Source organism: Pseudarthrobacter sp. B907 (assembly GCF_040137805.1).
Lineage (GTDB): Bacteria > Actinomycetota > Actinomycetes > Actinomycetales > Micrococcaceae > Arthrobacter.
Map to the genome: position 1 here is coordinate 1 of NZ_JBEEQE010000016.1, position 56,582 is coordinate 56,582.

The window sequence follows — 56,582 nt, forward strand, 5'->3', positions numbered from 1 at the left end:
AGGTTGGAGGCTCTCCCCCTTTAACCACAAAACCACCCAGCGCCGGCGCGGCGGTCGGCCTGTCGCCCCGGCCGGCGCCCACAGGGGTGTTGCAGCTTCCGCTGATGGCTGAAAAGCGGCGCCCAAGGCCCTCGAAACCCGGAAATTTTCCCAAAAAAGGGCGAAAACACGCGGAATTTGCCACCTTGGCGGCGGCAAGCTGGTAAGTTTTCGAAGAGTGGCTTACACGCATGCCGCGTGCAGGCTTCAGAAATTAGAACCGTCCAGGAGGACATAAATGGCTAAGAACCGTAGTGAACTTGTTGCAGAGGTAGCTGGCAAGGCCGGCACCAGCCAGGCAGCCGTCAACTCCGTGCTCGATGCACTGTTCGAGGTTTTCGAGACCTCTGTCGCCGCGGGCGAAAAGATCACCATCCCCGGCTGGCTCGCCGTCGAGCGCACCGACCGTGCAGCCCGCACCGGCCGCAACCCGCAGACCGGTGAGACCATCCAGATTGCCGCTGGCCACAGCGTCAAGCTGACCGCCGGCTCCAAGCTGAAGGCTGCAGTCGCCAAGAAGAAGTAGTCTTCTTCGAGCGCTTGAAAGGAGCGGCAACCTACGGGTTGCCGCTCCTTTGCGTTAACTCCTGCCGCCAGGATTCGGTGCCCGGGCGGCCGTAGCGGACAATGGAGTTGTGCCTTCCCCAGCAAAACCCCGAACTACAGCAGCGCCTTCCCCGACCGGGGGAGCGTCCGGCTCCGGTGCCGGAGCGCGCGGGATTAGCCGGCCCTGGCAGCTCGCCGGCCTGGCCGCTGTATTCGTGGGACTGGCGGCTGCGCTGCTCTTCTCCGGCGCCGCGGGTGCCCGCGCGGTCTCGGACCCCGGAGCCCTGGTCCGCTGGGGTCTCCCGGTCAGCAAGGCCGTCCACAACGCAGCCCTTGCCACGGTGATCGGCGGCCTGATTTTCGCCGTCGGGATCCTGCCCAGAAATCTCAATGGTGCGCGTTCCAGGGACAGCTACGCCCCGGAACATCCGGCGTTCACCCGCGTCCTGGCCGTCGCCGCCGCAGCCGGCGTTGCCTGGACCCTCTCCGCCGTCGCGGTACTGGTTCTGAGCTACTCCGACATCGCGGGCCAGGCGATTTCGGGGGATCCTGAATTCACCAGGTCCCTCGTCTACTTCATGACCGACATTGAGACCGGGCGGGCGTGGCTGACCGTCGTTATTATCGCCGCCGTGGTCACCACCGCCCTGTTCGGCGTCCGCTCGCGCGGCGCCCTGGCGCTCACCCTGATCCTGTCGCTGGCGGGACTGGCCCCGGCGGCGCTGATCGGGCACTCCTCCAGCTCCAGCGACCATGAGGGCGCCATCAACTCCCTGGGCCTCCACCTGGTGGGTGTCTCGGCCTGGCTGGGCGGCATCATCGTGTTGACGCTCCTCTCCGGCATCCTGTCTGCTCCAGGCGGCAAGGCCGACATCACCGAGCCGACCCTCCGCCGCTTCTCCGCCGTGGCCGGATTCGCCTTCGCCCTGGTCTTCGCCTCCGGCGTGATCAACGCGAGCATCCGCGTGGGCAGCTGGGCCGACCTCTTCGGGTCGACCTACGGGCAGCTCATTGTCGCGAAAGCGTCGGCCACCCTGGTCCTGGGCGGCATCGGGTTCATGCACCGCCGTTGGGTCATTCCGCAGCTTGGCGCCCCGGGCTCGGGCCTGTCCGCCCGCCGGGTGCTCTGGCAACTGGTGCTCGTTGAGCTGCTGGTGATGGGCGCGACGTCGGGGATCGCCGTCGCCCTTGGCCGCTCCGCCCCGCCGCAGGGCGAGACGGCCGCCCAGAACGTCTCCCCGGCCTTCATCCTCTCCGGCTACGAGCTGCCTCCGGAACTGACGCCGCAGCGCTGGCTCACCGAATGGCGGTTTGACTGGCTGTGGGTCGCCGTCGCCGTCTTTGGCCTGATCACCTACGTCCTGGGCATCCGCAGGGTCCGCCAGCGCGGCGATTCCTGGTCCTGGTTCCGGTCCGTCAACTGGGTGATCGGCCTGGCGGTCCTCACCTACGTGACGTCGGGGCCGCCGTCGGTCTACGGCCGGGTGCTGTTCTCGGCGCACATGGTCGACCATATGGCGCTGACCATGGTGGCACCGATCTTCCTGGTCCTGGGCGCCCCGGTCACCCTCGCGCTGCGCGCTCTGACTCCGCGGCGGGACAGCTCCCGTGGGCCGCGGGAATGGCTGCTGGTCTTTGTGCACTCAAAGTTCTCGCAACTCGTCACACACCCGCTGTTCGCCGCGGCCAACTTCGCTGGGTCGATTGTGCTGTTCTACTACTCGGACGCGTTCGGTTACGCGATGCGCGACCACGTGGGCCACGAATTGATGAACCTGCACTTCGCGCTGACCGGCTACATCTTTGTGCTGACCATGATCGGCACGGACCCCCTGCCCCGGCGGGCGCCGTACCCGATGCGGCTGCTGCTGTTGCTGGCCACCATGGGCTTCCACGCGTTCTTCGGCGTCGCGATCATGGGAGGCACAGGCCTGCTCGCCGCCGACTACTTCGGGAACCTGGGCCGCACCTGGGGTCCCTCGGCCCTGCTGGACCAGCAGATGGGCGGTGCGGTGGCGTGGGGGATCGGCGAGGTACCCACCCTGCTCGTGGCGATCGGCGTCGCCGTTATGTGGTCCCGCTCCGACGCGCGGGAGTCCAAGCGCACCGACCGCGCGGCGGACAGGAATAACGACGCCGATCTCACCGCTTACAACGATATGTTTGCCAAGCTCGCCGAACGCGACGCGAAGCTGGCAGAGCGCAATTCAAAGCTGGAAGGACGCTGATGAGCGAAACCGTACGCACCCACCTCCGGGTCCGGGCCTCCGAACTCGTAGGCCGCGGCTGGCTGAACACCGGCGGCAAATCCCTGGACCTCGAATCCCTCCGCGGCAAAATTGTGTTGCTCGACTTCTGGACCTTCTGCTGCATCAACTGCCTGCACGTCCTGGATGAACTCCGCCCGCTCGAGCAGCAGTACTCCGACGTCCTTGTGACCGTCGGCGTGCACTCGCCCAAGTTCGAGCACGAAGCGGACCCGGTGGCGCTGGCCGCCGCCGTCGAGCGCTACGAGATCCGCCACCCGGTCCTGGACGACCCGGAACTGGAGACCTGGAAGGCCTACACCGCCCGCGCTTGGCCCACCCTTGTGGTCATCGACCCCGAGGGCTACATCGTGGCGCACCTCTCCGGCGAGGGCCACGCGGACGGCCTGGCCGTGCTTATCCCCGAACTGATCGCAGAACACGAGGCCAAGGGCACCCTGCACCGCGGCGACGGGCCCTACGTGGCGCCGGAGCCGACGTCGGGCACACTCCGGTTCCCGGGCAAGGCCCTGTACCTGCCGGCCGGACGCGGCCGTTCCGCCGCCGCCGACGAGGCTGGGCGGGAGGACGCGGCCGGAACCTGGCTGGTCACCGACACCGGCCACCACCGGCTGGTTGAACTGGCCACCGACTTCGAGACGGTGCTGGGCACCTACGGTTCGGGCGAGAAGGGCCACACCGACGGCGGCGCCGCGGACGCCCGCTTCAACGAGCCGCAGGGGCTGGTGCTGCTGCCCGAGGACGTGGCAGCGAAGGCCGGCTACGACGTCGTGGTTGCCGACTCGGTCAACCACCGGATCCGCGGGCTCTCCCTCGCGGACGGCACCACCATCACGCTTGCCGGCAACGGTATCCAGCGGCTCCTTGAGACCGGCCCGGCCCGGGTGGACGAGGAAGGCGCCGCGTACGGTGCCCGACTCGAGGCCGATCCGCTGCAGGTCTCGCTGAGCTCCCCCTGGGACGTCGTGTGGTCCAGCAAGCTCAACGCCGTCGTGGTGGCCATGGCCGGGGTGCACCAGATCTTCAGCTTCGACCCGGTCACGGGAGCGGTGTCCATCATCGCCGGCAACGGACTGGAGGGCCTGCTCGACGGCCCGGGCGCCGAAGCTTGGTTCGCCCAGTCCTCCGGCCTGGCCGACGACGCGGAGGGGAACATCTGGGTCGCTGACTCCGAGACCTCGGCGCTGCGCAAGCTCGTCATCGCCGATGATGGCGCCATCACGGTGGAATCCGCCGTGGGCAAGGGATTGTTCGACTTCGGCTTCCGGGACGGCCCGGCGGCGGAGGCCCGGCTTCAGCACCCGCTGGGCGTGACGGTGTTGCCGGACGGCTCCGTGGCGATCGCCGACACCTACAACGGTGCCGTGCGCCGCTACGACCCCGCCACGGGGACGGTTTCCACGCTCGCTCGGGGGCTGTCGGAACCCTCGGATGTCATTGTGGACCACACGCACGTGGCCGGCGCCGAACCGCTGCTGGTGGTGGTCGAGGCGAACAAGCACCAGCTCGTCTATGTGCCGATCCCCAAGGAAGCGCAGCAGGTGGACGAGGGTGCCGTGCAGACGCACCGCCCCAAGAGCCCGGTGGCGCCCGGGCTGCTGTCCCTGGCGGTCCGCTTCACGGCCCCGACCGGGCAGAAACTCGACGACCGCTGGGGCGACCCGACGCAGCTGAAGATTTCATCCACGCCGCCGGAACTGCTGGTGGCCGGGGGCGGAACCTCGGTGGGGCTGCTCCGCACCCTGGAGCTCTCCTCCGACGTCCCCGAAGGCGTGCTGCACATTACCGCCCGCGCCGCAGCCTGCGACGGACCGGAAACCGACGACGGCGAAATCCCGGACCACGCGGCCTGCCACCTCTACCAGCAGGACTGGGGCATCCCGGTGGTGCTGCAGCCCGACGGGGACACCGAGCTGGTCCTGGACCTGCGCGGCATGGACTGAGGCTGAGCCAACCGACGCCTAGTTGCTTAGCTGCGGCGTGAGCTTCACTGTGTCGCCGTCGATGTCCAGGCGGGTGGTGAAGCTGAAGTCGTGGACCGCGTTGAGCTCGGTGACGGCGCCGGTGAAGAGGTCCGTCTGCCGCGCCTTGATCCGGGCCTTGCCGTCCAGCGGCGCCACTACCCAGCGGCCGCCGAAGGGCTCGATCTTGACGACGGGATAGTCGGTGATGCTCCAGTCGATGGTTCCGTCCGCCACCCGGTTATTGGTGGTGTGGTAGAACGGGCAGTCCGGCTGCAGCTGCTGCTTCTTGTCCGCCTGGTCGGCACAGTCGTCGAGAAACTGCTTGACCTTGGCGCCGACCGCGTCCTTAAGGCCGTCGGTGGCCTGGGTCAGCAGGTTCAGCGGTGCCGGGGGATTGTCCCGGCCGGCGAGGGTTGCCCGGGTCGCGGGAGCCGCGAAGAACTGTCCGTTCAGGGACGCCTCGTACTCGCCCGGGTAGAACACTGCGAAGGTGTTGCGGCCGTTGGGCATGTTCACGGGAACCCCGTTAAGCGTGGCCTGGTTCGAGTTCACCACGGTGACGTTCAGGGTCGGCAGTTCCGCCGGGACAAAGGACCAGTCGTGGAAGAACAGCCACTGGGTACCGGAACGTTGCAGCAGGAACTCGGTGTGCAGCTGGGTGCCGTTGATGGAGTAGTCGATCGGGACCATAACCTGGTTCCCGCCGCGGTCCTCGGCGTCGCCGAATTTGACCCCGGAGATCCGCGCGGCAGCGGTCTTCAACGCGGCTCCGTCCAACATGGCGGGGTTGCTTTGCGGCACGGTGGCGTGCAGCAGGCCCAGCGCTTTCCCGCCTTCACCCTTTTGCAGGGCGTCCAGATACTCGCGGACCGGCTGCTGCGGGCTGGCAAGGGAGTTGTTCACGAGATTGATGGCGACGACGGCGCCGGCCACGGCGAGCATCAGGCCCATCAGCCACCCGGCTGCAATCCTGACCAACGCCTGACTCATCTGCACGTCTCTTACGTTACCTGCACGCCCACTGAATACACGTGTCACAGGAGTCACGTGTGACGTGCACCATTACCGCCGGACGATCCGGCGGTGACGCGTCTAGCGGCGGCGGCGCCGGGATGCGGTTCCGAAGACTCCGCGGAGCAGTTCCCGGCCGATCTGCGTGCCCAGCGAGCGTGCCATGCTTTTGAGGCCGCCGCCGAGGGCCCCGCCCAGGGCCCCGGCGAGATCTCCGGCCATTCCTCCACCGGAGTCCTGCGGCTGCGGGGCGCGCCGCTGCGGTGCGCGTTCCGGTTCGGGCGCCGGGGCGGGACGGCTGCTGGGGCGGCCGAGGATTTCTTCCTCGATCCGGCGGGCATCCGCGTCGACGGCGTTGGGGTCCAGGCCGGCCCCGGAGCCCGTGGGCGGTTGTGCCGTGGAGCCGCCGGCAGCTGCGCCGGTCGGCGACGCCGCCCGGCCGGTCAGCTTTTCGTAGGCGGAGACGTTGTCCACGGCCGTGCCGTACTTGGCGAGCAGGACGGACCCAGCCACCGTGCTGCCAATTAGCGCGTCATCGCTCGGGCCCATGACGGACTCCGGGGCACGCAGCCGGGTCAGGGCCACCGGGGTCGGTGCGCCCTTCTCGTTCATCACGGTGATGACGGCCTCGCCGATTCCGGCCGAGGTGAGGGTCTCCTCGAGGTCGTAGTCACTCATCGGGAAGGTGGACACCGTCGCCTTGAGGGCCTTGGCGTCCTCCGGGGTGAAAGCGCGCAGGGCGTGCTGGACCCGGTTGGCCAGCTGGCCCAGGACCTCCGCCGGAACATCCTTCGGTGTCTGCGTCACGAAGAAAATGCCTACACCCTTGGAACGGATCAACCGGACCGTGGTGGTGATCGCGTCCAGGAAGGCCTTGGAGGCGTCATTGAACAGCAGGTGTGCCTCGTCCAGGAAGAACACGAGTTTCGGCTTGTCCAGGTCGCCCGCCTCGGGCAGGTCCTCGAACAGGTCGGCCAGGAGCCACATCAGGAAGGTGGAGAACAGCATCGGCTTGGTCTGCAGCGTCGGCAGTTCCAGGCAGCTCACGACGCCGCGGCCGTCGGGGGCGGTCCGGAGCAGTTCGGCGGTGTCGAACTCCGGTTCGCCGAAGAACTTTTCCATCCCCTGCGCCTCGAGGGTGATCAGTTCTCGCAGGATGACGCCGGCGGTGGACTTGGAGAGGCCGCCCAGGTTCTCAAGTTCGTCCTTGCCCTCGTCCGAGGTCAGGAACTGGATGACCGCCCGCAGGTCCTTGAGGTCGATCAGCTCGAGGTTGTTTTTGTCCGCGAAGTGGAAGACCAGCTGCAGGCTGGACTCCTGGGTCTCGTTGAGCTCCATCACGCGGGAGAGCAGGATGGGGCCGAAGGATGTAATGGTGGACCGGACCGGGATGCCGGCGCCGTCGCCGCCGAGGGCAAGGAACTCAACCGGGAATGTCTTGCCGGCCCAGGCCTGGCCGATGCTGTCGGTGCGGGCCTTCAGCTTCTCCGAGCCGGTGGCGGCCGTGGCGAGGCCGGAGAGGTCGCCCTTGATGTCCGCGAGGAACACCGGGACGCCGGCGGTGGAGAGTTGCTCGGCCATCATGTGCAGCGTGACGGTCTTGCCGGTGCCGGTCGCGCCGGCCACCAGTCCGTGCCGGTTCATCATCGACAGGGGCAGCCTGACGGGGGCGTCCTTGTGGAGTTCGCCGTCGACGATCGCGGCTCCCAGCTCGATCGTGGGCCCCTCCAGGGTGTAACCCTTCTGGATGGTGGCGACTTTGTCTGCTGTGGATTTGATGGCCATGCCGCTAGCTTAGCCGGGTCCGGAAGCCCGGACCCGGCCTCCGCCGATGTTTATTTTCGGCGGCCCGTCGGGACCTATCCGGCGAGAGCCTTGAGGACCTCCTGCGCCACGTCCTCGCTGGACTGCGGGTTCTGCCCGCTGATGAGGTTGCCGTCGCGGACCACGTTGGAGCTCCAGGCCGCACCGTTTTCGACGACGGAGCCTTTCTCCTTCAGTACGTCCTCGACGAACCAGGGCGTGTTCTCCCCGGTGCCGCCGCCGAGTTCCTCTTCGTTGGTGAAGACGGTGAGGCGCCGCCCGGCGAAGGCGAACTTCCCGGCGTCGTCGACGGCGCTCAGCAGGCCGGCGGGGCCGTGGCAGAACGGCGCGATGACCTTGCCGGCCGTGTTGGCCTCGACCAGCAGCCGGCCGAGGTCCGCGTCCTCGAACAGGTCTGCCATGGGCCCGTGGCCGCCGGGCATCACGATCGCGTCGTAGCCGGCGAGCTCGACGTCGGCCAGCACCAGCGGGGCCGAAAGCTCGGCGTCGATGTCGGAAAGGTAGGCGCGGAAAGCGTCGGCGCGGTCCTGGCCGCCGGCGGATTCCGCCGCGAGGCTGACCTCGTCAACCGTGGGCTTGGCGCCGCCGGGGGTTGCGATGTGGACGGTGTGCCCGGCACCGCGCAGCGTCTGGTGTGAGACGACGAGTTCCTCGGCCCAGTAGCCGGTGGGGTGCTTGCTGCCGTCGCGCATGGTGAGGGAATCTGCGGCGGATACGACCATAAGGATGTTAGCCATTTGTGTGCTCCTGTTCTGCCGGCGCAAAAGCCGACCACGGGGGTGGTGATGGGGGTGGGGTTTAGCGCGAGGCTTCGAGCTCGGCGAAGGTGGCGTCATCGAGGACGACGCCGCGGGCGGCCAGGTTCTCTTCAAGGTGCGTGACGGACCCGGTGCCGGGGATCGGCATCATGGCGGGGGAGCGGCGCAGCAGCCAGGCGAGGGCCACCTGCGAGGTGGTGGCGCCCAGCCGGGTGGCGGCCTCGGCGAGCGGGCCGCCGGGCCGGGCAAGTTCGCCGGCCGAGATCGGGGCCCACGGGATGAAGCCGATCCCGTTCCCCTCGGCGTAGCCCAGGACATCCTCGGAGCTACGGTCCGTCAGGTTGTAGCGGTTCTGCACGGTCGAAACGGTGAAGTAGCGCCCTGCCAGCTCAAGCTCGGCCACACTGACCTGGGACAACCCCAGCGCCTTGACCTTGCCTTCCTTCTGCAGGTCGCGGAGCACGCTGAACTGCTCCTCCGGATCAACCCTCGGATCAATCCGGTGCAGCTGCAGCAGGTCCAGCGCCTCCACCTTGAGCTTGCGCAGGCTCAGCTCGGTTTGCTGGCGCAGGTACTCGGGGCGGCCCAGCGGCACCCATTCATTCGGGCCGGTGCGGGTGAACCCGACCTTGGTGGCGATTTTCAGGCCGTCCCGGTAGGGGTGCAGCGCCTCGGCGAGGATCTCCTCGCTGATGTTGGGGCCGTAGGAATCGGCGGTGTCGATGAAGTCGACGCCAAGTTCTACGGCGCGGCGGACGACCGCGACGGCCGCGTCCCGGTCGGCGGGTTCACCCCAGACGCCGTCGCCGACGATGCGCATGGCGCCGAAGCCCAGGCGGTGCACGGTTCCCAGGTCCTTAAGCTCAATCGTTGCCAATGGTTCCGGATGCTGTGAGTTGTCGTGGCTCATAAGCGTGGCAACCCCCTAAGCCTGCTGAGTATTCCGTTCACCCCGCTGGCGCCGCCGTTTGCACAGGATGCGGGCCGGGACGGGAAAGCGCCCGGACTGCAGCTATTCGTCTCCCCGACCGCACGGAAACCGTACGTTTTTCCGCCCGGTTCCGGGCCGAAAGGCCGGACCAAGTAGTCGCCCGCGGAAAAGCGAGTACACGGGGGTAAAAGACACGTAGATCCATTGAAAAGTCGAGTGGAAACGACCCCGCTCCGCGCGTATATCCACGCATAGCATCGGGGTTTAAGGATGCGGCCACAATCGGCCGCATTTGCTGTGTCTCATTTGCTGTGTCTCTCTGGGGGTCTCAATGCTCAACCGTTCGCACCACTCTGTCCTCACCCGCCGGCTTGCTGCCGCCGTCGTCGTCCCGGGCGTGCTGACCAGCATGCTGCTGTTTGCCCCGCAGGCGACCGCCGCCACCGGAGCCGTCGACGGCGTCTGCAACGGGGTGGTCAACCAGCTGGCACACCGGGGCACCGTCCAGGAGAACCTGCTCAAAGCCTCGGCGAAGAAGAACGCCGACATCATCGCCCGGCTGCAGGCCGAACGCTCCGCCCTGCAGGCCAGCGCCGCGGCCATTAAGGCGCAGCTCGATGCGACAACGGCGTCTATCGCTGCCCTCGACGCGGCGGAACTGGCTCTGGACGGCCAAATTAGGGCGGCGCAGGATAACCTTGCCTCGCTGGAGGCTGAACGGTCCAGGGCCGACGCAGCGGTGCTCGATTTGAAGGGGACCCTGGCCGGTCTTGAGGCGGAGAAGGCAACGGCCGCCAACCAGCTGGCACCCCTGCAGGAGGAAGAAGCGCTGGCCGTAGCCGCCGCCGATCAGTTGAAGAGCCGCGCCGCCGAGGTCGATGCCCAGATCGGTGCGACCAACACCCAGCTCAGCGTGGCGCTTAGCGAGAAGGAGACGCTGGCGGCGGCGGCAAGTGCAGCGGAGGCAGCGTTGGCCGGCAAGAACGCGGAGATTGCCGCGGCCGAAGCCGAACTCACGGCCCTGAACGCCGCGGCCGCTACCGCCGCGGCGGCAGTGGTGACTGCCGGGACTGCCGTGGCCGATGCCGAGTCGGAACTGCAGAGCCTTGAGGCGGCGGGAACTGCAGCCCAGGCCGAACTTGATGCACAACTTGCCAAGGTCAGCGCCGCAAAAGCCACCCTCGCCGGCCTCCAGGGTGAGGCCACCGCGGCCGATGACGCCGTCGCAGCGAAAAACGCCGCGATCGCGGCGGCCCAGGGCGAACTCGCGTCGCTGCAGGCCGATGCCCGGGCCGCCATGGACGCGCTTGCCGCGAAGAACGCCGAGATCACCACGGCCCAGGCAGAGCTCACAACTTTGCAGGCCACCGCTCGAAGCGCCGCGGCCGCCGTCACCGCCAACAGCAACAAGATCGCTGCACTGAACGCCGAGATCACGTCGCTGGAGCAGCAGATCGCGGCGAAGAACGCCGAGATTACGGCCAAGCGGGCCCAGCTGACCACCGCGCAGAATGAGCTTGCCGCGCTGCAGGCCACCAAGGCAACCCGGGAAGCCGAGATTGCAGCGCTCACAGCCCAGATTGACGCTATCAAGGGCAACTCGAAGCAAAAGCGTGACCTGATCGACCTGCGGGACCTCAAGCAGGGCGAGCTCACCACCATTAACAGCCAAATCAGCGCCAAGACCGCCACCATTGCCGGCTACCAGGGAGACCTGGCCACCCTCCAGAAAGCGGTAAGCGACCTCAACGCGCAACTGCTGGCCAAACAGCAGGAAAGCAGCGCGCTGCAGCAGCAGGTCGCCCCGCTCCAGGCATCCCTGACCGCCGCCAATGACGCCGTCGCCCTCAAGCAGAGCGAGATCGCTGCGCTGAAGGCGCAGATCCCGACGCTCCAGTCGGCCGTAACAGGCGCCAACGCGGCCGTGGCCGCCAAGCAGGCCGAACTCGCTGCTCTTCAGGGGCAAATCCCCGCATTGGAGGCCGCTGCGGCCACTGCCACCCGCGCGGTCGCAGCGCAGGAGCAGATCGTGGCAGCCCTGGAGGCAACCGTGCCGACGCTCACAAGCAACGTTGCGGAAAGCCAGGACGCGATCGCTGCGCAGAAGCTCGTGCTCGAGAAGTTGAAGGGCGAGCTTGCGGCCGCCAACTCCGCCCTCACTGCAGCGCAGGCGGCCGCGACGGCCAAGGCATCCGAGCTGGCCGGGCTGCAGTCCCAACTGCCGGCCCTGACAACGGCCCTGGAGGACGCCGGCGCGGCGGTGAGCGCCAAGCAGGCGGAGATCGCTGCACTGAACTCCCAGCTTGACACCCTCGTGGCCGAGGTCACCGCGCTGAACGGGCAGGTTGCGGCCAAGGAACGTGAAATCCTCGACCTGCAGGCCCGGGTCGCCCCGCTGCTGACGCAGCTTGACGCGCTGAACGGTGAGATCAGCGCCACCGAAACCAAGCTGAAGGAACTCCAGTCGCAGCTGACCGCACTGGACACGAAGTTGACCGATGCCAACGCCACGCTCGCCGCCTTGCAGGCGAGAAAGGGCTCCAGCAAGGATTCCATCGGCGCCCAGAAGAAGATCGTGACCGATCTCCAAGGCCAGCTGGGCAGTGTCCAGAACCAGATCGCGGCCATCGACGGACAGATCGCCCTGGGCGGTTGCGTGGCCCGATCGTCGTGACCAGGCACTGACACGGTCTAGCGGAACCGGACGGGAGGGGACCGGCCCAGCGGCCGATCCCCTCCTGCACGCAGCGGAGAGTGGCGGCGCAGGCGGGGAGCACCACATGGGGAGCACCACAGTGGCGGCAGAAATATCCCGGGGCCGGGCGCCGTTATCGCCAGTGTGCGTCCGCCGGGATCCGGCGTGGCCGCCACCTGATCTTGATCATGCTCCGCAACGAAAGGCCGGCTTTTCCGTGACTGTTCCGCTTTCCATCCTTGACCTGGCAATCATCGGCAAGGGCCAGACGGCGGCAGACAGCTTCGCCGGCAGCGTGGCCATGGCGCAGCGTGCCGAGGAGCTGGGCTACCGCCGCATCTGGTACGCCGAGCATCACAACATGTCCTCCATCGCATCGTCCGCGACGAGCGTGCTGATCGCCCACGTTGCCGCGCAGACCAAGAGCATCCGGCTCGGGGCAGGCGGTGTGATGCTGCCCAACCACTCGCCGCTGACCATCGCCGAGCAGTTCGGCACGCTCGAGACCCTGCACCCGGGACGGATCGACCTGGGCCTGGGCCGCGCCCCGGGCAGCGACCAGAACACCATGCGGGCGCTGCGCCGGGACCCGATGAGCGCGGACAGCTTCCCGCAGGATGTCCTGGAGCTGCAGGGCTACCTGAGCGGACCCACCCGCATCCCCGGCGTCGAGGCCACCCCGGGCCAGGGCACCAACGTGCCGCTGTACATCCTTGGATCCTCGCTGTTCGGGGCGAAGCTGGCCGCGCAGCTCGGACTGCCGTATGCCTTCGCCTCGCACTTCGCCCCGAACGCCCTGCAGGACGCCGTGGCCCTCTACCGCCGCGAGTTCCGGCCGTCCGCGCAGTTGGACGCCCCGCACGTGATCGCCGGCGTCAACGTGATCGCCGCGGACTCCGCTGCCGATGCGCAGGAAATGTTCCAGGCCACCAAACGGGCCCGGGTGTCGCTGTTCTTTGGCAACGGCCGCGTCTTCAGCGACGACGAGGCGGACATGATCCTGGATTCGCCCCAGGGCCAGCACATGGCGCAGATGATGAAGTACTCCGCGGTGGGCACCCCGGGGGCCGTGGTCGACTACCTCGAGGAGTTCACGGCGCACGCCGACGCCGACGAACTGATCGTCGCGCACCAGAGCGCCCGGGTGGAGGACAGGCTTCGGTCCGTCGAGCTCCTCGCGGAGGCTGCCGGAATCGTTGACTTGGCAGCGGGGCGCCCCTAGCGTTAAGCCTGCCGCGGGCTGCACCCAGGCCGCCGGCCACAACCCCGCTTCGCGGTCCGGATTCATCTTCAGAAGTCCAGGTGTCACTATGAAGATCAAGTCCATAGCTGCACCCCTGCTGGTGGTCCTCGTGCTGCTGGGAGGTTCACTTGCGGGAAGCTGGGCGCCGGCCGCCGCTGCCGGCACCACCTACTTCATCAGCGTAGACGGCAACGATGACAGCGACGGAACCTCGCCCAACTCGGCCTGGCAGTCCCTGCTAAAGCTCAACACCACGGCGCTGCAGGCCGGCGACTCCGTGAGCTTCCGGCGGGGCGACACCTGGACCGGCAGCATCGTAGTCAACCAGAGCGGCACGGCCGACGCAGCCATCACCTTGAACAGCTACGGCACCGGAAGCACGCCGACCATCACCGGCGGCGAATCCAGCGGGCAGGGCGCGAACTGCGTCACGATCAACGGGAACTTCATCACGGTGGACGGCCTGCGCGCCGATTCCTGCGGGTACGCCGGGTTCAGCATCTCCGGCGACAACACCACCCTCAAGAACTCCACGGCGACCCACAACGCCGCCGGCATCAAGGTGGGCCAGGGCTCGGATTTCGGCCACTACGTGAACAACAACCTGGCGAACAACGACGTGATGAACGTCAATACGCCCGGGATCAACTGCGGCACCCCGCAATCCGTGAGCTGCAACGACGATTCGGGCGCCTTCGGCGTGCTGATCAACGGCAGTGACAACGAGTTCACCGGCAACACCGTCACCGGATCCACGGCGAAGTCCTACGATTTTTCCCACGACGGCAGCGCCTTCGAAATCTTCAACGGGAGCCGGAACAGCATCCACCACAACGTGGCTGTGGACAACAACGTGTTCTCGGAGATCGGCCGTTCACCGGGGGCCGCAGCCGACGGCAACACCTACCGCTACAACCTGATCCGCTCCAGCTGCGGCGAGAACTGCTCCCAGGCCACCGGGCTGATCGCCCGCGGACCGAAGTCATCCTTCGGCCCAACGGACGGCACCGTCTTCGAATTCAACACCGTATGGCTTGACGGCCCGGAGTCCCAGGCTGTGGTGTGCCACGCGGCGTGCCCCGCTTCCACGGTCATCCGGGGGAACATCCTCGTCGGCGTGCGCAATTCGCTCTGGATCGACGGCTCGGGCTGGACCGAACAGGAGAACGTCCTCAACGGGCCCAGCTCGGTGGAACCCAGCGGCACTTCCACGAGGGAGCCGGCGGGCTTCGTGGACGCACCGACCGACCTTCACCCGACCAGCCTGAGCCCGGCGATTGACCGCGCGGGCTCCAGCCCTTTCACCGTGGACCTCGATGGGCAGCCCGTCGCCCAAAACGGCGACTGCCAGGGTGACGGAGGTGCCGACGCCGGAGCCTACGAGTACCAGGCGCCAGCCTGTTAGCGGGCGTGGCTACTCGCAGGCCACCCCGTCGCCGTCGCGGTCCAGTTTGCTGCTGTATCCGGGCTGCCCGCGGCGGATGGGCGCTGCCCCCGCGGCCCGCACGGCAGCGCAGTTGGCGTAGAACACTGCGGCCGGTGCGGGTGCCGGCGGGACGGGAGCGGGGGCCGGGGCCGCCTGTGCCGGTGCCGCGGGCGGTGCGGCGGGCTGGGCGGGCGGAGCCGCGGCGGCCGGTGCGGGGGCCGGCGGCTGCTCGCTGGTGGGGGCCAGGGCGTCCGGGCAGTCGCCCAGGATCCGGGCCATGGCATCGTGTTCCGCCTGGGTGACCCAGAGTGCATAGCTGGCCTTGACCGAGATCTGCCGGGCCACGTAGGCGCAGCGGTAGGACTTGTTCGGCGGCAGCCAGGTGGCGGCATCGCCGTCGCTCTTTTGCATGTTCGCCGGACCGTCCACGGCGAGGAGGTTGAGCGGGTCGTTGGCAAAGGCGAGCCGCTGGGCCGGGCTGAGCTGCTGGGCGCCCTTCTGCCAAGCGTCGCTGAGCGCCACAACGTGGTCGATCTGGACGGCGGCGCTGGTGCTGTTGCCGCGGACGAAGTTGATCAGCTTCGCAGTGTAGGGGTCGTTAAGGGCGCCGGAGAGCACAACACAGTCACGGGTTCCGGCCTTGAGCGCCACCGCCGTGAGGTCACGGCGGAGCGTGTCGTTGCGGGTATCGCAGCCGTTGCGGTCGACGTCGGCCCAGGCCTGGCCGAACTGGTCGCGGGAGTATCCGGTCTTGGGCGCCCTGCCCTTGACCGGCAGGGTGGCCAACACGTCGAGGGCCCTGCTGGCGTAGGCCGGCTGCTGGCGCGGAGCCGAGGCGCCGGCCAGGCTGACGGCGGGGGCGGTGTCCGGATCCAGCGGGGCGCCGGCGTCGGCCGACGGGCTCGGCGTGGGCGACGGTGTGGCGGAGACTGCCGTGGCGGAGGCGCTCGGCGCGGCTGGGGCCGTTGTTACCGTGGCCGGGCCGGCGCAGGCGGTGGACGAGACCAGCAGCAGCCCTGCCACGCCGCAGGCGATCCAGTCCACGCCCCGGCGCATCGTTCCCGGTGCCGTGCCGGCCAACCTACCGTTTCCGGCGCTAATCTTGCGCAATCGTTCCCCCAGTTTGTGCCTGTTTCCGGGCCGGTTTTCGGCCTTTCACAGCCTACCGGCGCCGGGGCCGGAGCCCGGGCAGGCCGCGCGGGGTGCGGCGTGCCGGGTGGGTGCCTGGCGGTCTCAGGCCAGAAGCAGCGCCACCCCGATCATGGCGGGGACCGCGACGACGGTGGTGACCAGGACGGTGTCCTTGGCGACCGTGAGTCCGGTCCGGTACCGGTTGGCCACCACGTAGACGTTCTGCGCCGTGGGCAGGGCGGACGTGACCACCACGGCGAACAGGGCGGTGTCCTGCAGGCCGAGGGCGAAGCGGGCGAAGAGGAAGGCGAGCAGCGGGTGGACGATGAGCTTGAAGCCGCTGGCCAGCAGGGTGTCGGTCCGCCGCGCGGCCGAGGCCTGCAGCGGCCGGGACCCGTTCAGGCTCATGCCGAAGGACAACAGCATGGCCGGGATCGCGGCCCCGCCGATCAGGTGGATGGGCTGCAGGATGAGCGCCGGTACTTCCCAGCCGGTCCCGGCGACGAGCAGTCCCAGGCCGGAGCCCACGATCATCGGGTTGCGCAGGATCATCAGGACGAAGCTCAAGGGGGTGGTCCGGTGGGCGCTGGTGGTGGCATCGAGGATAAGCAGGTACATCGGGGTGAAGAAGGCGAGCTGGAAGATCAGCAAGGGCGCCACATAGCTGGCATCGCCGAGCACGTAGACGGCGATCGGAATGCCCAGGTTGGCGGAGTTGGCCAGTGAGGCGCTCATGGAGGACACCAGGGCCTCCGGGAGTTGCCGTTTAAGGACGAACCGCACGATGCAGAAGTAGAGGGCCGCCGTCGTGATGGCACCCACAGCGGTCACCAGCAGAGGCGCCGCGAAGATGTCGTGGAGGCGGGCCTTGCTGAGCGTCTCGAACAGCAGGGCCGGGCTTGCCACAAAAAAGGTCAGGGCGCTGAGGACGGAGCGGGCGTTCTCGCCCATGATGTTGCGCCGGCCGACGAACATGCCAACGAGGATGATGAACCAGACGACGAAGAATCCAGCAAGGACGCCTAGCACTCCGGCGCTGCTAGTTCAGCGTGGCGTTGTTCAACGCGTGCGGCGGGCGCAGGAGGCCGGCCGTGTGGCTTTCCGCCGGATCGTTGCCGATCTGGACCACCTTGTTGTCCTTGTCCACGTGGACCACCTTGGGGTTGTAGGCCTTGGCCTCTTCCGTGGTCATCTGCGCGTAGGTGATCAGGATGACGATGTCGTTTTCGTGCATCAGGTGCGCCGCCGCGCCGTTGATGCCGATGACGCCGGATCCGCGCTCGCCGGCGATGGTGTACGTCTCCAGCCGGGCGCCGTTGGTGACGTCGACGATCGCGACGAGTTCACCGGGGAGGATGTCGGCGGCCTCGAGCAGGTCCAGGTCCACGGTGACCGAGCCGACATAGTGAAGGTCCGCGTGGGTGACCGTGGCGCGGTGGATTTTGGACTTGAACATTGTTCGATTCATAACGTCATCAGTCTACCGCCGGCGCCGCGGGTGCGCTGTGAGCCAGGGAACACCGACGGCGGCGTCAACACCAGGGGCGGACGGCTTCAGGCGGCGGTGGTGATCGACGCGGCGGTCTCGGCGAGGATTTGGCGCGCCGCGACGATCGCGGGCCGATTGGCGCTGGAGCGGCGCACCGACGTGAAGACGGTGCGGTGCGGACTGCCGGGGAGCTCGATCAGCTGGGCGGTGGTGCCCCGGCCCGTCCAGACCAGGTCCGGCATCAGCGCCACCGCGTTGCCCGACTCGATCAGCCGGATCTGCGCCTGCAGGTCGGCGGTCTCAAAGCGCACATCGGGCTCGAACCCGGCGCTCCGGCAGGCCTGTTCGGCCCAGTGCCGGGACGCCGCGCCCCGGGGTTCCATCACCCAGGACATCCCGTTGGTGTCGGCGAGGGTGGTGATTGCGGGGCGGCCCGGGGACGCCGGCGGAGCCGCCAGCCGGATCGCGTCGCCGGTCAGGCGGACCCGGTCCAGTTCGGCGTAGCGGGGTGCGGCGTGGCCCGGGTACTGCTCGGCGATGACCAGGTCAAAGTCACGCGCCCAGGTCTCGTGGAGGGCGGTCTCGGGCTCCCGCTGGACCATTTCGATCCGGACCTCCGGGTAGCTGGCGGACATCCGGGTCAGGGCGTCGGGCATCAGCGCCAGTGCAGCGGACTGGAACACGGCGATCCGCACGGTCCCGGTTACCGTGGTCAGCGAGGCGGCCAGATCGGCCTCCGCCTGTTCCAGGGTTTCCAGCAGCTGGGCGGTGTGGGTGACCAGGACCTCGGCCTGCGGGGTGAGCTGTACGCGGCGGCCCGTTTTCCTCAAGAGTTCGACGCCGGCTTCCTTTTCCAGCAGTGCCAGCTGCTGCGAGACCGACGACGGGCTGTACTGCAGCGCCTCGGCGACTTCGGCCAGCGTGCCGCGGATCTTGAGTTCGCGCAAAAGGCGCAAGCGCCGGACGTCGAGCATCACTATTCCTTTGTGAATTCTAATGGTTATTGATTAGGAGAATTCACTTTATCTAATGGAATGGGGCTTGCATACTGTTGTCATCGAGTAACCCCCCATCACAGGGCGGATTGATGGGCGACACCCCACTGCAGGAGACCCTGATGAGCACCAGAGATTTGACCAGATCGATCATGCGGCGCAAGCCCATCGACGACATTGAAGAGGAAAACAAGCACAGCGGCCTGTTCAAAAGCCTGGGCCTCTGGCAGCTGACGGCCATCGGCGTCGGCGGCATTATCGGCGTCGGCATCTTCTCGCTGGCGGGCCTGGTGGCCCACGGCAGCGAGAGCGAACCCGGGGTGGGCCCCGCGGTGCTGTTCTCCTTCCTGATCGCGGGGCTGGCGTCCGCCGCCGCCGCGCTGTCCTACGCAGAATTCGCGGGCATGATCCCGCGGGCCGGCTCGGCCTACACCTACGGGTACGTGGCACTGGGCGAGGTGATCGGCTGGTTCATCGGCTGGGACCTGCTGCTGGAGTACATCGCCATCGTGGCGGTGGTGGCCATCGGCATCTCCGGCTACTTCGACGCGTTCCTTTCCGGCATCGGCATCCACATGCCCGTCTGGATGACCTCGACGGCGGATGAGGGCAAGGGCGGCGTGGTGAATATCCCCGCGATTGCCGTGTGCCTCCTGGTGACCTGGATCCTCTCCCGCGGGACAAAGACGTTCGGCCGCTTCGAGCTCGTGGCCGTGGCCATCAAGGTGGTCCTGATCCTGTTCATCATCGGCCTGGGCATCTTCTACATCAACACCAACAACTACAACCCGTTTATGCCCAGCGGCTTCGGCCCGGTGCTGGCGGGCTCGGCCACGGTGTTCTTCGCCGTCTTCGGCTACGACGCGATGAGTACGGCGGCGGAGGAGGCCACGGACGGCAAAAAGCACATGCCCAAGGCGATCATCCTGTCCCTGATCGTGGCCATGCTTCTCTACGTCGCCGCGACCCTGGTGCTCACGGGCATGCAGAACTACCAGGACATCGACCCGAAGGCCGGCTTCGCTTCCGCCTTCAACGGCGTGGGCCTGCCGGTCATCGCCACGATCATCTCCGTCTTTGCGGTGCTATCGATCCTGACCGTGATGCTGACCTTCCTGCTCGGTGTCACCCGCGTCTGGTTCTCCATGAGCCGGGACGGGCTGCTGCCGGGCTGGTTCGCCAAGACCGACCGCCACGGCACCCCGCAGCGCGTCACTTGGATCGCCGGCGTGGCCTCGGCCCTGCTGGCCGGCGTCTTCCCGATCAAGGCCGTCGCGGACCTGACGAACATCGGCATCCTGGCCGCATTCGTCGTCGTCTGCCTCTCGGTGATCATCTTCCGCTACAAAAAGCCCGATGCCCCGCGCACGTTCCGGTTGCCGCTGATGCCGGTGGTCCCGCTGTTCGGCATGCTCGCCTCGGCGTTCCTGATGCTGCAGCTGCACTGGGAGACATGGGTCCGCTTCGGCGTGTGGCTGGTAGTGGGGCTGGTCATCTACTTCGGCTACGGCCGGAAACACTCCCTGATGAACCCGGAGAGCCCGCGGCACCAAGAGGCCGTGGAAATGCACCGCCACGTCGGCTAGCCGCACCGCACTACCGCACGTCCTGCGGCGCTTCTCCGGACGCTCCCTCAGGTCCGGCGCGATTTCGACGAACCCTCTCGCGCCCGGCGCGGGAGGGTTCGTCGTTTCGGTGCCAGACGTGAGGGAGGATCGCCCCGCGGAAACTTCGATTTTTCTAACCAGTATTGCTCAGAAAACATCGCTTTATCTTATGAAAATTTGCTCTCATACTGATTTCAAGAACGGTCCACGTATTGAGAAAGAACGAGTGCCACCATGACCAACACCTCAACGGAATCCGGCCTGGCCAGCGGCGGGGACGCGGGCAACGAAGCCACGCACGCCGCCGTCTCGGAAGGCTCGCCCGTGCTTGAGGCCGCAGCCCTCGCCGAGGAGACCATCACCCTGGTGCGCCGCTGGCTCACCGAGGCGGCCAAGGTCCCGGTGGATGCCTCGGCGGAGCAGCTCGCCGGCGTCCTGAAGGACCCCAACGGCCTGGACTTCACGGTCGGATTCGTCGACGGCGTCGTCCGCCCCGAGGACCTGCAGGTCGCTGCGCGCAACCTCGCCGCCCTGGCCCCCAAGGTCCCGGCCTTCCTGCCCTGGTACATGCGCAGCGCGGTCCGCCTCGGCGGCACCATGGCCCCGGTCCTGCCGCAGGTGGTCATCCCGGTTGCCCGCCGCGTGCTCCGCGAAATGGTCGGCCACCTGATCGTCGACGCGACCGACGCCAAGCTGGGCCCGGCCATCGCCAAGATCCGCCGTGACGGCATCAAGCTCAACGTCAACCTCCTCGGCGAGGCGGTGCTCGGCGAGCACGAGGCCTCCCGCCGGCTCGAGGGCACCCACACCCTGCTGGCCCGCCCCGACGTGGACTACGTCTCGATCAAGGTCTCCTCCACCGTGGCCCCGCACTCCGCCTGGGCCTTCGACGAGGCCGTGGAACACGTGGTCGAGAAGCTCACCCCGCTCTTCACCCGCGCCGCGTCGTTCCCCAAGCCCAAGTTCATCAACCTGGACATGGAGGAGTACAAGGACCTGGACATGACCATCGCGGTCTTCACCCGGATCCTGAACAAGCCGGAGTTCAAGAACCTCGAGGCCGGCATTGTGCTCCAGGCCTACCTCCCGGATGCGCTCGCGGCGATGATCCGCCTGCAGGACTGGGCCGCGGCCCGCCGCGCCGACGGCGGCGCCGCCATCAAGGTCCGTGTGGTCAAGGGCGCCAACCTGCCGATGGAACAGGTCGAGGCCTCCCTGCACGACTGGCCGCTCGCCACCTGGAACACCAAGCAGGACTCGGACACCAACTACAAGCGCGTCATCAACTACGCGTTGCACCCGGACCGGATCGGCAACATCCGGATCGGTGTGGCCGGCCACAACCTCTTCGACATCGCCTTCGCCTGGCTGCTGGCCAAGCAGCGCGGGGTGGAGCAGGGCATCGAGTTCGAGATGCTGCTCGGCATGGCCCAGGGCCAGGCCGAAGCCGTCAAACAGGACGTCGGGTCGCTCCTGCTCTACACGCCGGTGGTCCACCCCGCCGAGTTCGACGTCGCGATCGCCTACCTGATCCGCCGGCTCGAAGAGGGCGCCAGCCAGGACAACTTCATGTCCGCGGTGTTCGAACTCAGCGAGAACGAATCCCTGTTCGAACGCGAGAAGCAGCGCTTCCTCGCCTCCCTCGCCAAGCTCGACGACGAGGTCCCGGCCCCGAACCGCCGGCAGAACCGCAGCCTCCCGGCCGCGCCGCTGCCGCACGATTCGTTCGAGAACACCCCGGACACCGACCCGTCGCTGCCGGCCAACCGCGACTGGGGCCGCGCCATCCTGGGCCGTGTCGCCAGCTCCACGCTGGGCAACGCCGCCGTTGAGGCCGCCACCATCAACGACGCCGAGACCCTGAACACGGTCATCGACACCGCCGTCGAAAAGGGCAAGGCCTGGGGCGCCCTCACCGGCGCCGAGCGCGCCGAAATCCTGCACCGCGCCGGCGACGTCCTAGAGGCCCGCCGCGCCGACCTGCTCGAGGTTATGGCGTCCGAGACCGGCAAGACCATCGACCAGGGCGATCCCGAGGTCAGTGAGGCGGTGGACTTCGCGCACTACTACGCCGAGTCCGCCCGCCGGCTCGACGACGTCGACGGCGCCACCTTTGTCCCGGCGAAGCTCACCGTCGTGACCCCGCCGTGGAACTTCCCGGTGGCCATCCCGGCCGGCTCCACCCTCGCGGCGCTCGCCGCCGGGTCCGCCGTCGTGATCAAGCCCGCCAAGCAGGCCCGCCGCAGCGGCGCCGTCATGATCGAGGCGCTCTGGGAAGCCGGCGTTCCGCGCGACGTGCTGACCATGGTGCAGCTGGGCGAACGCGAACTGGGCCAGCAGCTGATCTCGCACCCGGCCGTGGACCGCGTCATCCTGACCGGCGGCTACGAGACCGCCGAGCTGTTCCGTTCCTTCCGCAAGGATCTGCCGCTGCTGGCCGAAACCAGCGGCAAGAACGCCATCATCGTCACCCCGAGCGCCGACCTGGACCTCGCGGCCAAGGACGTCGCGTACTCCGCGTTCGGCCACGCCGGCCAGAAGTGCTCCGCGGCCTCGCTGGTGATTCTCGTCGGGTCGGTGGCGAAGTCCAAGCGCTTCCACAACCAGCTGATCGACGCCGTCACCTCGCTGAAGGTCGGCTACCCGGAGGATCCGGCCAGCCAGATGGGCCCGATCATCGAGCCCGCCAGCGGCAAGCTCCTCAACGCCCTGACCACCCTCGGCGAGGGCGAGGCCTGGGCGGTGGAACCGAAGCAGCTGGACGATTCCGGCAAGCTCTGGAGCCCGGGCGTGCGCTCGGGCGTGCGGCGCGGGTCCTACTTCCACCTCACCGAGTTCTTCGGCCCGGTCCTGGGTGTGATGACCGCCGAAACCCTGGAGGAGGCCATCGCGATCCAGAACCAGATCGAGTACGGCCTGACCTCCGGCCTGCACTCGCTCAACTCCGACGAACTGGCACTCTGGCTGGACACCGTCCAGGCCGGCAACCTCTACGTCAACCGCGGCATCACCGGCGCAATCGTTCAGCGCCAGCCCTTCGGCGGCTGGAAGAAGTCAGCCGTTGGTGCCGGCACCAAGGCCGGCGGCCCCAACTACCTCGCAGGGCTCGGCGACTGGGCCAGCAAGCCCAGCACCGCTGTGGCCACCTCGGCACACTCCGGCGTGCGCCGGATCGAGGAGACCGCCAGGGGCTTCCTGACCGCTGAGGAGCTGGCCCCGCTGCAGCGCTCGCTGGCCTCCGACGCTTTGGTCTGGGCCGAGGAGTTCGGCACCGCCAAGGATGTCTCCGGGCTGAGCGCTGAACGCAACGTCTTCCGCTACCGCCCGCTCCCGGTTACGGTGCGGCTCTCCGACGGCGAACCGCTCGGCGCGCTGGTCCGGGTGGTTGCGGCAGGCGTCCAGGCAGGATCGGAGCTCACGGTGTCCAGCGCCGTCGAACTGCCCGCTCAGCTGCGTGCGGTGCTGTCCGGCCTGGGCGTCGCCATCACCGTGGAGGACGACGCCGCGTGGCTGGCCTCTGCGGCCAGGCTCGCCGGGGCAACGAAACTGCCCGTGACCCGCATCCGCCTGATCGGCGGCGACGCGAAGGCGTTGGCGGAAGCCACCGGCGGCCGCCCCGACCTGGCGGTGTACTCCCACCCGGTCACCGAGGCCGGACGCGTGGAACTGCTGCCGTTCCTGCACGAGCACGCCGTCAGCATCACCGCGCACCGCTTTGGCACCGCCAACCATCTCTCGGACAGCCTGATCTAGACGGTTCTCCGGGCCGCTCCAGGGCAGACAGCGTCGGGGGAGGGGAGGCAANAGCACGCCGTCAGCATCACCGCGCACCGCTTTGGCACCGCCAACCATCTCTCGGACAGCCTGATCTAGACGGTTCTCCGGGCCGCTCCAGGGCAGACAGCGTCGCCGCCGTGACCGCAGCCAAACTGCGGGCACGGCGGCGACGGTTGTTTAGGGCTCAGCCCAGGTACCAGCCCGGCGGCACCCAGGACGCGGGAACGGCGTGCGCGGAGAAATCCTCGCAGCCGGAGCAAAAGTACGCCACCTCGCCCAGTTTGCTGACCGAGCCGTCGCGGCGGTGCTTCGCGGGAACAAATGACTCGAGGTACACGAACTCGTCCGTCCCGCACCGTTCGCAGAAGGGGATTCCCACGTAGTCCGCGTCGGCGCGAACGGAGGCGGCATGCGGGTCGAGGCGGCCCAGCGGCGGATGCGGCACGCTTTCCAGCAGCGGTGCCGCCGCCAGGGGTGCCGCGGCCGCCAGCGGGTGGGCCGGAGTCAAGGGGCGGCCGTGCCGCACCGGGCCAGGTCGCATGGCGGGATGGGGACGATGTGTGGCTGGCGTCATTGCTGGCCTATCCCGAACGCTCCCCGCAGCCTGCCGCCATAGCCGAATGGCAGCAGCCAGCAACAGCGTTCGTTGTCTCGAAATGTTGTGGCGGGCCTCTGCTTGACCTTCAACACAGTCAGGATAGGACAAGTACCACCCGCGTTCAATGGCTGCGTACTGGCCCGGCCGGCCAAGTATTTTGTGGCACGTACCGGGGTGCGGCTGAGTAGGTACAGGGGAACGCGCGGACTAGGTGGAGCGGTTCAGGGCGCGTCCCACGATGGTCTGGGTGAGGGCTTCGATGACCTCGGTGTTGGCCAGCGGATTGCGGATCAGGGTGAAGTCGACGTCGCCGACGCTGGGCAGGTCGAAGCGCCGGGTGATGATCAACAGGTCCTCCGGAACCAGCGAGGACGGCATCACGGCGACGCCGATGCCGGCGCGGACGGCGGCCAGCACCCCGCTGATCTGCCGCGTGGTGCAGGTGATCCGCCAGGTGCGGCCGGTTGCCTCAAGCGCATCGATGGCCAGCTTCCGGCTCAGGCTGGGCGCGGGGTAGGCGATCAGCGGCACGGGATGGCCGGGGTCCAGGGAGGTCTGCTCAAGCCCCACCCAAGCGAAGGAGTCCTGCTGCACCACGGTGCCGTCCTTGGCGCCGGCGACCCACTTGACGAAGACCAGGTCCAGTTGCCCGGCGTTGAGCCGCTTGTAGAGCTGGTCGCTCTGTCCCACCGTCAGTTCGAGGTTGATCTGCGGGTAGATCTGGCGAAACTCGCGCAGGATCCGGGGCAGTCCCGTGATGGCGAGGTCGTCCGCGGTGCCGAAGCGCAGCCGGCCCCGCATCGCGGAACCGGAGAAGTAGCGGGCTGCGGAGTCGTGGGCGGCGAGGATGCTGCGCGCGAAGCCCGCCATGGCGTCGCCGTTGTCCGTCAGGCGCACGTCGCGGGTGTCGCGGGCGATCAGGGTCCGCCGGGCTGCGGCCTCCAGTTTCCGGACGTGCTGGCTGACGGTCGGCTGCGCCAGCCCCAGGCGCTCGGCGGCCCGCGTGAAGCTGAGCGTCTCGGCCACGGCCAGGAAGGAACGGAGCTGGGCGGGTTCAAACATGCGGCCTCCCGGCCAGTTGGTCGACGTAGCGGTCCACTCTCAGCCTCCCCCATTGCGATTCGTGATGCTAGTTATATGCAGAATAGCCTTCCATAATCGTTTCGGGCCAGCATAGCGTTAAGGCGACCCCGTTGACCCGCTCCCTTGAGGACTTTCCGTGGCACCCCCTCCGCCTTTCCAGGCCGCAGACCCGCAACACGATCAACTCCGGCAGGTCCCCCTGCCGCCAACCGCCCAGCCCGCCACCGCCCAGCCCTCCACCGCACAGATCGGTGTCGTCACCGAGCGGCTGCCGTGGCGGCATACTTTCATTTCGCTCAAGGTCCGGAACTTCCGGATCTTCGCGATCGGGCACTTCATCGCCGTGGTGGCGCTCTGGATGCAGCGCATCGCGCAGGACTGGCTGGTCCTCCAGCTCTCCGGCTCCGTCACCGCCGTCGGCGTCACCGTGGCACTGCAGTTCCTGCCCTCGCTGTTCCTGGGTCCCTGGGCGGGCATGATGGCGGACCGGTTCGCCAAGCGCAGGATCCTGATGCTGTGCCAGTCCGTCGCCGCCGTTCTCGCGGCGCTCCTCGCGGGTCTGGCGCTGTCGCAGCGGATCGAGGTGTGGCACGTTTACGTGATCGCCCTGACTCTGGGCCTGGTCACAGTGCTGGACCAGCCGGCCCGGCAGGTCTTCGTCAACGAGCTGGTGGGGCCGGCCTACCTGCGCAACGCCATCAGCGTGAACTCCACGATCTTCCAGCTCGGCGGCCTGATCGGCCCGGCCTTCGCGGGTGCGCTGCTTGGCGCAGTCGGGGCAGGCTGGGCCTTCGCCGCCAACGCCGTCGCGTGCTGCTTCACCGTGACCATGCTGCTGGTCCTGCGCAAGGACGAGCTGCACCTCACGCTGCCGGCCGCCAAACGGAAGGGCATGCTCAGGGAAGGGCTGCAGTACGCCCTGGCCAAGCCCACGATCTACTGGCCCTGGCTGATGGCCGGCTTCATCGCGGTGTTCGCGATGAGCCTGCCGGTGCTGCTGGCGGCCTTCGCGGACCGCGTGTACGACGCCGGTGCCGGCGGCTACGGCCTGCTCAACGCCCTGGTGGCGCTCGGGGCACTGGCCGGGGCCATCACGTCCGCCCGGCGGCGCCAGCTCCGGCTGCGCTCCGTCGTGCTGGGCGCCGGGATGTACGGGCTGATGCTCTGCCTGGCAGCAGCGGCGCCAACGATGGAGTGGTTTGGGGTGGCGATGGTGCTGGCCGGCTTCTGGTGCCTGATGTTCCTGACCGCAGCCAACCAGCTGGTCCAGGTCAGCGCCAACATGGGGATCCGCGGCCGGGTGATGAGCCTGTACATTATGGTGCTCATCGGCGGCCAGGCCATCGGGGGGCCGCTGATGGGCTGGCTGGCCGAGCACCTGGACCCGCAGACGGCGATCCTGGTGTCCGGCGGGGTGCCGGCGCTGGCCGCGGCGGCAGTCGCCGTCGTACTGGCCCGCCGCGGGCAGCTGATGCTGAAGGTGGACCTGAAGGATCGGCGGCGGCTGCTGCGGATTGTCCGGAACGCGTAGCTTTCCGCGCCGGTTTCGGGCAGGGGCTACGCGGATCCGCACAGCGGGGGTCCGAAACCGGCGCGAAAACCGGAAGCGGGGAAAAGTGGAGCGGCTGACGGGAATCGAACCCGCGTATCAAGCTTGGGAAGCTAGCGCTCTACCATTGAGCTACAGCCGCAGCGGGAGGGTCCAGGATCCTGGTCCACTCCTGCGGAACAACGAGACTTACCTTACCCCAGCCGGGGGATTTCCCAGAACAGCGACGCCGGATCCCGGCCGGCTGCCCCGGCGCTCCCTCAGCCATGCCAGGCATGCTGCGCCCTCGGCCCGCTGGAACTCCCGCAGGGTTGGAATGCCGGCCGGGCCGGTGCCCTGGCGCTGTCGGTGAAATAGCCGGCGAGGGCTGCCAGCACGGCGTCGATGTGCTCCGCAGCCGCGCCGGCAAAGGCGCGGTGCTGCCGCAGGGCCGCCTCCGTGTCGCACCCCGGGTCGCTGACCCAGGCGTCGATCAGGACCGTGAGCGCGTCGAACCAGGAGGCCCCGCGCGCCGCCCAAGGCCAGTCCACAATCACGGCGCCGCCGTCGCCGGTCACCAGGACGTTGTCCGCGCGCAGATCCACGTGGACCAGGTGGTCGCCCCGGAGCGCGTCGGCGGCCCCGGCGGCGAGCGATTCCAGGTCCGCGTGGTGGGCTGCGGCCCAGGGGTCCAGGTCCGCGGACGGGGCGATGCGCAGCCTCTTCCAGCCCTCGAAGACACTCCGCACCTCGTCCGGCAGGGCCGGCAGCGCCGCGAGGGCATCAGCCGGCAGCGGGGCCGCGGCGATGGTGTCCACGCGTCGAGCACCCGGTGGAGCTCAGTTCCGGAGAGCCGGGGATGCCGGCCCTCGACGTCTTCCAGCACGACGGCGACCCAGCCGCCGTCGTCGTACACCCCGGCCAGCTTCGGCACCGGAAGGTGGCCCGGCAGGAGCCCCATCACCCGGGCCTCCCGGCGGTGCAGGCCCGGTGAATCGGGATTGGGCTCGCTGCCCACCGCCTTGACGAAGAACCGGCCGCCGGCTTCGGTCAGTACCCGGTCGGCGCTGCCGGGGGAGTAGCCGCCGCTCTGCGAACGGGCGGACACCACCGGGCTGCCGAGGATGGCCTCGACGCCGGCGCGGACCGCGGCGGGTAATTCGCGCCAGCCCAAACGATTGTTCATGGTGAAACAGTAGCCGGGGCGCGGACCGGGGGCGGCCCATAACTCTTCGATAAAGGCCCGCCCCCGCATCTGCCCGGGGCGGGCCTTGCTGGCTATCCTGAAGGGGTTAGCTGCAGTCTCCGGGGAAGCCGGCTACGTCCGTCAGCCGTCCGCCGAGCGAGGATTTCCGTGGCCTTTGCAGAGTACGAAGTGGTGATCCGGCGCGACGCGATGAGCGTCTACAACTTCCTGCTGGACCCGCGTAACCTTCCCTTCTGGCGTGACGGGATTCGCGGCGTTGAACTGGTCTCCGGTGCGGCCTGCTCGAAAGGGGCCATCTACCGTCCCCGGCTGGCCGCGACGGGCCGGCCCGCGGCCGCCGGGGAATTCCAGCTCACCGCTACCCGGCCCGGGGCCGAGATCCAGTTCCAGGCGATTGCCGGACCCGCGCAACTGCACGGGGGCTACTACCTCAGCACCGAGGGCTCCAGCACCCGCGTCCGCTTCGCCCTCCGGTCCCGCAATGCGGGGCTTTCGCTCCTGATGTACCCGAGGCTCCGCCGGGAAATGATGGGGCAGGTGGAACAGTTGGAGCAGCTCAAGTCCCTGCTGGAGCACCGGCAGGAAGCGGCTTAGCGTGATTTTGCTGTAACACTGGCCCCACGCCCACCAGCGGGCAACGAGTGGGGTATTTTTGAACCTGTGCTGATCTCTGACCGCGACATTCGTACTGAAATCGATTCCCAGCGGATTGTGCTGGAGCCGTTCGACCCCGACATGGTTCAGCCGTCGTCGGTGGACGTGCGGATTGACCGGTTCTTCCGGCTGTTCGACAACCACAAGTACGCGCACATCGACCCGGCCGAGGACCAGCCCGAGCTGACCCGCCTGGTGGAGGTGGACCCGGGGGAGCCGTTTATCCTGCACCCGGGCGAGTTCGTTCTGGGGTCCACCTACGAGACCGTCACCCTGCCGGATGACATCGCGGCGCGGCTCGAGGGCAAGTCCTCGCTGGGCCGCCTTGGCCTGCTGACGCACTCGACGGCGGGGTTCATCGATCCGGGCTTCTCCGGCCACGTGACCCTGGAGCTCTCCAACATGGCGACGCTGCCGATCAAGCTCTGGCCGGGCATGAAGATCGGCCAGTTGTGCTTCTTCCGCCTGAGCTCGGCTGCCGAGCACCCTTACGGTTCAGGTGAGTACGGCAACCGCTACCAGGGCCAGCGCGGCCCGACGGCGAGCCGCAGCCACCTGAACTTCCACCGCACCGACATCTAAACAGCACCGACATCTAGGCCGGCCGCCCCTCAGCCGGCCGGACGGACCGGTAGCGTCGCGCGCCGGGCCGGCCGCCGCAACATCCGTACCACCGGCTCCACGAAGCGGGCTGCGAGCGGACCCATAATGGCCATGACCAGCACGTAGGCGGTGGCCAGGGCGGCGAGCTCGCGAGGCACGACGCCGGAGGCGACGGCGAGCCCCGCGATCACAATCGAGAACTCGCCGCGGGCAATCAAGGCCGCCCCGGCACGGAAGCGCCCGGCGATGGCGATCCCGGCCCGCTTGGCTGCCCAGACTCCGGTGATCATCTTCGTTGCCGCCGTCAGGACTGCCAGGACCAGCGCCCAGCCGAGGACCGGCGGGATGGACGCTGGATCCGTGTTCAGGCCAAAGACCACAAAGAAGATTGCCGCGAACAGGTCCCGCAGCGGCTCCAGGATCCGAGTGGCGCTGTGCGCGGTGGCGCCGGAGATCGCAATCCCGAGCATGAAGGCGCCCACCGCCGCCGAAACCTGCATCGCGGCGGCCAGCCCCGCGACCAGCAGCGCCGCCCCGAGCAGGTTGAGCAGGAACACCTCGGAGTTTTCGCTGTGGACGGCCTTGGACACGTGGTGGCCATGGCGCAGCGCGACCACCAGCACCAGCGTGACGACGGCGAGCGAGATGCCCACCGTCTGCAGGCCCACCAGGAACGTCACTCCGGCGAGGGTGGCGGTCAGGATCGGCAGGTAGACGGCCATGGCCAGGTCCTCGAACACCAGGATGGACAGGATCACCGGCGTCTCACGGTTACCGATCCGTCCCAGATCGGTGATGACCTTCGCGGCGATTCCCGACGAGGAGATGTAGGTGACGCCGCCCATCACCATGGCCCCCACGAGCCCCCAGCCGAGCATCAGCGCCAGCGCCGCCCCCGGGACGAAGTTGAGCACGAGGTCGAGCACGCCGGCCTGCCAGGAACGCCGCAGTCCGGTGACGAGCTCGGCCGCCGTATATTCCAGTCCGAGCATAAGCAGGAGCAGGATGACACCGATTTCGCTGGAAAGATGTGCGAACTCGTGCATCCCCTCGAGCTTGACGAGCCCGCCGGCACCAAAGAACAGGCCGCCGACGAGGTAGAGCGGGATGGGGGACATGCCGATCCGCCCGGCCAGCCTGGCCAGCAGGCCAAGGCAGAACACGACGGCCCCCAGTTCGATGAGGGTCAGGGCGAGCGGATCCATGCCACTTATCCGTTGCGCAGGATGCTGGCTGCCGTGTCCAGGCCTTCCTGCGTGCCCACCGCGACCAGCAGGTCACCGGGGTGCAGAACGACGTCGGGGCCGGGCGAGGGGAGGACTTCGCCTTCGCGCATGATGGCAACAATGGAGGCACCGCTGCGCGTCCGGATGCAGGCCTTCCCCATCGGCTGGTTCTGGAAGGGGGAGTCCGCCGCGATGGAGAACTGCCGGGTGACGATCCCCGGGACCTCCCGGTGAGCCTCGGACAACTGCATGGCCAGGCGCTGTCCTCCCAGCAGATTGCCGAGCGCGGCGGCCTCGTCGGCGGTCAGCGGAATGGACGCCTGGCAGGTGTCCGGGTCATCCCAGGTCGAGACGATCAGCTCGGTCTGGCCTTCGCGGTACTCGACGACGCCGATCCGGCGCCCCGAGGCGGTCATGAAGTCCTTGCGCCGGCCCAGGCCGGGAAGGTCTGTCTCATCCACGTTCATGCCTCCAGCCTAGTGCGCCTGCCGGGTTTTGGGGCAGGTTCAGGCCGCGGGCACCACGGCGATTTCGGTCTTTCCCGGCGGCTTGACGGGCAGCATCACCAGCAGCCCGGCCAGCAGCACAACCATGATGCCGAGGATGCCCCAGCGCTGCGCTTCGCCGGGGGCAACGAGGGGCGTCGCGATGGTTATGCACAGGGTGAAGAGCGCGGGCGCCAGGAAGCTAACGGCCCGGCCGGTGGTGGCGTACAGGCCAAACAGCTCGCCGGATTCTCCGTGCGGGGCGAGCCGGGCCAAGTAGGCGCGGGACGAGGACTGCGCCGGCCCCACGAACAGGCACAGGAACAAGCCGAATACCCAGAACGTGGTGCTGCCGGCCCATTCCATGCCGAGAAGGGTATATGTTCCGTTGCCCAGGGCCAGCAGGACGCTGCCCGCGACCAGCAGGCCGGCCAGCGATCCGATGATGACCGCCTTGGGTCCCACTTTGTCGTCAAGGAAGCCGCCCAGCAGAGCCCCGACGGCGGCAACCACGTTGCCGAAAATAGCGAAGAAGATGACCTGTTTGAGCTCAAAGCCGAAGGTTCCGGCGGCGATAATCCCGCCGAAGGTGAACACTGCGGCGAGCCCGTCGCGGAAGATCGCGCTGGCGAGGAGGAAGAAGATCGTGTGCGGGCTGGTCCGGTAGATGGCGCGGATCCTGCGCACCAGCAGGCCGTAGGAGGCGAAAAACCCCAGCCCGGCCTGCCGGGCCTTGGGCACCTCGGGGACCGCGAACATGACCGGAATGGCGAAGACCAGGAACCAGAGGGCGGAGAACACCGCCACGAGACGGATGTTCAGGCTGTCCTCGGTGGAGGCGCCGAACCAGTCGATGCTGGGCTGGACGAAGAGCTGCAGCACGATCAGCAGCGCCACTATGCCGCCGACGTAGCCCGAGGCCCAGCCGAAGCCGCTGATCTTGCCGATGTTGGCGGGGGTGGAGATCTGGGCCAGCATGGCGTTGTAGTTGACGCCGGCGAATTCGAAGAACACGTTGCCCAGCGCAATCAGCGTCACCCCGAGGAGCAGGAACTCCGGGCGCGGAAAGACGAAGAAACACAGCCCGGTCAACAGCGCGACGGCGGCGGTGTTGACCCCGAGCCAGAGCTTGCGCCGGCCGCCGGTGTCCGAGCGCTGCCCGGTGACCGGGGCCAGCAGCGCGATGGCCAACCCGGCGATGGCCAGGGCGCCGCCCAGGACCGCCGAGGCTTCGTCTTCGCCGCCGAAGGCCTTGGAAGTCAGGTAGACGGTAAAGACGAAGGTGGTCATCACCGCGTTGAAGGCTGCGGAACCCCAGTCCCAGGCGGCCCACGCGAGGACCTTGCCCTTGCTTGTGGCGTGGCTGCCGGACTCGAGTTCCGAGGCCGGGCGCATGGCCTCGGGGGCGGTGGCGGAGTTCATAGCCTGATGTTAGCCGTCCGGCCCGGCCCAGCCGCGGAGGAAACGGCCCGGGCCGCGGCGGCCGCTGCGCCGGGCCCGCAGTCCGGACGGGCGGCCCCGGCCCCGTCATGCGGGAAAGAATTTGTGCACGCTTGGTAAACTTGCCGCACCGAACCTAACCAATGCCCCGCCTGCTCCAACTTTTTAACAACCGAGTTCCTGACGTTGCGGAGATACCAGTGATCACAGTCCTTGCCGTGCACTTCGCGGTGGCTGCTGTGGCGCCGTTCCTCTTCCGCCGGCTCGGCCGGAACGCGTTCTTCGCGCTGGCCGCGGTGCCCGCGGGATCGTTCGTCTGGCTGGCCTTCCAGCATGGTGCGGTGTACTCGGCCGCGGGGTCCACCTCGGTGGTCCTTCCGTGGATCCCCGACCTCCGGCTCGAGCTGGCCTTCCGGATGGATGCCCTGGCCTGGGTCATGTCGCTGCTGATCCTGGGCGTCGGGGCGCTGGTCCTGGTCTACTGTGCCCGTTACTTCAAGGACAAGGACAGCTATCTGGGCGGCTTCGGCGCCCAGCTGCTCGCTTTCGCCGGGGCGATGTTCGGCCTGGTCACCGCCGACGACCTGCTCCTGATGTTCGTCTTCTGGGAACTGACCACGGTGCTGTCCTACCTGCTGATCGGCTACGCCCGCACCCGGTTGTCGGCCCGCCGCTCGGCGCTGCAGGCCCTGGTGGTCACCACCGCCGGGGGCCTGGCCATGCTGGTCGGGCTGATCATGCTGGGCGCCACGGCGGGAACCTACCGGATCTCGGCGCTCCTGGCGATGGCGCCGGAGCTGGTGACGGGTCCCGCCGCGGACGCGGTGGCGGCCGCCGTCGTGCTGGTGCTGGTGGGCGCGATCACGAAGTCCGCGCTGGTCCCTTTCCACTTCTGGCTTCCCGGGGCGATGGCCGCGCCGACGCCGGTCAGCGCGTACCTGCACGCCGCCGCCATGGTCAAGGCGGGCATCTACCTCGTGGCGAGGCTCGCCCCCGGGTTCGCCGAGACGGCGTTCTGGCTCCCGGTGGTGCTGGGCCTGGGGCTGGCGACCATGCTGGTGGGCGGCTACCGCGCCCTGCGCCAGACCGACATCAAGCTCATCCTCGCCTACGGCACGGTCAGCCAGCTGGGCTTCCTGACCATGGTGGTGGGCCTCGGCAAACCCGATGCGGCGCTCGCCGGACTCGCCTTGCTGCTGGCGCATGGACTCTTCAAGGCCACGCTGTTCCTGGTGGTCGGCATCATCGACCACCAGGCCGGGACCCGCGACATCCGGAAGCTCTCCGGGGTGTACCGCTCCTCCCGCGCCCTGGCCATTGTGGCCGCCGTCGGCGCGGCCTCCATGGCCGGTATCCCGCCGCTGGCGGGCTTCGTGGCGAAGGAATCGGTTTTCGAGGCGTTCGTGCACTACGGCACCGGCGCCGCGGCAGGTCCGTGGGGTCCCGTGCTCCTCATCGGGCTGGTCGTGGGCTCCGTCCTGACCTTCGCCTACAGCGCACGGTTCATGTGGGGCGCCTTCGCGGTCAAGCCCGGCGTCGAGACCACCCCGTTCAAAGCCGTCAAGCCCGCCTTCCTGGCGGCCCCCGCCGTCCTGAGCCTGCTGACCATCCTCTACGGGCTGTGGCCTGCCGCGGCGGATGCGTGGATCCAGCCCTACGCCGCGCTGTTTGTGCCCGACGGCGAGGATCCGGCGGCCGCCGCCGGGCACCTGGCACTGTGGCACGGGCTCACCCCGGCGCTGGGGATGACCGTGGTGACGTTCGCCCTCGGCCTGGCGATGTTCTACGGACGGAACGCAGTCGCCCGCGCCCAGGGGCTGGTGCCCGGCTGGGTCGACGGCGACCGCGCCTACCAGCTCACCATCGGCGCCCTCGACGATGCCGCGGTCTGGGTCACCGGCCGCACCCAGCGCGGTTCGCTCTTCTTCTACCTTGCCGTCATCCTGAGCGTCGCCTTTGTCCTGCCGCTCACCGCGCTGCTGCTGGCCAACAAGCCGCTGCCCGGGGGCCTGTACTTCATCGACCCGGGCTCGCCGCTGCAGCCCGTGGTCGGCGCCGGCATCGTGATCGGAGCGCTCGCCGCGGTGCGGGCCAACAAGCGCTTCCTGGCGGTGCTGATGGTCTCGGTCACCGGCTACGGCATCGCGTTGATGTTCGCGCTCCAGGGCGCGCCGGACCTTGCCCTGACGCAGATGCTGGTGGAGACCATCATCCTGGTGGCTTTCGTCCTCGCCATGCGCAGCCTGCCGGCCGAACTGCGCGACCGCACCGGCGGCAAGTACCGGGTCGTCCGCGTGATCATCGGCGCCGCGTTCGGCGTCACGATGATCTTCGTGGCGATCTATGCCCTGGGAGCGCGGGTGGCCACCCCGGTCTCGCTGGAGTTCCCGCGCCTGGCCTATGAGGAAGGCAGCGGCCTGAACATCGTGAACGTCACCCTCGTGGACATCCGGGCCTGGGACACCTTCGGCGAGATCTCGGTGCTGGCGCTCGCGGCCACCGGCGTCGCCAGCCTGATTTTCGTCCGCGGCCGCGGCGACCGCATCGGTCCGTCCGCGTCGGTGGCGGAGGGGACGGTCGGGCGCCGGGCGGGCGTGGCAGGCAACACCCGGGACAACGCGGCCCTGGCCATGAGCCGTCGTTTCGCGGCGTCGGCGCGCGACGCCTGGCTGGTGGCCGGCCGGACCATGGCCCCGGAACGCCGCTCGATCATCTTCGAGGTGGTCACCCGGCTGATCTTCCACTCGATGATCGTCTTCTCCCTCTACCTGCTGCTCGCCGGCCACAACCTGCCCGGCGGCGGCTTCGCCGGCGGCCTCACCGCCGGGCTGGCGCTCACCATCCGCTACCTCGCCGGGGGCCGCTTCGAACTGCGCGAGGCCACGCCGGTCAGCGCCGGTGCGCTGCTGGGGATCGGCCTCGCCACCGCCGCGGCGTCCGGCATTGTGCCGCTGCTGCTGGGCGGCCAGGTCTTCCAAAGCGCCGTGATCGAGCTGTGGCTGCCGGTCTTCGGCGACATCAAATTCGTCACCTCCACGATCTTCGACATCGGCGTCTACATCGTCGTCGTCGGCCTGGCCCTGGACGTGCTGCGCAGCCTTGGCGCGAAAATCGACGAACATTTCGAAGAGCGGCCGGAAGACCAGCCGGACGAGCAGCCCGGGGCGCTCTTCGACGACGGCCAGCCCAACGGCGTCCCGGCCGAAACAACCGCCAAGGGGATAACATGAGCGTCAACTTGACCCTGCTGACGGTAATGGGAGCCCTGTACGCCTGCGGCATCTACCTGCTCCTGGAACGCAGCCTCACCCGGGTCCTGCTCGGCCTGATGCTGCTGGCCAACGCCACCAACCTGCTGATCCTGGCCACCGGTGGCTACGCCGGGCTCGCCCCGCTCTTCAGCAAGGACACCCCCGCGGGGGACTACAGCGACCCGCTCCCGCAGGCGCTGATCCTGACCTCGATCGTGATCTCCTTCGCGGTCACGGCCTTTATGCTGGGCATCATCTACCGCACCTGGGTGCTGGCCCGGCAGGATGAAATCCAGGACGACGCCGAGGACCGCCGCGTGGCCGAGACCCCCAGCTTCGACGCCGAGGACGACGCCGTCATCCCGGCCGAGACCTCTGAGTTCCCGCTGGTGTCCGCCGCCGGAAGCGACGACGTCGTGCAGGCCGGCGCCCGCCGGATGCCGGCCGTGGACGCCGCGGCGGAGGAACAGCCCGGATCCCAAAACATCGGCGCCGGCCCGGACGGAGGGACCAAGTGAACATCGCCAGCTTCGCCCCCCTCGCCGTCGTCCTCCCCATCCTCGGGGCCGCCCTGACCTTCCTCCTCATCCGGCATTCCAGGGCGCAGCGGACCGTGAGCATTGCGCTGCTGTCCCTGACCCTGCTGCTGGAGTGCTGGCTGCTGGCCTCCGTCTGGGAAGGCGGCACGGCGGCGGTGAACATCGGCGGCTGGCTGCCGCCATGGGGCATCGTGATGGTGGTGGACCAGTTCTCCTCGCTCATGCTGGTGGTGTCCTCGGCCGTCAGCCTCGCCGTGCTGGTCTACGCCACCGGCCAGGGCATGGCCGACGGGGACAGCGACGCCCCCGTGTCGATCTTCCACCCCACCTACCTGATCCTCGTCGCGGGAGTGTCCAACGCCTTCCTCTCCGGCGATCTCTTCAATCTCTACGTCGGCTTCGAGATCCTGCTGACCGCCAGCTACGTGCTCATGACCCTCGGCGGGACGGGCCCCAGGATCCGCGCGGGCGTGACCTACGTGGTGGTCTCGGTGGTGTCCTCGGTGCTGTTCCTGATCGCGATCGCCATGATCTACGGCGCCACCGGGACGATCAACATGGCGGACCTCGCCATCAAGCTCGCCGACGTGGACCAGGGGACCCGAAACCTCCTGCACGTGCTGCTGCTCGTGGCATTCGGCATCAAGGCCGCCGTGTTCCCGCTGAGTTTCTGGCTCCCCGACTCGTATCCGACGGCGCCGGCCCCGGTCACCGCCGTGTTCGCCGGCCTGCTCACCAAGGTGGGTGTCTACGCGATAGTCCGCACCGAAACCCTGCTGTTCCCTGGAGACACCTTCAATACCCCGCTAATGGTCGCGGCGCTGCTGACCATGGTGGTGGGCATCCTGGGCGCCCTGGCGCAGAGCGACATTAAACGTCTGCTGTCCTTCACCCTGGTCAGCCACATCGGCTACATGGTGTTCGGCCTGGCCATGTCCTCGGTAGCGGGGCTCGCGGCCGCGGTGTTTTACGTGGCGCACCACATCACCATCCAGACCAGCCTGTTCCTCGTGACCGGCCTGATCGAGCGCCGCGCCGGGAGTTCCTCGGTGGACCGGATCGCCGGGCTGGCCAAGCTCTCGCCGCTGCTGGCCGTGCTGTTCTTCGTGCCGGCCATGAACCTGGCCGGCATCCCGCCGCTCTCCGGCTTCCTCGGCAAGCTGGGCCTGCTGCAGGCCGGTGTTGCCCTCGGGACCCCGCTGGCCTACGCCCTCGTGGCCGGCGGCGTGCTGACCAGCCTGCTGACCCTGCTGGCCGTCGCCCGGGTCTGGAACCGCGCGTTCTGGCGCAAACCCGAGGACGCCGAACACCCGGATCCCGTGCTGCTCGCAGCCCCCGGCGGCCAGCCGGCCGGGGACCGCGCCGGCCAGCAGAACGTGACCCTGCTGCCGCGCACCATGATGGGCTCCACGCTGGGGCTGGTGCTGCTGGGGGTGGCGCTGACGGTCTTCGCCGGGCCGCTGTTCCAAGTCGCCGGGCAATCGGCTTCCGAGATGCTAGACCGGTCCTCCTACATCCAGGCCGTGCTGGGGGACGAGGCCCAGGCCCCGGTGATCGCGCAGCAGCGGCAGGAGGGGGCAAAATGACGCGCAAGCGGATCTCGCTGCGCCAGGAGCTGCCGCTGCTGGTCTGGCTCGTCATCGTCTGGGGCGCCCTCTGGCAGGACTTCAGCGCCGGCAACCTGCTCTTCGGCGCCCTGATCGCCGTGGTGGTGGCACGGGTGTTCTACCTGCCGCCGGTGGAGCTGGGCGGCCGCTTCAACGTGCTGCGTGCCGTGCCGTTCGCGCTGGTGTTTCTGGCCAAGGTGGTGGCGGCCAGCTTCCAGGTACTGTTCCTGGCCGTGGTCCGGGGGCCGCGGGTCATCAGCGCCGTCGTCGCCGTCCCGCTCCGGAGCCATTCCGACCTGCTGGTGACGGCCACCGGGCATGTCATCTCGCTGATCCCGGGCTCGCTGGTGGTGGAGGTGGACCGCTCCACGTCCACGCTTTACATCCACGGCATCAACGTCCGGGACGCCGAGGATGCCGCCAAGCTCCGCAAGGAAGTCCGCGACACCGAGGCCGGGCTGATCCGGATCATGGGCACCAAGGCCGAACTCTCCGCCCTGAAACAGGAGGTGGGCGCATGATGCCCCTGGTCCTGGCCATTACCGCCGTCGTGCTGTCCCTCGCCGCCGGCGGGGCGATCATCCGCATCGCGCGCGGGCCCTCGCTGCTGGACCGGGTGCTGGCCGCCGACGTGCTGCTCGCCATTCTCGGGGCGGCGCTGTGCATCGACATGGCCGTGAACCGCCACCTGAACAACCTGATGCTGCTGGTGGCCATCTCCATCATCGGCTTTGTGGGCTCGGTGACGGTGGCCCGTTTTGTGGCAGACCGGAGGAAGCAGCCCAATGAATCCTGAGACGTTCCCCGCCGACGCCGTGATCGACGCCGTCTCGGCCGTGTTTATGGTGCTCGGGGCGGTAATGTCCCTCGGCGCCGCGATCGGCCTGCTGCGGTTCCCGGACCTGATGAGCCGGATGCACGCCGCGACCAAGCCGCAGGTGCTGGGACTGTTCCTGCTGCTCTGCGCCGTGGGGCTGCAGCTGCGGACCTGGTGGGTGTGGCCGGTGCTGGTGGTGGCATGGATCTTCCAGCTGTTGACCGTTCCGGTCTCCGCCCACATGGTGGGCCGGGCCGGCTACCGCACCAAACACCTGCACCCGGAGCTGCTCAGCGCGGACGAGCTGGAGGCCGTGGTGCAGCAGGCGGCCGGCAAGAGCGGGTTCACCGACGACGACGTCGAGTGACGCCGCCGCCGGGACCCGCCGCTCTGGACGAGGCGGTTTAGACCAAGCGGTTTAGACCAGATCCTGGGTCTTGGCGAAGCGGGTGATCGCGCGCTGCGTGCCGCGGTTGGCGAGGACCTGGATGATGGCGCTGACCGAGGCCGAAATCAGGGCAAAGGTCAGGGCCTGGCGCAGGGTGGTGGGAACGTCGTCGTCGTGGCCCTTGGGCGGCTTGTTGCCGGTGGTCTTTTCCCAGACGGTGTCAACCACCTTGGTGCCGACAAAACCGGCGACGAGGCTGATGCCGGTGCCAAGCAGTTTGATGAAGATGTTCATGCGGCGTACTCCTTGCGGGAGGGAACAGGGCTTCCCCTAGCCTAGCCTCCCCTGGCGCCCCGACGGCCGAGGAATTCGGTCAGGGCCTCGACCACCAGTTCGTGGTCGGCCTTCTGCGGCAGCCCCGAGACCGTGACCGTGCCCACCGCGCCGGTTCCGCGCAGGTAGACGGGGAACGAGCCGCCGTGGGCGGCAAACTCCAGCTGGTCGAACCAGGCGTTGTCCTCGATCCTGCGCCCGGCAGCCCGGGCCCGCAGTCCCACGAGGAGCGACGGGACTTCATACCGCGAGGCCGTGCGCTGCTTGGCCCTGATCCAGCGCTCGTTGTCCGGGGTGGCACCCTCGAGGGCCGCGTGGAAGAGCACCTGCTCACCCTTGGTGATGTCGATGGCGATGGGGTGGTTGCGCTGCCGGCCGAGCTCCACCAGCAGGAACCCGAGCTCCAGCGCGTCGTCCTTGCTGAAGGACTCGAACTGCAGTTCATCGATTTCCGTCAGGATCCGGCCGATGAGCGCGGCCAGGGATCCCGGCGGCTGCGGTTCCGCGGAGTCCGGGTCGTAGTCGGGGGAAGGCCCTGGTGCGTCGCTCATGGGATTCAGCTTCCGTTACGTTCTGCCGCGGCGCAACCCCAACGGGTGTAAACTGGCCCAGCCCACAAGGGCGATTTTAAATACGACAGGGGAGCGCCGCCGTCGGCAATCCGGAGCAGTCCGGGGATCCACAGGTGGGCGCTGAGAGTGCGGACAGCCGCAGACCCTCGAACCTGATCCGGTTAGTACCGGCGCAAGGGAGTCGAGTTCTCAGGGTGCCCGGCACCCGTGGCGGAAGCCGCGCGCAGCCGGAACACCCTCCCCTCCTGTACCTCAGGAGGACGATATGACTGATATTTCTGCAAAGCAGACACTGGCCACCGGCAAATACAGCTGGCGTGTGGTCGACATTGTGCTGGCCGCGTTGATTGCTGTTGCCGGCGGCGTGATTTTCTGGGCCTGGTCCCAGGGCGCCAACCTCGTAGCCGTGCCGCTGAACGCGGTCTACCCGCCACTGACCGGGCTCTACGCCGGCGGCTGGATGATCCCGGCGGTGCTGGGCATGCTGGTCATCCGCAAACCGGGAGCAGCGCTGTTCTGCGAAACCGTGGCCGCCACGGGTGAGCTGATCATGGGTTCCCAATACGGCGCCTCCGTGCTGTTCTCCGGCTTTGTGCAGGGCCTCGGCGCCGAGCTCGTCTTCGCCGCGTTCCTGTACAAGCGGTTCAACCTGCCGGTGTCCCTGCTGGCCGGAGCCGGCGCGGGCCTGTTCTGCGGCCTCAACGACTCCTTCCTGCCCTGGGGCTGGAACATCGCCTACGAGACCGGTGACAAGTTCGCCTACATCGTCTTCTGCGCCGTCTCCGGTGCCGTGATCGCCGGCGGACTGTCCTGGCTGGCCACCCGCGGGCTGGCCAAGACCGGGGTGCTCGCGTCGTTCGCGTCCCGCAAGGCGGCATCGGAACCCGTGTTCTCCTGATGCCCGCACACGCATGACTCCTGTCTACGACGTACGGCCCGCCGCGGTCACCGCCCGCGGCTGGGGCTGGCGGCACGCCGGGCGGACACGTCCGGCCGTCAGCGGACTGGACCTGGATATCCGCCCGGGCGAGCGTGTGCTGCTGCTGGGCCCTTCCGGTTCCGGCAAGTCCACGCTGCTGCACGCCCTGGCGGGGGTGCTGGGGGAGGGCGCCGGCCCGTCCGCAGCCGCTTCCGCAGCCGCTTCCGCCGACGCGGACGACGCCGACGAGACCGGCAGCCTGCTGATCGACGCTGTCCCGCCCCGGGCAGCACGTGGACGGGCCGGCCTGGTGCAGCAGGACCCGGAAACCCAGGTGGTGCTCTCGCGGGTCGGCGACGACGTCGCCTTCGGCGCCGAGAACCTCGCCGTCCCGCCGGCGGAGATCTGGCGGCGCGTGGCGGAAGCGCTCGACGACGTCGGGCTCGGCGGGCTGCCGCTGGAGCACCCGACGTCGGCGCTCTCCGGCGGCCAAAAACAGCGGCTGGCCCTCGCCGGGATCCTCGCGATGCGGCCCGGGCTGCTGCTGCTGGACGAACCCACCGCCAACCTCGACCCCGCCGGTGTCCTGGAGGTCCGCGACGCCGTGGGCCGCTGCGTGGACAAGACCGGGGCCACACTGGTGGTCGTGGAGCACCGCGTCGCCGTCTGGAAAGACCTCGTGGACCGGATCGTCGTGCTGCAGCCGGGGTCCGGCGCGGACTCCGCCGTGCTCTTGGACGGGCCGCCCGAGACGGTCCTGGAGCAGGCGCGGGACATGCTCATCGCCGCCGGCGTCTGGGTGCCGGGCCACGTCCCGGCTACGCGGGCGCGCAGCGGAGTGGCAGACGGGATCACCCGCGGTGGCGGCCCGGCGGGCTCAAATGCCGCCCAGCTGCTGCTCGCTGCCGAGGGGCTGGCCGTCTCCCGCGAACGGCCCCGCCGCACCGGCCTGCTGGGGGGATTCCGCACGGTCCCGCCCGCGCCGGTGCAGTCCGGGATCACGGCCCAGGTCCGGGCCGGGCAGGCGTTGACCATCACCGGCCCCAACGGCTGCGGCAAGTCGACGTTCGCCCTGACCCTGGCCGGCCTGCTGGAACCTGTTGCCGGGTGCGTCTCCGCCACCACCGAGTTGAGCGCCGGCGCAGGCATCGATCCGTACAAGTGGAAGGCCCAGCAGTTGATCGCCCGGATCGGCACGGTGTTCCAGGAACCCGAGCACCAGTTCGTCACCGGCCGGGTGCTGGATGAGCTGATGTTCGGCCCCCGCCACCTGGGCCGCGGCGAAGAGCGGGTGGACGAGCTGCTGGAGCGACTGCGGCTGCGCGACCTCGTGGACGCCAACCCCTACACGCTCTCCGGCGGCGAAAAGCGTCGGCTCTCGGTAGCCACCGTGCTCGCCGCCCACCCGCAGGTCCTGGTGCTGGACGAGCCCACCTTTGGCCAGGACGCCAACACGTGGGCGGAGCTGGCCTCCTTTCTCTCCGAGCTGCTCGACGCCGGCACCGCCGTGGTCTCGGTGACCCACGACGCCGAATTCAGCCAGGTCCTGGGCGGCGCCGAGCTCGCCCTCGGCGCCCCGCAGCCCGGGTTGTCCGGGCGGGCGCACCCGGGGGTGGCTGCACCGTGAGGGAGACCCTGACCCTGCGCGGCAACGATGCCCTGCTCACCCGCGCCAACCCGCTGGCCAAGTTCTCCGGCGTCCTGCTCACCACCGTGGCGCTTGCGCTGTCCATCGACTGGGTTTCCGCATCCGTGGCGCTCGCCGGCGAGCTCCTGCTGTTCCCGCTCGCCGGCCTGACCCTGGCCCTGCTCTGGCAGCGCGGCTGGCCGCTGATCCTCGCCGCGGCCGTTGGCGGCTGGAGCACCGCCATCCTGGCGGCGGACCACGGACGGACGCTGCTCGACGTCGGCGTCTGGTCCATCAGTGAGGGCTCGCTGCAGCTCGGGATCGGGTTCCTGCTGCGCGGCCTCGCGATCGCGCTTCCCGCGGTGCTGCTGATGAGCTGCACGGACCCGACGGATTTGGCCGACGCCCTGGCGCAGCAGGCCAGGCTGCCGCACAGGTTCGTGCTGGGCACCCTGGCCGCGATGCGGCTGGTGGGGCTGATGGCCGAGGAGTGGCAGACCATCGGCATGGCCCGGCGCGCCCGCGGGGTGGGCTCGCACGGAAACCCCGTGCAGCGGCTGAAAGCCATGCTGGGGCAGAGCTTTGGGCTGCTGGTCCAGGCGGTCCGCCGCGCCTCCCGGCTCGCGGTGACCATGGAAGCACGCGGTTTCGGCGGCGCGCAGCGGACCTGGGCGCGGCAGGCGACGTTCAGCCGGCTGGACGTGTGGGTGCTGCTCGGGGGCGTGCTGATCGCCGGCGCCGCCGTGGCCGCGGCGATCGGCGCCGGCACCTGGAACATGGTGTTCCTGGGACAGCAATAGCAGCCCGCCCGGGGGAGGCGAGGGCGGCGCTATATCGCACGAGGTGAATATTTTGTGAGATTGACTGCTAATCGCGCGGTCCGCAGGGGTTAAATAACTCATCCGTGATATTTATTGGATATGACTCAACAGACTGCTGAATACGTTGGCGCCGTGCTCCGGGATGCCCGGGGCGAGAAAGGCTGGACCCAGGGACAGCTCGCCGCCGAGCTGGGAACCAGCCAGAGCGCCATCGCGCGGATGGAGCAGGGCAAGCAGAACCTGAGCCTGAAAATGATCCAGCGGCTCGAATCGATCTTCGGCCGCACCATCGTCAAGGTGGGCCGGCCCGCCATGACGCACCTCCGGGTCGAAGGCGGCCGCACCCTCTCCGGCGCCGTGGACGTCAACAGCAGCAAAAACGCCGGCGTCGCTCTGCTCTGCGCGAGCCTGATCAACCGCGGCACCACGGTGCTGCGCCGGCTGGCCCGGATCGAGGAGGTCAACCGGATCGTCGAAGTCCTGACCAGCATCGGCGTCGAATGCACCTGGCTCAACGCCAACGACCTGCAGATCCGCCGCCCGGCCGTGCTGGACCTGGATTCGATGGACGTCGAGGCGGCCCGCCGCACCCGGAGCGTCATTATGCTCCTGGGCCCGCTGCTCGACGAGTCCACCGAATACCGGCTGCCCTACGCCGGCGGCTGCGACCTCGGAACCCGCACCGTGGAGCCGCACATGCAGGCCCTGCGCCAGTTCGGCCTCAGCGTGGACGCGAAATCCGGCTTCTACAGCGTGCAGGCGCCGCCCTCGGACGGCCACGACCGCTCCTTCGTCCTGAGCGAGCGCGGCGACACCGTCACCGAGAACGCCATCATGGCCGCCGCCCACCGCCGCGGCACCACGATCATCCGCAACGCCAGCCCGAACTACATGGTCCAGGACCTCTGCTTCTACCTGCAGATGCTGGGCGTCCAGATCGACGGCGTGGGCACCACAACGCTGAAGATCGTCGGCCGCCCGTCAATCGACGTCGACATCGAATACTTCCCGTCCGAGGACCCGATCGAGGCGATGAGCCTGATCACCGCCGGCATCGTGACCAACTCGGAAGTCACCATCCGCCGGGTCCCGATCGAGTTCATGGAGATCGAACTCGCGACGCTCGAGCAGATGGGCCAGCGGCTGGAAGTGTCGGCCGAATACGTTGCCCGGAACGGCCGCACCCGGCTGGTGGACGTCACCACCCAGCCTTCGGAGCTGCGGGCGCCGGAGGACAAGATCCACCCGATGCCCTTCCCCGGCCTGAACATCGACAACCTGCCGTTCTTCGCCGTGATCGCCGCCAACGCCCACGGCCAAACGATGATCCACGACTGGGTCTATGAGAACCGGGCCATCTACCTGACCGAGCTGAACAAGCTCGGGGCCCAGGTCCAGCTCCTGGATCCGCACCGGATCTACGTCAACGGGCCCACCAAGTGGCGGGCCGCGGAGGTCGGCTGCCCGCCGGCCCTGCGCCCGGCGGCCTGCCTGCTGCTGGCCATGCTCGCCGCCCGCGGCGTGTCCGAGCTGCGCAACATCTACGTGATCGAGCGCGGCTATGAGGACCTGGCCGAACGGCTCAACACGATCGGCGCCAAGATCGAGTATTTCCAGGACTAAGCAGCCTGAATCGCCCGGCCGTTGGGGGTAGCGCCACGGGGGAGGGGCTGACGGACAATGGTTCCATGCGCACCTTTGGCGTCGAGGAGGAACTGCTGATCGTGGACCCCGCCACCGGGGTCCCGTTGGCGCTGGCCGACGCTCTGCTGGGCGGTCTGAAGCCGCAGCCCGCCGCCGGGACGGCGCCGGCCACGGAGCCCGCGCACGACGATTCGGGGTTCAGCTTCGAGCTCAAGCTGGAGCAGATCGAAACCCAGACCCTGCCCTGCCTGGATTACGGCGCCCTGCTCCGGCAGATCCGGGCGGCCCGGGCTTTCACCGACCGGGCCGCCCAGACTCACGGCGCCCGCGTGGCGGCCCTGGCCACGTCGCCGCTGGCGTCGGTCACGCACACCACGCCCAACCCGCGCTACGCCACCATGCAGAAGAGGTTCGGCCTCACCGTGCAGGAGCAGCTGACCTGCGGGTTCCATGTCCACACTTTGGTGGAGTCGCCGGAGGAAGCGGTCGCGGTGCTGGACCGGATCCGGGACAAGCTCGCCGTGCTGATCGCCCTCAGCGCCAACTCGCCCTACTGGAACGGCACGGAGACCGGCTTCGAGAGCTATCGGACGCAGGCGTGGAACCGGTGGCCCGGGTCCGGGCCCACCATGATCTTTGGCAGCCTGCCGGTCTACCGCCGGGTGGTGAGCCGCCTGGTGGAGACCGGTGTCCTGATGGACGAGGGGATGGTCTACTTCGATTCGCGGCTGTGCCGGCACCACCCCACCGTGGAGGTGCGGGTCGCGGATGTGTGCCTGCGGGCCGAGGACGCGGCGCTGATCGCTGTCCTGGTGCGGGCGCTGGTCGAGACGGCGGCCCGGGAATGGGACGACGGCGTTGACCCCGCCCCGGTGCCAACGCTGCTGTTGCGGATGGCGGCCTGGCAGGCCAGCAACTGCGGGCTGCGCGGGCAGCTGCTCGACTTTGGAACCTTCACCCCCGCCCCGGCGGCCGAGGTGGTGCATGCCCTCGTGGACTTCCTGGCCCCCGTGCTGGCAGAGCAGGGCGAACTGGACCTCGCGCGGCTCGGCGTCAACCGGATCCTGGCGGACGGCACGGGGTCGGAGCAACAACGGCAGGCGCTCAGCGCCCCTCGCCAGGACACCCCCGCCGACGACGCGGGGCTGGCCGCCGTCGTCGCCCACGCGGTGCGGGTCACGACGCGCGGCGTGGACACTGAGGGGATGGAGGGCGCAGCGGAACCGGCCCCCACATTGTCCCGGGTCCGCCGGAGCTAGACCTGCTTGAGCGCGTGCCCGAGGTCCCGGATCAGGTCCTCCACCTCTTCCAAGCCCACCGACAACCGCACCACGCCGTCGCTCAGCCCGATCGCCGCGCGGCCCTCCGGGCCCATGGCACGGTGCGTCGTGGTGGCCGGATGGGTGATCAGCGACTTTGAGTCGCCCAGGTTGTTGGAGATGTCGATGATCCTCAGCGCGTCCAGCAGCGCGAAGGCGGCCTCTTTTGCCGAACGACCCGGGGACGGGGACAACTCGAAGGTCAGTACGGTGCCGCCGGCCTTCATCTGCCGGGCGGCGAGTTCGTACTGCGGGTGGGAGGCCAGCAAAGGGTATTTGACCCAGCTGACCGCGGGCTGCTCCTCGAGCCAGCCGGCCAGCCGCAGCGCGGAAGCGGAGGAGTGGTTCACGCGAAGGCCCATGGTCTCCAGGCCCTTGGTGAGTACCCAGGCGTTGAACGCCGAGAGCGCCGGGCCGGTGTGGCGCATAAGCTGCTTGACCGGGCCGTCGATGAACTCTTTGGTGCCCAGGATCGCGCCGCCGAGCACCCGGCCCTGGCCGTCGATGTGCTTGGTGCCGGAGTAGACGATCACGTCCGCGCCGAGTTCCCCGCAGCGCTGGAGCAGGGGGGTGGCAAAAACATTGTCGACGACGACCGTCGCGCCGGCGGCGTGCGCCAGCTCGCTCACGGCGGCGATGTCCACGATTTCCTGCATCGGGTTGGACGGGGACTCGAAGAAGACCGCCGTCGTCGGTTCCGACAGCGCCGTGCGCCACTGCTCCAGGTCCGGGCCGTCCACGAAGACCGTCTCTACGCCCCAGCGCGGAAGGATCTCGTTGAGGATCACAAAGCAGGAGCCGAACAGCGAGCGGGCCGCGACCACCCGGTCGCCGGTTGCCAGCAGCGCCCCGAGCGCGGTGAACACCGCGGACATGCCCGAGGCGGTGGCGAAGCATGCCTCGGTGCCCTCGAGCAGCCGGAGCCGCTCCTGGAACGTGGCCACGGAGGGGTTGCCGTAGCGCGAATAGACAAAGCGCTCGTCCTCGCCGGTGAAGGCACGCTCCGCCGCGGCGGCGGATTCGTAGACGAAGCCGGAGTTCAGGAAAATCGGCTCGGTGGTCTCCTGGAAACCGGTGCGGTCAAGCCCGCCGCGGACTGCCTGGGTGTCCGGGCTCCAGCCCTGGGCATCGGGATTGAAGCCCACTTAGCGCTCGTCCCGGTTGGTCGGGAGGCCGCGGTTCTTCCAGCCATTCACGGTGCGGGCGCCGGAGGCATCCGGTTCGCCCTCGAAGCCTTCCAGGACGTTGTAGGCGGTGAAGCCGGCGGCCGTGGCGGCGGTGGCAGCCGCCACGGAGCGCGCACCGGAGCGGCAGAGGAAGATGAGGTCGGCGCCACCGTCGTCCGGCAGCTGCGCCCGCAACTGCTCCAGGAACCCCGGGTTGGGGGCGCCGCCGGCCAGCGTCCACTGGATGAACAGCGGCTCCCGGCGTCCGCCCGCGGTCTCAGGGACGCCAATATGTGCCCACTCGCCCTCGGTGCGAACATCCACCAGGACGGCGCCGGCCTCAAGCTGCGCCCAGGCCTCCTCCGGGGTCAGGTCTCCGGCGTAGCTCACGCGTGGCCTTCGCCCTCGAACTCGACGGCGTCGAGTTCATCCACCGCGTTGGCGACGGCGGCGTCGGCGCTGGCGATCGCGGCCGGGAGCACCACGGCTTGGGCCACGATCACGGTGCTGCCGTTGAAGGTGGCCGAGGGGCTGCCGTGCAGGACGTAGCCTTCGGCCAGCGCGGCGGAGACGCGCTCGCAGAAGGTGCGGTCGTCGGGGCCGGTGAACAGGCGGTAAGCCAGCTTCTCCTCGGCGCCGGGGCCGGCCGGGGACGGTGCGGGGGCTGTCCCGGTTGCTGTATCAGGCACAGCGGGGGCGGACGCGTCAGGCATGACGGATCTCCTTCTTTCACGCTTGCAGCTCGAATTTCGATATGCCGAGTATTCACCTGAGGCACCCCGCCGCGAAAGGGAGGGTTGCCGACCGGCCAGTCAGGGCTTGGCACCGGGTCTCATTACTCCCGAAAAACCTAACACCTGCGACGGCGGCGGGCAGAGCCGCCGCCGTCATGTTAAGTCACTATGCGCTGGCCCGCCGATGCCGTAGGCTCACCCGTATCGCGTCTGCGGGCGGTGTGGTGGGGGCTCATTGCGCAGTGCGGCCCTGGCCGCCGCCCGGACTGTTCCCCTGGCCCTTTCGGCGAGATGCCAGCTACTTCAACGGAACCGGGGAACTCCATGAACCTGCCCATGAACCTGCGCCGCAGCGCACCAGCAGCCCTCCTGATTTCAGCGGCCCTCGCGCTGGCCGGCTGCGGCCAAACGACGACGCCGGCCACGTCTCCGGCGAACACCGTCGAGCCGGCCTCAGCCGCCGCCTCGCAGGCCGCCGGCCAGCCACGTAGCGCAGCGCCAACCCCGACGCCGACGCCGACGCCGAAGGCATTCACGGGGGCGGAACTGACGGCGATTATCGCGGGGCTTGCCGACGGCGAAGGGAATGCGCTTACGGTGGTGCCCGCGGAGCAGTTGGAGAAGGGCATCGAGATCTCGAAGCAGACGATGTCGGAGGCCGTGATATCCCCGGCAGAGTGCGCGGTCGTGGCGGACAGCAATGCCCAGATTCCGGCCGGCAGCACCTATGCCGGCGGTGTCGCCAAATCCACCACGGTCCAGGCCCTCACCGTCGTCACGCTGGTCGCCGTCGCGGATCAGAAACAGCTGGGGGTGAACCTCGAGGCGGCCGTGGCCAAAAGCAAAAAATGCACAAACTTCAGCATGGAGATCCGGGGCCAGAAGATCACGAGCCAGACCGAGATCCTGCCGGTGAAGACCAGCGCGGACACCTCGTTCGGCTCGCTGGCCACCCAGACCCTGCCGAGCGGGCAGCTTATGACAACGTTGCTGGTGACGGGCGTTAAGGGAAACCTGTCGGCCTCGGCGGTGGCCACAGGCCCGGACGTCACGCGGGCGGCGGCGGCCACGCTGGCCCGGCTCGTGGACGAAGCCCTCGCGCAGGGCGCCACCCGGAGCTGAGCGGCGGCGCTACTGGATCGTGGCGTACAGCGCGTTCAGCTCGGCCGTGAGCTGCCGGCGCAGCTCGGGGGTCCCGATTTCCTTGCCGTCGATGTGGTTTACCGGGGCGAGGAGCCGGATGCTGGAGATGAGCCACACGGCGTCCGCGTCGTAGAGGTCAGCGGGTACCAGCGGGCCGTAGCCCAGTTCCCAGCCGGCGGCCTTGGCCGCGGTGAACAGCGCGCCCTGCGAGGTGCCGGGAAGGATGCCGCTGTCCAGCTGCGGCGTGATCAGCCGGCGCACGGTGCGGACCCCGCCCGCGCCGTCGTCGGAAGTCTCCAGGTGCGCCAGCAGGACGGTCGACGTCGGGCCCTCCAGGACCCGTCCGTCGGCGGACGTGAAGATGACGTCGTCCGCGCCCTGGGCGTGGGCGTAGCGGAGCGCCGCCATGTTCACCGCGTAGGACAGGGTCTTGGCGCCCAGCAAAAGCCAGGGCGCGCGTTCGCCGACCTCGCTGTCATAGCCGCGGTCCAGCAGGATGACGTCGATGCCGGTCGCGCGCTGTTGGCGCCCTGCAGCCGGGGGCGGGGAGGCCTGGACCCAGCAGGTGGGCGTCGCGGCGCCCTCGACGCCGCGGGTGGCGAGGAGCTTCACCACGAGTTCGTCCGTCCCGTCGGCGTCACCGCCGGCCTGGCCGCGGAACTCGCTGATCGCGGTGCCGATGGCGCGGCGCCAGGCGTCCTCCGCCGGGATCTCGAGCTCCAGCGCCCGGGCGGAGCCGGCCAGCCGGCTCAGGTGGGCCTGCAGCTTCCGCGGCGCACCACCCACCGCCAGCAACGACTCGAAGACGCCGTCGCCGCGGGTGGCGCCCTGGTCCGTGGCCATCAGTTGCGGCCGGGACGAGTCGGCGACCCGGCCGTTCTCAAATGCGGGATCGAGGAACACCAGCACCGTGGCAGGGGCCGGAACAGAGGCGGAGGTAGTCATGCCTTCAGCTTAGTGCGGCCCGCGGCGGGATAAGCTGTGCGGGTTGCCCGTTCCGGAACTGTTCCGCGGGTCTGGAGCTTGAGGGGTACGCCTGTGCTGTGGCCGTTTCCGCTGACCGGGATATTGCCGTCCTGGGTGATTCTGATCCTGACGGTGATTGACCTCGTCATCCGTGTGCTGGCGTTGGGGATTATTCCCGGCAACCGCCGGCCCACCACCGCGATGGCCTGGCTGCTGGGCATCTTCTTTGTGCCGGCGCTTGGCCTGGTGCTCTTCCTGCTGTTCGGCAACTTCCGGCTCTCCCGCCGCCGCCGTGCCCAGCAGGAAGCCGTGAACACCCGGATCAGGGCCGGTACCTCCGAACTGGCCGCCGTCGAAAGCCGGTATAACGGGCCCGAATGGGTGGCGTCCGCCGCGGAACTGAACAAGACCCTCGGCTCGCTGCCGATGGTGGACGGCAACAGCGTGGAGCTGCTGCCCGGCTACCCGGATTCCATCAAGGCGATGGCCGCGGCGGTCCGGGAGGCCAAGTCCTTCGTCAACGCCGAGTTCTACATCATGAGCTCGGACCACGTCACCGACGACCTGCTGACGGCCCTGGAGGACGCCGCCGAGCGCGGCGTCGAGGTCCGGATCCTGTTCGACCACCTCGGCACGCTGCGCATCAAGGGGTACAGCAAGCTGATCGCACGGCTCAAGGCCAGCAAGATCCGCTGGCGGCCGATGCTGCCGCTGCGTCCGGTCCACGGCCAGTGGCGCCGGCCGGACCTGCGCAACCACCGCAAAATCATGGTGATCGACGGCGAGGTCGCCTTCACCGGCTCGCAGAACCTGATCGAACCGTCCTACAACAACCCGAAGCACCGCAAGGTGGGCCGCGAGTGGGTCGAGCTGATGACCTGCATGCGCGGCCAGATCGTCACCACCCTGAACGTAGTGTTCGCCACCGACTGGCTCAGCGAGACGGATGAGTCGCTGGAACACCAGCTGGGGCACCGGCCCGAGTCGGCGCCCGGAAACGTGACAGCCCAGGTGGTGCCCAGCGGCCCCGGCTTCATCACCGAAAACAACCTGCGCCTGTTCAACACGCTGATCTACTCCGCGCAACACAAGCTCTCGATCTGCAGCCCGTACTTCGTCCCGGACGACTCGCTGCTCTACGCGGTGACGACGGCGGCCCAGCGCGGCGTCGACGTCGAACTGTTCGTTTCGGAAAAGGGCGACCAGTTCCTGGTCCACCACGCCCAGCAGTCCTACTACGAGGCGCTGCTGGAGGCCGGGGTGCGGATCTACCTCTACAAGGCGCCGTTCGTGCTGCACGCCAAGCACTTCACGGTGGACGACGAGGTGGCCGTGCTGGGCTCGAGCAACATGGACATGCGCTCGTTCTCGCTCAACCTCGAGGTCTCGGTGATGCTGCTCGGCGAGGACATCGTGCAGCGGATCCGCGCCGTGGAAGACACCTACCGCGGCATATCGCGCGAGCTTAAGCTCGAGGACTGGGTCAAGCGGCCCATGGGCGTCAAGTACGTGGACAACGTCGCCCGGCTGACGGCCACCCTGCAGTAGACCTATCCCGGCGGGAACTCCGCGCCGAGCGCCGAGAGGACCCCGAAGGCCTTGGTCCGGATCTCTTCGTACTCGTCCTGCGCGGAGGAATCCGCGGTGATGGCGCCGCCGATGCCGAGGCTCAAGGTGTCGCGGTCCGTGCCGGCGGCGATCACCAGGGTCCGGATGGCTACGGCGAGGTCGGTGGCGCCGCTCAGGGAGAAGTAGCCGATCGCGCCGGAGTAGACGCCCCGGGGCGCGGCCTCGAGCCGGTCCAGAATGGCCATGGTACTGACCTTCGGGGCCCCGGTCATGGAGCCGGCCGGGAAGCAGGCCGCCACGGCCTCGGCCCGCGGCATCCCGGGCCGGAGCCGCGCGTCGATGGTGCTGACCATCTGGTGGACCGTGGCGTAGCTTTCGATCGCGCACAAGCGGCCGACCGAGACGGAGCCGGGCACCGCGAAGTGGCTGAGGTCGTTGCGCAGCAGGTCCACGATCATGATGTTCTCGGCCCGGTCCTTGGGCGAGGATTCGAGGTCGCTGCGAAGTTCCGCGTCCCGCGCGGCGTCGGCGGCGCGGCGCCGGGTGCCCTTGATCGGCTCGGCCCGCATCGCGCCGTCGGCGCAGATCCTCAGGAAGCGCTCCGGCGAGGTGCTGGCCACGGTGAGGTCTGCCAGCCGCAGAAAGCTCGCGAAGGGTGCCGGGTTGCGGCGCCGCAGTGCCAGGTACGCCTGCCACGGGTCGATTTCCCCGGCCGCCGCGGTGGCGGTCAGCGCCGTGGTGAGGCAGACCTCGTAGCTGTTGCCCTCGGTGATCTCGTGCTGGGCCGCGGCGATCTTGGCCTTGTAGGCGGCCTCGGAGTCCCGTGCGTCGAAGTCCAGGGCGGCGGCGGTACCGGCCGACTGTCCGCCGCCGTTGCTGCCGCCGGCCGCGGACTCGAGGTCCGCGGCCGCGACGGCGGCGCGGGCCGCGGCCAGCCAGCCGCCCGCGTCCGGGGTGTCGAGGGCGAGCAGCCACGCGGTGCGTTCCCGGTGGTCCAGGACCACGGCGCGGCCGGCGAAGATCAGGCTCGCATCCGGGGTGGCGGCGTCGACGTTGCTTCCGCCGGTCTCGCGTTTGAGTTCGTAGCCGAGGTAGCCGAGCCAGCCGAGGGTGAACTCGCATGGGTAGCCCTCCGGGGCGCGCAGCGCACGGCGGCCCCACACCCCGTCAAGCCAGCGGAAGAACCCGCCGTCGGTCCGCACGGTGGAGTTGCCGACGCTCACCCGGGTCCGGCCCGAACGGTGCCGGACGGACTGGCCGTAGCTGCCGCCGTCGTCGGCCAGGATGCTGAAGCGGCTGCGTTCGGCGGCAGCACTGCCTTGCCGGGCCGCGTCGCCGGCGCCCTCGGCTAGGGAGGAGTCGAGCCACACGGCGTTCGGGGAGCCGCCGTAGAGCAGTTCGAAGAGCCTGGCCGCGTCCGGCGCGGCGTCGAGCCGCTCGGCCGTCAGCTGCAGCCCGCGGCGGGCCGAGAGCTCCGGGAGCAGCACCGCTGCCAGGGAGGGAAGGTACTGGAGGGCCTGCAGCACCTCGGCCGGCGCGGCGCCGTCGGCGAGGTTGAGGACCCGAACGTCGGCCCGGGAGGGGACGTCGTCCGCTGCCAGCCACTCGTCTTCCTGCCGCGCCCACTGCTCCCAGTACGGGCGGTAGCTCTCGCCGTCGCGGGCCAGCGCCCGGGTTTGGCGGTCCTTGTCGGGGGAGTCGGCCCAGATCACGGCGTCCAGGTAGGGTGCGGCGGCCGCGGCGGCCGCTCCGACGCCCTCGACCAGGACGATCTCGGCTGGCTGGGTCATCCGTGTTTCGCCGTCGTAATGCCGTTCCCAGTCCCAGCTGACCCAACGGGCGGCCTCGCCGCGCCGCAGCGGGGCCAGCACGGTGGCGGTGTAGCGTTCGATGCCCGCGGCCAGTCCGTTCCAGCCGGGGTAGATGTCTTCGAGGTGGAAGAGCGAGACCTTGTGGTGTTCCCGGAGCCGGGCCGCGAGTTCGATCGCCAAGGTGGTTTTGCCTGCGCCCGAGCGTCCGTCGATGGCGATGATGACGGGTGCGGGGCTCATGAAGTAGAGCGTACCGGGTGCCCCGGGGTGTCCCGGTGCGGCCGGTCCTGCGGCGGCCGCCGGGCCTGCTGCCGGGCGGCGCGGACGTGCTCGAGGATGCCGGGGACCGCGGCGTGGATCAGGTCCCAGGTGAGGTCGAAGTCGGCATGGCCGCCGTACCAGGGGTCTTCGATGCCTTGATCCAGGGGATCCTTGCCGGAGACCGCGGGGTCGAAGCTGCGCAGCATCCGGATCTTCGCCAACGAGGCCTGGTCCGGCGCGGCCTGCCGCAGCCAGCCGTAATGGTCCACGTCCAGGGCCAGGATCAGCTCGCGGGAGTGGAACCAGGCGCCGCGCCACTCGCGGGCGACGTGCAGCTCGGAGCCGATATTGTGGGCGGCCAGTTTGCGGGCGGCGCGGGGGTCGATCGGCCGGCCCACCTCATAGGCGGTGATGCCTGCTGAATCGACTTCGACGCCGGTGAGCTGCGCCGCGGCCGCGGCCTCGGCCAGCATCAGTTCGGCCATCGGGGACCGGCAGATGTTTCCGGTGCAGACCGTGATGATCCGGTACTGGCTCGACGTTGAGGTCATGACTAAGCATGGGGGATTCGGTGGCGGCTTGGCCAGTTGAGCCGGTCCGCCAGGCCGCGGGGGCGCGGCCTGCCGGCGGGTCCTTTGGCTCTGGACCGTCGGCCGGGCCGCCCGCAGACTGTCTTCATGACGGATCGGGAGTCCTCTGCCGTGCCGGCGGTCATGCCCGGGGAAGCGGACGGGGACGCGCCGTATGGTGCTCCGGCGGGGGCCGTCGCGCTCCCGCCGCGGCCGTCGGAAAATCTGCGAGCGCGGCCGGAAACGCAGGCCCGGACGGGCCGTGGCCCCAACCGGCGCCCGAAGCGCTTCTCCTTCGGTTTCCTCCAGCTGCTGGGACTCGTCCTGGTCGCTGCCCTGGCCGGCGCCGGATCCTCGCTGCTGCTCGCGCGGTTCAGCGGCTGGGGAAGCCCCACCGTGGTCAAACAGTATGTCAGCACCGGCGGCGCGGTGTCCGACCACCCCACGGACATCAAGGGGCTGCTGGCAACCTCGCTGCCGGCCGTGGTGTCGGTGAAGGCCACCACCACGCAGTCCAACCCGTTCCTGGATCCAAGCGGCGGCACCCGGGTGACGGCCGAAGGGACCGGCATTGTGATCGGCAGTACGGGGGAGATCCTCACCAATGCCCATGTGGTCCGGGGCGTGGTCAGCGGGGCATCGACCGTGAGCGTGACCTTCCATGACGCGAGCCGGCGCGCCGCCCAGATCGTCGCCTCGGACAGCGAGAACGACTTGGCGCTGTTGAAGGTTACCGGCGTGACGGGCCTGCCCGTCTTGGAACTGGGCGATTCCGGAGCCATGGCCCCCGGCGATCCGGTCATCGCGATCGGCTACGCCCTGGGGCTGGACGGCGGCCCCAGCGTCACCACCGGCATCATCTCGGCCACCGGGCGGACATCGACGACCGAGACCGGTTTCGGCACAAACTCCCGGCTCACCAATCTGCTGCAGACCGATGCGCCGATCAGCTCTGGTGACTCCGGCGGCCCGCTGCTCAACACCGAGGGCCACGTGATCGGCATCAACACCATGGTGGCCACGTCCACCTCGCAGACCGCCGCGAACGGGATTGGCTTCGCGATCGCGGCGGACACGGTGAAAGCGCTTCTGCCGTCCCTCCGCGCCGGCGGCTAGTCCCGGTTCCAGAGTGCCTTTCGGAGCAGTCCCTTCAGTTCGCCGACCTCCTCGCTGCTGAGCCCGGCGAGGGCCGCCGCTTCCGCGGCCCGCGCGGCGGCTTCGGCCTTCCGGAAGAGCGCTGCTCCTTCCGCGGTTGCGGACACGATCTTGGCCCGGCGGTCCAGTTTCCCGGGCGCGCGGATCACCAGGCCGCGCTGCTCCAGCTCGTCGATGAGGGCGACGATCTGGCTGGGGTCGAGGCTCAGGAACTCGGCCATCTCGCGCTGAGTGGGCTCCAGTTCGCTGTTGGCCAGGGCCAGGACCGAATACGAGCGTTCCTTGAGGCCGAAGTCGGCCAGTGCGCGGTTGTTCAGGACGGACCCGGCGGCGTGCAGCTTCGCCAGCAGGAAGCCCGCATCCAGGCTGATGGAGGCCGCCACGAGCTTGTCTTCCGGCCGGGTGCCCGGCTGGGCGTCTACTTCGGTCGTCATGCCAGCTCCAATAGTCTAAAAAATAAATCGTTGACATTTTCAATTATCCATACTTTCATGGATACAGAACAGCATCCCACGCTGGAGGGCCGGATGCACGGCAGCTAGCAAAGGAGCAGCATGAGCCTGTCAGGAAAAGTAGCAATCGTCACCGGAAGCGGCCGGGGGCTCGGCCTGGCCTACGCCCGGGAACTGGCCCGCCAGGGCGCCGCCGTCGTCGTCAACGATGTGGACGTGGCGGTCGCCCAGGAGGCGGTCCGGACCATTGAGTCCGACGGCGGCCGGGCAGCGGCCGTTGTGGCCCCGGTGGGCAGCTCCGAGGTCGCCAAGCAGCTGGTGCAGGCCGCCGTCACCGAGTTCGGGAGGCTGGACATCCTGGTCACGAATGCCGGCATCCTGCGGGACAAGAG

51 protein-coding genes, 1 tRNA gene and 2 riboswitches (1 of these 54 running past the window's edge) are annotated in these 56,582 nt (G+C 68.8%); of the genes, 27 read left to right on the forward strand and 25 right to left on the reverse strand.

Annotation, left to right across the window (positions count from 1 at the left end):
- Positions 1-232: hypothetical protein (locus ABLI39_RS13440; RefSeq protein ID WP_349413929.1), on the reverse strand; the 232-nt coding region annotated here is incomplete at its 3' end.
- 45 nt (positions 233-277) lie between these two features.
- On the opposite strand from ABLI39_RS13440, the gene ABLI39_RS13445 reads away from it, so the two are divergent.
- The 3 genes from ABLI39_RS13445 (at position 278) to ABLI39_RS13455 (ending at position 4,795) form a co-directional block, all read left to right on the forward strand.
- A complete protein-coding gene (locus ABLI39_RS13445; RefSeq protein ID WP_011776355.1) occupies positions 278-565 on the forward strand; it encodes an HU family DNA-binding protein in 288 nt (95 codons plus the stop codon).
- Positions 566-674: 109 nt separating this feature from the next.
- The gene (locus ABLI39_RS13450; protein WP_349413930.1) at positions 675-2,813 is read left to right on the forward strand and encodes a bifunctional copper resistance protein CopD/cytochrome c oxidase assembly protein; all 2,139 of its coding nucleotides are present in this window, start codon (positions 675-677) and stop codon (positions 2,811-2,813) included.
- Positions 2,813-4,795, forward strand: a complete 1,983-nt coding sequence (locus ABLI39_RS13455) for an NHL domain-containing thioredoxin family protein (RefSeq protein ID WP_349413931.1) — start codon at positions 2,813-2,815, stop codon at positions 4,793-4,795. Before ABLI39_RS13450 ends, ABLI39_RS13455 begins: the two co-directional genes overlap by 1 nt.
- An 18-nt stretch (positions 4,796-4,813) precedes the next feature.
- On the opposite strand, the gene ABLI39_RS13460 is transcribed toward ABLI39_RS13455, so the two are convergent.
- From ABLI39_RS13460 to ABLI39_RS13475, 4 genes are all read right to left on the reverse strand, one after another.
- A complete protein-coding gene (locus tag ABLI39_RS13460) occupies positions 4,814-5,806 on the reverse strand; it encodes a hypothetical protein (RefSeq protein WP_349413932.1) in 993 nt (330 codons plus the stop codon).
- A 102-nt stretch (positions 5,807-5,908) separates the two neighbouring features.
- Complete coding sequence (locus ABLI39_RS13465) at positions 5,909-7,612, reverse strand: helicase HerA-like domain-containing protein (protein ID WP_349413933.1); 1,704 nt, start codon at positions 7,610-7,612, stop codon at positions 5,909-5,911.
- A gap of 74 nt (positions 7,613-7,686) precedes the next feature.
- Positions 7,687-8,388 (reverse strand): type 1 glutamine amidotransferase domain-containing protein, encoded by a 702-nt coding sequence (locus ABLI39_RS13470; protein ID WP_349413934.1) that lies wholly within the window; start codon positions 8,386-8,388, stop codon positions 7,687-7,689.
- A gap of 61 nt (positions 8,389-8,449) precedes the next feature.
- On the reverse strand, positions 8,450-9,319 hold the full coding sequence (locus ABLI39_RS13475; RefSeq protein WP_349413935.1) for an aldo/keto reductase: 870 nt from the start codon (positions 9,317-9,319) through the stop codon (positions 8,450-8,452).
- 352 nt (positions 9,320-9,671) lie between these two features.
- On the opposite strand from ABLI39_RS13475, the gene ABLI39_RS13480 reads away from it, so the two are divergent.
- From ABLI39_RS13480 to ABLI39_RS13490, 3 genes are all read left to right on the forward strand, one after another.
- Positions 9,672-12,014 (forward strand): coiled-coil domain-containing protein, encoded by a 2,343-nt coding sequence (locus tag ABLI39_RS13480; protein ID WP_349413936.1) that lies wholly within the window; start codon positions 9,672-9,674, stop codon positions 12,012-12,014.
- Positions 12,015-12,252: 238 nt separating this feature from the next.
- Positions 12,253-13,257, forward strand: coding sequence for an LLM class flavin-dependent oxidoreductase (locus ABLI39_RS13485; protein ID WP_349413937.1), 1,005 nt, complete (start codon positions 12,253-12,255; stop codon positions 13,255-13,257).
- A gap of 88 nt (positions 13,258-13,345) precedes the next feature.
- Complete coding sequence (locus ABLI39_RS13490) at positions 13,346-14,683, forward strand: right-handed parallel beta-helix repeat-containing protein (RefSeq protein WP_349413938.1); 1,338 nt, start codon at positions 13,346-13,348, stop codon at positions 14,681-14,683.
- Between the two features lie 9 nt (positions 14,684-14,692).
- Here the strand turns inward: ABLI39_RS13490 and ABLI39_RS13495 are convergent, their stop codons facing one another.
- The 4 genes from ABLI39_RS13495 to ABLI39_RS13510 form a co-directional block, all read right to left on the reverse strand.
- Positions 14,693-15,748 (reverse strand): GmrSD restriction endonuclease domain-containing protein, encoded by a 1,056-nt coding sequence (locus ABLI39_RS13495; RefSeq protein ID WP_349413939.1) that lies wholly within the window; start codon positions 15,746-15,748, stop codon positions 14,693-14,695.
- Positions 15,749-15,937: 189 nt separating this feature from the next.
- Positions 15,938-16,864, reverse strand: a complete 927-nt coding sequence (locus ABLI39_RS13500; RefSeq protein WP_349413940.1) for an AEC family transporter — start codon at positions 16,862-16,864, stop codon at positions 15,938-15,940.
- A 10-nt stretch (positions 16,865-16,874) separates the two neighbouring features.
- Positions 16,875-17,303 carry an aspartate 1-decarboxylase gene (gene panD / locus ABLI39_RS13505; protein WP_186372184.1) on the reverse strand — a complete coding sequence of 143 codons (429 nt, stop codon included), beginning with the start codon at positions 17,301-17,303 and terminating at the stop codon, positions 16,875-16,877.
- An 86-nt stretch (positions 17,304-17,389) separates the two neighbouring features.
- The gene (locus ABLI39_RS13510) at positions 17,390-18,298 is read right to left on the reverse strand and encodes a LysR substrate-binding domain-containing protein (RefSeq protein WP_349414022.1); all 909 of its coding nucleotides are present in this window, start codon (positions 18,296-18,298) and stop codon (positions 17,390-17,392) included.
- Between the two features lie 143 nt (positions 18,299-18,441).
- Here ABLI39_RS13510 and ABLI39_RS13515 point away from each other — a divergent pair, with 143 nt between their 5' ends.
- Both ABLI39_RS13515 and ABLI39_RS13520 read left to right on the forward strand, forming a co-directional pair.
- Complete coding sequence (locus ABLI39_RS13515; RefSeq protein ID WP_349413941.1) at positions 18,442-19,905, forward strand: amino acid permease; 1,464 nt, start codon at positions 18,442-18,444, stop codon at positions 19,903-19,905.
- A gap of 255 nt (positions 19,906-20,160) precedes the next feature.
- Positions 20,161-23,679 carry a bifunctional proline dehydrogenase/L-glutamate gamma-semialdehyde dehydrogenase gene (locus ABLI39_RS13520; protein ID WP_349413942.1) on the forward strand — a complete coding sequence of 1,173 codons (3,519 nt, stop codon included), beginning with the start codon at positions 20,161-20,163 and terminating at the stop codon, positions 23,677-23,679.
- A gap of 208 nt (positions 23,680-23,887) precedes the next feature.
- On the opposite strand, the gene ABLI39_RS13525 is transcribed toward ABLI39_RS13520, so the two are convergent.
- Positions 23,888-24,211 (reverse strand): hypothetical protein, encoded by a 324-nt coding sequence (locus tag ABLI39_RS13525; RefSeq protein ID WP_349413943.1) that lies wholly within the window; start codon positions 24,209-24,211, stop codon positions 23,888-23,890.
- Positions 24,212-24,508: 297 nt separating this feature from the next.
- Complete coding sequence (locus tag ABLI39_RS13530) at positions 24,509-25,363, reverse strand: LysR substrate-binding domain-containing protein (RefSeq protein WP_349413944.1); 855 nt, start codon at positions 25,361-25,363, stop codon at positions 24,509-24,511.
- Positions 25,364-25,520: 157 nt separating this feature from the next.
- Between ABLI39_RS13530 and ABLI39_RS13535 the strand changes: the two genes are divergently transcribed.
- The gene (locus ABLI39_RS13535) at positions 25,521-26,915 is read left to right on the forward strand and encodes an MFS transporter (RefSeq protein ID WP_502935231.1); all 1,395 of its coding nucleotides are present in this window, start codon (positions 25,521-25,523) and stop codon (positions 26,913-26,915) included.
- 86 nt (positions 26,916-27,001) lie between these two features.
- Here the strand turns inward: ABLI39_RS13535 and ABLI39_RS13540 are convergent.
- Positions 27,002-27,075 (reverse strand) — tRNA-Gly (locus tag ABLI39_RS13540).
- A gap of 118 nt (positions 27,076-27,193) precedes the next feature.
- Complete coding sequence (locus ABLI39_RS13545) at positions 27,194-27,730, reverse strand: phosphotransferase (RefSeq protein WP_349413945.1); 537 nt, start codon at positions 27,728-27,730, stop codon at positions 27,194-27,196.
- A gap of 41 nt (positions 27,731-27,771) precedes the next feature.
- On the opposite strand from ABLI39_RS13545, the gene ABLI39_RS13550 reads away from it, so the two are divergent.
- The 3 genes from ABLI39_RS13550 (at position 27,772) to dcd (ending at position 29,355) form a co-directional block, all read left to right on the forward strand.
- A complete protein-coding gene (locus ABLI39_RS13550) occupies positions 27,772-27,906 on the forward strand; it encodes a hypothetical protein (RefSeq protein WP_349413946.1) in 135 nt (44 codons plus the stop codon).
- A gap of 360 nt (positions 27,907-28,266) precedes the next feature.
- Positions 28,267-28,713, forward strand: coding sequence for an SRPBCC family protein (locus ABLI39_RS13555; protein ID WP_349413947.1), 447 nt, complete (start codon positions 28,267-28,269; stop codon positions 28,711-28,713).
- A 66-nt stretch (positions 28,714-28,779) separates the two neighbouring features.
- A complete protein-coding gene (dcd, locus tag ABLI39_RS13560; protein WP_349413948.1) occupies positions 28,780-29,355 on the forward strand; it encodes a dCTP deaminase in 576 nt (191 codons plus the stop codon).
- Positions 29,356-29,384: 29 nt separating this feature from the next.
- Here the strand turns inward: dcd and ABLI39_RS13565 are convergent, their stop codons facing one another.
- From ABLI39_RS13565 to ABLI39_RS13575, 3 genes are read right to left on the reverse strand one after another with little or no spacing between them, the layout of a single operon-like run.
- Entirely contained in the window at positions 29,385-30,581 is a 1,197-nt protein-coding gene (locus tag ABLI39_RS13565) for a cation:proton antiporter (RefSeq protein ID WP_349413950.1), read from the reverse strand.
- A gap of 5 nt (positions 30,582-30,586) precedes the next feature.
- Positions 30,587-31,069, reverse strand: a complete 483-nt coding sequence (locus ABLI39_RS13570; protein ID WP_175322308.1) for a cation:proton antiporter regulatory subunit — start codon at positions 31,067-31,069, stop codon at positions 30,587-30,589.
- A 39-nt stretch (positions 31,070-31,108) separates the two neighbouring features.
- Positions 31,109-32,509, reverse strand: a complete 1,401-nt coding sequence (locus ABLI39_RS13575) for an MFS transporter (protein WP_349413952.1) — start codon at positions 32,507-32,509, stop codon at positions 31,109-31,111.
- 218 nt (positions 32,510-32,727) lie between these two features.
- Between ABLI39_RS13575 and ABLI39_RS13580 the strand changes: the two genes are divergently transcribed.
- From ABLI39_RS13580 to mnhG, 6 genes are read left to right on the forward strand one after another with little or no spacing between them, the layout of a single operon-like run.
- Positions 32,728-35,757, forward strand: a complete 3,030-nt coding sequence (locus tag ABLI39_RS13580) for a Na+/H+ antiporter subunit A (RefSeq protein WP_349413953.1) — start codon at positions 32,728-32,730, stop codon at positions 35,755-35,757.
- Positions 35,754-36,296: a Na(+)/H(+) antiporter subunit C gene (locus ABLI39_RS13585; protein WP_349413954.1), complete on the forward strand. Its 543-nt coding sequence runs from the start codon at positions 35,754-35,756 to the stop codon at positions 36,294-36,296. Before ABLI39_RS13580 ends, ABLI39_RS13585 begins: the two co-directional genes overlap by 4 nt.
- Positions 36,293-37,903, forward strand: a complete 1,611-nt coding sequence (locus ABLI39_RS13590; protein WP_349413955.1) for a Na+/H+ antiporter subunit D — start codon at positions 36,293-36,295, stop codon at positions 37,901-37,903. The genes ABLI39_RS13585 and ABLI39_RS13590 overlap by 4 nt, the downstream gene beginning before the upstream one ends.
- A complete protein-coding gene (locus tag ABLI39_RS13595) occupies positions 37,900-38,445 on the forward strand; it encodes a Na+/H+ antiporter subunit E (protein ID WP_349413956.1) in 546 nt (181 codons plus the stop codon). Before ABLI39_RS13590 ends, ABLI39_RS13595 begins: the two co-directional genes overlap by 4 nt.
- Positions 38,442-38,720: an MrpF/PhaF family protein gene (locus ABLI39_RS13600; RefSeq protein ID WP_146336400.1), complete on the forward strand. Its 279-nt coding sequence runs from the start codon at positions 38,442-38,444 to the stop codon at positions 38,718-38,720. Before ABLI39_RS13595 ends, ABLI39_RS13600 begins: the two co-directional genes overlap by 4 nt.
- Positions 38,710-39,108: a monovalent cation/H(+) antiporter subunit G gene (gene mnhG / locus ABLI39_RS13605; protein ID WP_146336401.1), complete on the forward strand. Its 399-nt coding sequence runs from the start codon at positions 38,710-38,712 to the stop codon at positions 39,106-39,108. The genes ABLI39_RS13600 and mnhG overlap by 11 nt, the downstream gene beginning before the upstream one ends.
- Before the next feature lie 51 nt (positions 39,109-39,159).
- Here mnhG and ABLI39_RS13610 read toward each other — a convergent pair whose 3' ends face one another.
- Both ABLI39_RS13610 and ABLI39_RS13615 read right to left on the reverse strand, forming a co-directional pair.
- Positions 39,160-39,423, reverse strand: coding sequence for a DUF4235 domain-containing protein (locus ABLI39_RS13610; RefSeq protein ID WP_146336402.1), 264 nt, complete (start codon positions 39,421-39,423; stop codon positions 39,160-39,162).
- A 41-nt stretch (positions 39,424-39,464) separates the two neighbouring features.
- Complete coding sequence (locus ABLI39_RS13615; protein ID WP_349413957.1) at positions 39,465-40,013, reverse strand: heme-degrading domain-containing protein; 549 nt, start codon at positions 40,011-40,013, stop codon at positions 39,465-39,467.
- 77 nt (positions 40,014-40,090) lie between these two features.
- Positions 40,091-40,231: riboswitch (TPP riboswitch) on the forward strand.
- Between the two features lie 68 nt (positions 40,232-40,299).
- Here ABLI39_RS13615 and ABLI39_RS13620 point away from each other — a divergent pair.
- The 5 genes from ABLI39_RS13620 (at position 40,300) to ABLI39_RS13640 (ending at position 46,304) form a co-directional block, all read left to right on the forward strand.
- Complete coding sequence (locus ABLI39_RS13620; RefSeq protein ID WP_349413958.1) at positions 40,300-40,932, forward strand: ECF transporter S component; 633 nt, start codon at positions 40,300-40,302, stop codon at positions 40,930-40,932.
- A gap of 13 nt (positions 40,933-40,945) precedes the next feature.
- Positions 40,946-42,580 carry an ABC transporter ATP-binding protein gene (locus ABLI39_RS13625; protein WP_349413959.1) on the forward strand — a complete coding sequence of 545 codons (1,635 nt, stop codon included), beginning with the start codon at positions 40,946-40,948 and terminating at the stop codon, positions 42,578-42,580.
- Positions 42,577-43,380, forward strand: coding sequence for an energy-coupling factor transporter transmembrane component T family protein (locus tag ABLI39_RS13630; protein ID WP_349413960.1), 804 nt, complete (start codon positions 42,577-42,579; stop codon positions 43,378-43,380). Before ABLI39_RS13625 ends, ABLI39_RS13630 begins: the two co-directional genes overlap by 4 nt.
- A 120-nt stretch (positions 43,381-43,500) precedes the next feature.
- Positions 43,501-45,024, forward strand: a complete 1,524-nt coding sequence (locus ABLI39_RS13635; protein WP_349413961.1) for a UDP-N-acetylglucosamine 1-carboxyvinyltransferase — start codon at positions 43,501-43,503, stop codon at positions 45,022-45,024.
- 65 nt (positions 45,025-45,089) lie between these two features.
- On the forward strand, positions 45,090-46,304 hold the full coding sequence (locus ABLI39_RS13640) for a glutamate--cysteine ligase 2 (RefSeq protein ID WP_349413962.1): 1,215 nt from the start codon (positions 45,090-45,092) through the stop codon (positions 46,302-46,304).
- Here the strand turns inward: ABLI39_RS13640 and ABLI39_RS13645 are convergent.
- From ABLI39_RS13645 to ABLI39_RS13655, 3 genes are read right to left on the reverse strand one after another with little or no spacing between them, the layout of a single operon-like run.
- A complete protein-coding gene (locus ABLI39_RS13645; protein ID WP_349413963.1) occupies positions 46,301-47,509 on the reverse strand; it encodes an O-succinylhomoserine sulfhydrylase in 1,209 nt (402 codons plus the stop codon). The genes ABLI39_RS13640 and ABLI39_RS13645 overlap by 4 nt on opposite strands.
- Positions 47,510-47,920: a rhodanese-like domain-containing protein gene (locus ABLI39_RS13650; protein ID WP_349413964.1), complete on the reverse strand. Its 411-nt coding sequence runs from the start codon at positions 47,918-47,920 to the stop codon at positions 47,510-47,512.
- Positions 47,917-48,243 (reverse strand): DUF1737 domain-containing protein, encoded by a 327-nt coding sequence (locus tag ABLI39_RS13655; protein ID WP_349413965.1) that lies wholly within the window; start codon positions 48,241-48,243, stop codon positions 47,917-47,919. The genes ABLI39_RS13650 and ABLI39_RS13655 overlap by 4 nt, the downstream gene beginning before the upstream one ends.
- A 13-nt stretch (positions 48,244-48,256) precedes the next feature.
- Positions 48,257-48,370, reverse strand: a riboswitch (SAM riboswitch).
- A gap of 218 nt (positions 48,371-48,588) precedes the next feature.
- Between ABLI39_RS13655 and ABLI39_RS13660 the strand changes: the two genes are divergently transcribed.
- Complete coding sequence (locus ABLI39_RS13660) at positions 48,589-49,386, forward strand: hypothetical protein (protein WP_349413966.1); 798 nt, start codon at positions 48,589-48,591, stop codon at positions 49,384-49,386.
- Between the two features lie 9 nt (positions 49,387-49,395).
- Here ABLI39_RS13660 and ABLI39_RS13665 read toward each other — a convergent pair whose 3' ends face one another.
- A complete protein-coding gene (locus tag ABLI39_RS13665) occupies positions 49,396-50,352 on the reverse strand; it encodes an aminodeoxychorismate lyase (protein ID WP_349413967.1) in 957 nt (318 codons plus the stop codon).
- Between the two features lie 93 nt (positions 50,353-50,445).
- Here ABLI39_RS13665 and cls point away from each other — a divergent pair, with 93 nt between their 5' ends.
- Positions 50,446-51,921 (forward strand): cardiolipin synthase, encoded by a 1,476-nt coding sequence (gene cls, locus ABLI39_RS13670; protein WP_349413968.1) that lies wholly within the window; start codon positions 50,446-50,448, stop codon positions 51,919-51,921.
- Positions 51,922-51,923: 2 nt separating this feature from the next.
- Here cls and pabB read toward each other — a convergent pair whose 3' ends face one another.
- Together pabB and ABLI39_RS13680 are read right to left on the reverse strand one after the other, a co-directional pair.
- A complete protein-coding gene (pabB, locus tag ABLI39_RS13675; protein ID WP_349413969.1) occupies positions 51,924-53,993 on the reverse strand; it encodes an aminodeoxychorismate synthase component I in 2,070 nt (689 codons plus the stop codon).
- The gene (locus tag ABLI39_RS13680; protein WP_349413970.1) at positions 53,990-54,565 is read right to left on the reverse strand and encodes a low molecular weight protein-tyrosine-phosphatase; all 576 of its coding nucleotides are present in this window, start codon (positions 54,563-54,565) and stop codon (positions 53,990-53,992) included. Before ABLI39_RS13680 ends, pabB begins: the two co-directional genes overlap by 4 nt.
- 126 nt (positions 54,566-54,691) lie before the next feature.
- On the opposite strand from ABLI39_RS13680, the gene ABLI39_RS13685 reads away from it, so the two are divergent.
- Positions 54,692-55,699: a S1C family serine protease gene (locus ABLI39_RS13685; RefSeq protein WP_349413971.1), complete on the forward strand. Its 1,008-nt coding sequence runs from the start codon at positions 54,692-54,694 to the stop codon at positions 55,697-55,699.
- Here ABLI39_RS13685 and ABLI39_RS13690 read toward each other — a convergent pair.
- Positions 55,696-56,172, reverse strand: coding sequence for a MarR family winged helix-turn-helix transcriptional regulator (locus ABLI39_RS13690; protein WP_349413972.1), 477 nt, complete (start codon positions 56,170-56,172; stop codon positions 55,696-55,698). The genes ABLI39_RS13685 and ABLI39_RS13690 overlap by 4 nt on opposite strands.
- Before the next feature lie 120 nt (positions 56,173-56,292).
- Here ABLI39_RS13690 and ABLI39_RS13695 point away from each other — a divergent pair, with 120 nt between their 5' ends.
- Positions 56,293-56,582 carry the 5' end (the start) of an SDR family oxidoreductase gene (locus ABLI39_RS13695; RefSeq protein WP_349413973.1) on the forward strand. The gene runs 646 nt beyond the window's last position, so the window shows 290 of its 936 coding nt (coding positions 1-290); its start codon is at positions 56,293-56,295; its stop codon lies off the right edge, out of view.

Coding starts and splice junctions, on each gene's coding strand:
- ABLI39_RS13445 (WP_011776355.1), top strand. CDS start 278: ATGGCTAAGAACCGTAGTGAACTTGTTGCAGAGGTAGCTGGCAAGGCC.
- ABLI39_RS13455 (WP_349413931.1), top strand. CDS start 2,813: ATGAGCGAAACCGTACGCACCCACCTCCGGGTCCGGGCCTCCGAACTC.
- ABLI39_RS13460 (WP_349413932.1), bottom strand. CDS start 5,806: ATGAGTCAGGCGTTGGTCAGGATTGCAGCCGGGTGGCTGATGGGCCTG.
- ABLI39_RS13465 (WP_349413933.1), bottom strand. CDS start 7,612: ATGGCCATCAAATCCACAGCAGACAAAGTCGCCACCATCCAGAAGGGT.
- ABLI39_RS13470 (WP_349413934.1), bottom strand. CDS start 8,388: ATGGCTAACATCCTTATGGTCGTATCCGCCGCAGATTCCCTCACCATG.
- ABLI39_RS13475 (WP_349413935.1), bottom strand. CDS start 9,319: ATGAGCCACGACAACTCACAGCATCCGGAACCATTGGCAACGATTGAG.
- ABLI39_RS13480 (WP_349413936.1), top strand. CDS start 9,672: ATGCTCAACCGTTCGCACCACTCTGTCCTCACCCGCCGGCTTGCTGCC.
- ABLI39_RS13490 (WP_349413938.1), top strand. CDS start 13,346: ATGAAGATCAAGTCCATAGCTGCACCCCTGCTGGTGGTCCTCGTGCTG.
- panD (WP_186372184.1), bottom strand. CDS start 17,303: ATGAATCGAACAATGTTCAAGTCCAAAATCCACCGCGCCACGGTCACC.
- ABLI39_RS13510 (WP_349414022.1), bottom strand. CDS start 18,298: ATGCTCGACGTCCGGCGCTTGCGCCTTTTGCGCGAACTCAAGATCCGC.
- ABLI39_RS13515 (WP_349413941.1), top strand. CDS start 18,442: ATGAGCACCAGAGATTTGACCAGATCGATCATGCGGCGCAAGCCCATC.
- ABLI39_RS13520 (WP_349413942.1), top strand. CDS start 20,161: ATGACCAACACCTCAACGGAATCCGGCCTGGCCAGCGGCGGGGACGCG.
- ABLI39_RS13530 (WP_349413944.1), bottom strand. CDS start 25,363: ATGTTTGAACCCGCCCAGCTCCGTTCCTTCCTGGCCGTGGCCGAGACG.
- ABLI39_RS13550 (WP_349413946.1), top strand. CDS start 27,772: ATGCCGGCCCTCGACGTCTTCCAGCACGACGGCGACCCAGCCGCCGTC.
- ABLI39_RS13565 (WP_349413950.1), bottom strand. CDS start 30,581: ATGGATCCGCTCGCCCTGACCCTCATCGAACTGGGGGCCGTCGTGTTC.
- ABLI39_RS13570 (WP_175322308.1), bottom strand. CDS start 31,069: ATGAACGTGGATGAGACAGACCTTCCCGGCCTGGGCCGGCGCAAGGAC.
- ABLI39_RS13575 (WP_349413952.1), bottom strand. CDS start 32,509: ATGAACTCCGCCACCGCCCCCGAGGCCATGCGCCCGGCCTCGGAACTC.
- ABLI39_RS13585 (WP_349413954.1), top strand. CDS start 35,754: ATGAGCGTCAACTTGACCCTGCTGACGGTAATGGGAGCCCTGTACGCC.
- ABLI39_RS13595 (WP_349413956.1), top strand. CDS start 37,900: ATGACGCGCAAGCGGATCTCGCTGCGCCAGGAGCTGCCGCTGCTGGTC.
- ABLI39_RS13600 (WP_146336400.1), top strand. CDS start 38,442: ATGATGCCCCTGGTCCTGGCCATTACCGCCGTCGTGCTGTCCCTCGCC.
- mnhG (WP_146336401.1), top strand. CDS start 38,710: ATGAATCCTGAGACGTTCCCCGCCGACGCCGTGATCGACGCCGTCTCG.
- ABLI39_RS13610 (WP_146336402.1), bottom strand. CDS start 39,423: ATGAACATCTTCATCAAACTGCTTGGCACCGGCATCAGCCTCGTCGCC.
- ABLI39_RS13615 (WP_349413957.1), bottom strand. CDS start 40,013: ATGAGCGACGCACCAGGGCCTTCCCCCGACTACGACCCGGACTCCGCG.
- ABLI39_RS13620 (WP_349413958.1), top strand. CDS start 40,300: ATGACTGATATTTCTGCAAAGCAGACACTGGCCACCGGCAAATACAGC.
- ABLI39_RS13625 (WP_349413959.1), top strand. CDS start 40,946: ATGACTCCTGTCTACGACGTACGGCCCGCCGCGGTCACCGCCCGCGGC.
- ABLI39_RS13635 (WP_349413961.1), top strand. CDS start 43,501: ATGACTCAACAGACTGCTGAATACGTTGGCGCCGTGCTCCGGGATGCC.
- ABLI39_RS13640 (WP_349413962.1), top strand. CDS start 45,090: ATGCGCACCTTTGGCGTCGAGGAGGAACTGCTGATCGTGGACCCCGCC.
- ABLI39_RS13655 (WP_349413965.1), bottom strand. CDS start 48,243: ATGCCTGACGCGTCCGCCCCCGCTGTGCCTGATACAGCAACCGGGACA.
- ABLI39_RS13660 (WP_349413966.1), top strand. CDS start 48,589: ATGAACCTGCCCATGAACCTGCGCCGCAGCGCACCAGCAGCCCTCCTG.
- ABLI39_RS13665 (WP_349413967.1), bottom strand. CDS start 50,352: ATGACTACCTCCGCCTCTGTTCCGGCCCCTGCCACGGTGCTGGTGTTC.
- pabB (WP_349413969.1), bottom strand. CDS start 53,993: ATGAGCCCCGCACCCGTCATCATCGCCATCGACGGACGCTCGGGCGCA.
- ABLI39_RS13680 (WP_349413970.1), bottom strand. CDS start 54,565: ATGACCTCAACGTCGAGCCAGTACCGGATCATCACGGTCTGCACCGGA.
- ABLI39_RS13685 (WP_349413971.1), top strand. CDS start 54,692: ATGACGGATCGGGAGTCCTCTGCCGTGCCGGCGGTCATGCCCGGGGAA.
- ABLI39_RS13690 (WP_349413972.1), bottom strand. CDS start 56,172: ATGACGACCGAAGTAGACGCCCAGCCGGGCACCCGGCCGGAAGACAAG.